The following is a 55162-nucleotide window of genomic DNA, read 5'->3' on the forward strand; positions in this document are numbered from 1 at the left end:
CCCGCGCCGGAACGCCGGCGGCCGGTCAGCTTACGCTGCGAAAAAGCGGACATTTGAACTTGGCTAAAAGCGGACATTACAACTTAGCCTCTACATTGTTGTGGGAGCTTTATAGAAATGTCGTGTTCTGGTCTCGGTATGCTGGCCGGTTCCCTCCGGGATTACGGAGCCGGCCATGCATCCAGCGACACTGGTGACATTGAACATGCGCGAGCTCGACTGGCCCGATGGTGGCATCGATGCGACCGTTCGCCAGATCGCTGAACAGCAGCTCACCACCGTCATAGTCTACGAATTCGGATCCCGCCAGATGTCACCTGAACCAGAGTTCGTTGGTACCCGCGACTGGTATAACCTGGTTCGAGCTCGCCGCGCCAGGCTATCCCGCGACGTATCACGAAGTAACAGCCCCAACGCGTCGGTTACATCCGGATGACATCCATGACCGTTTTCTTCTTATCCTTGAACTGGTAAATCGTGATGGCCGCGTCTTTCAGATCGCCATGCGGATCGAAAGCGATTCGACCAATCACGCCGTCATACTGGGTGACAGGCATCGCAGCCAGAACCTTGGCGCGCTCGGTCGAATTGGCACGCTTCATTGCCTCGTAGATCACGTAGACGGCGTCGTAGGCGAACGGGGCATAGGCATCGATCGGCACGTTGTAGCGCGCCGTGTAGCGGCGGTCGAATTCCTGACCCTTCGGCATCTTCGATAGCGCGAGTCCGGCCTCGGAACAGACCACGTTGCCGATCGCGTCACCCGCGAGGCTTACCATCTTGTCGGTGCACGCTCCATCGCCGCCGAGCACGCTCGCCGTGATGCCCAGATTCGCGGCCTGCTTCGCCAGCGGCCCCGCTGTCGCGTCCGAGCCGCCATACATGATGGCATCGGGCCGCATGCCTTTTATCCTGGTAAGAATCGCGCGGAAATCGGTAGCCTTGTCGTTGGTCGCTTCGCGCGTGATGATCGTGCCGCCGTTTGCCTTCGCGGCCTTCACGAATTCGTCGGCCAGCCCCTGTCCATAAGCCGTCGAATCGTCGATCACGGCGATACGTTTCGCGTGCAATGAGTTCAGCGCGTAACGAGCGAGCGCCGGTCCCTGCAATGCGTCCGTCGCGACCACGCGAAACGTCGTCTTGTAGCCCTGCTGCGTAAACGCGGGGTTCGTCGAGCCTTGGGAAATCTGCACGACCTGCGCTTCGCTATAGATCCGCGATGCGGGAATCGACACGCCGGAATTGATGTCGCCGACCACAGCGACAACACCATCGTCTACCAGTTTCTGCGCGACCTGCGTGCCTGTGCGCGGATCGGCCGCATCGTCCTGCGAGTCGAGCTGAAAGCGCACCGGCTTGCCGTCGATAACCGGGTGCTGACTGTTGATTTCATCGATGGCGAGGCGCACTGCGTTCTCGCTGTCCTTGCCCATGTTCGCGAGCTGGCCGGTGAGCGGCGCTGCGTGGCCGATCAGCACGACAGCGGGAGCAGCGTCGGCCGCATACACCGACGCATGAATGGCGGCCAGCACGACCACGCCGACCACGGAACGAAAAGTAGAATTCACAGGCTGCCTCACTTCGGTAATGGGTGTCTTGAATGGCGCCCTGTCGATCGGGATGCGCCTGAAAAACAGTATTCGGTCGCCGTAATTGCACGTCCAACGACAAATTCTTTTTGCCGCCGATAAACAAACCTTATGCCGCCGCAACAGGCGCGCTCACACGCAGCAATCCCTCGACGCTCCGCGCGATCGATAGAATCGATGCATCGGCGAGCGCGGGTCCGCAAATCGAAAGGCCGACGGGCAATTCGCCTTCGTTGTGGCAAGGCAGTGTAAGCGCACAGCCGTCCATGAAATTCACGACGCTCGGGTTTCGCAGCACCTTCGCGTTCACGGCTAAAAATGCCTCATCGTCATACTCGACGCCTGCAATCACCGGCGGCACGATCACAACCGTCGGCATCAGCCATGCATCGAATTTCGCAAGTCTCGTACGCGCATCGCGCACGAAGCGCTCGCGCGCGGCAAGAAGGTCGATATAGTCGGCGGCGCTACGCCCTTCCCCGACGCGCAAACGCTTGAGAACACGCGGGTCATAGCCTTCGGCATGGTGCGCGACGTGGTCGCGATGCCACGCCCACGCCTGCGCCGCCGTGATGCCCGCGAGCGGACGGCGGCCAGCAACCTCATGCAACTCCGGAAACGCAAAGCGCTCGACTGACGCACCCGCGCGCCTGAGCATGCCGATCACGCGGTTGAACGCGATGCTCACGGTCTCGTCGAGGTCGTCCGAGACATAGTCCAACGTAACCCCGAAGCGAAGCCCCGTCAGCGGGCGCGGCGTTGTATCGAGCGCCTGCCCCGAAATGACGCCATCCAGCAGCGCGCAACAGTCGACGCTTCGCGCGATCGATCCGATTGAATCGAAGGACGTGGACAGCGGCACCGCGCCGTCGAGCGGAATGCGCCTTGCTGTCGGTTTGAAACCGACGAGACCGCAAAACGCGGCAGGAATGCGGACCGATCCACCCGTATCGGTGCCGAGTGCGGCTGCGACATGTCCGAGCGCGACGGATGTCGCCGCCCCGGAGCTGGAGCCGCCCGCCAGACGGCCAGAATCGAACGGATTGAGCGGCGTGCCATAGTGAGGATTGAGTCCGAGGGCCGAGAACGCGAACTCGCTCATATTCGTGCGGCCGACGAACACCGCGCCCGCCTCGCGCAACCGCGCCACGGCGGCTGCGTCGCGCACAGCGGGCGCCGCGCCGCGCAGAATCCGCGAGCCTGCCGTCGTCACCTGGCCTTTGACGTCGAACAGGTCTTTCACTGACACGGGCACGCCTGCGAGCGCCGAAGGCACATAGCCCCGAGCGCGGAAAGCGTCACTGCCGGACGCGGCTTCGCGCGCCGCCGCCCGGTCGACATGCGTGTAGGTCGACCCGCCGCGCGCCAGCTCAGCATCGATGGCAGCAAGGCTCGCGTCGAGCAACTCGCCCGCCGATACCGCACTTGCCGCAAGCGCCCTGCCTGTTTGACGGATGGTGTGCATTCCGGTCACTCCGTGTGCGCAAGCACATCGACCGAATAGCGGTGTCGAAGGCTGCGACGGAGTATGGGGTCGTGCAGCTCCAGTTCGTAAGCGCCCGCCGGCGTCAATGGTCCGAGCGCCGGCTGCGTGCCGCAGAACAGCACGGTTTGCGGAATCATCGAGCTTGCGCCGAACGCACGCCGGATCAACGGCTCAGGATGCATCAGCTGCACGAGCGTGCCTTCCTGATAGGGGATGCGCTCGCCAGTCGAATCGATGCGCCAGCTACGCGTGATCAGCGCATCCCAATGCGCAGCCACTTCCGAATATCGCCAGAGCGTCCGGCCGAGCGGCTTCGCGCACATCTGTTTCGACACGGCGACGTCATAACCCTCGACCTTGCGGTCCGTGTGATCCGAGCCGATGCCGACAAGCAGGCCGTCCGCCTCCGTCTGGATCAGCACGACTTCGACTTCACCCGACGAATGCTCGCCGATCACTTCGATTCTCTCCGACGTCGTCAGCAGCTCGGGCGTGACTTCGTAAAAGCACGGCACGGCCGAAGGCCTGCGCACGCCGATCGCTTCCAGTTCGCGGATATGACGCTCGACCTCGGCGCTGTCCCTGCCCGCCCAGCCCGCGATCACGAGCCGGCTCACTGTCACTTCAACAGGCGTACCGCCTTCGATTTCACATGCCACTTTTTTCATTGCAACGTCCTTTCGTTTGACAGCCATTTTGCCGAGCGCAGTTGTGCGGCTTGATCGACATTCCTTGCGAAGTTTTGGCGCCTGGCGCGCCCGTGTCCAACAAATTAAAGTTGTCGTGCAGGAGAAATTTTTCTTGTCACACGGCGCGAGACGCGGCGTTACACTGGACCATTCGGGCTTGCCATGTCAGGGTTGTGAATGAATCTGCGATTTCTCGAAACTTTTGTCTGGCTGGCTCGGCTACGCAGTTTTCGTCTGACCGCTGAGCGCCTTCACGCGACCCAGGCGGCGATTTCCAGCCGCATTTCCGCGTTGGAACAGGAGCTGGGCGTGCGGCTCTTCGAGCGCGGCCCCAAGGACGCGACGCTCACGCAAGACGGTACGAAAGCGTTGCCGTTCGCCGAACAGATGCTGAAGCTGAATCAGGCGATGATCTCGAGCGTCGGCGACCGCTCGAAGGTTTCGGGGCTGCTGCGGCTAGGCGCAATCGAATCGATCGTTCACACGTGGCTGCCGGATCTGCTCAAGCGCATCCGCGACGAATATCCGAATCTTGTGATCGAACTGACCAGCGACACGTCATCCAACCTGTCGACGCAACTGCTCAATGGCCATATCGACGTTTCGTTTCAGACGACGGGTGTCACGGGCTCCGACATGACGAATGTCCCCCTGGGCAGCCTTCCGATGCGCTGGATGGCAAGTCCGGCGTTCAATCTGTCGGGGCAAGCGTTGACGGAGGCGGAGCTGGCCGCTTACCCGGTGATCAGCTTCGCGCGTCATTCGCCGCCGCACGAGTTTCTCGCCGGGTTGTTCGCTGCGAGTGGAGACGTGCAGGTGCAGATCAACTGCCTGTCGTCGGTGGCCGCCATTATCAGGCTCGTCGTCGACGGATTCGGCATTGCGGTGCTGCCGCCCGCATTCGTGATGCGTGAACTCGAAGCGGGTCAGTTGCAGTTGCTGCAAGTGACGCATCGGGTGCCCGCGTTGCCGCTCCTCGCCGCGTTTCGGCGCACGCCCGATAGCCTGCTTTCCGAGTCGATCACACGACTCGCTCTCAACGTGGTGCTCGACTTCAGCCTGAAACACGGACCCGAATTCGCGCTGTTCCCGCCCACTGACGACTCAATCGCGCGCCCGTGAACGATTCCATTACCTATGCGAGTACGCCAACATGCCGACCACCCTTGCCATTCCAGTCGAACCACTCGAGGTGCCCCGTTGCGAGCCGTATGGCTGGATGCTCGGCAAGCCCGTCAGCACCGATAGCGACACACCGTCGTTCGTCAGCTCCGCGTCGGATTTCTGGCGCGAGCATCTGTTCGACACCGGCGCGCCGGGCGAGACGGAAATCCTTTGGGTAACCTACCGGAATCGCGACGAGAAATTCTCATCGCTCGAAATGCACCGGTTGACACAGCAGGCCATCGTACCGCTGACGGCGCCAGTCGTGCATATCGTCGCGACTTCATCCGAAGACGGCGAGCCGGATCTGGATTCGCTGCGGGCATTCGCGATTCCCGTCGGAAGAGGTCTTTGCATGCGGCGGAACATCTGGCACGCGACACGTGTGACGGAGAGCGACGCCACATGCCTTATGTTGACGCGCCCGTCGACCACTTATGATCTGGTGGTCCATCTGAAAACCGGCGCGCCCGCCTGCGAGAGTGTCATCCGGAACATCGAAACTCAAGTTCTGGATTTGGGACGATAGTGACCCACGAGTGACGGTAGTTCGTTCAAAAACGCGTCTCGTGCCCGCACTCCAGCCGTGCCAGACTCCTTCTTGTCGTCCTGAATGAGGCGGGCGAACACGAGCGTATCGTCCCCCTTCGTTGCCCATCCAACGAACCAGCCGTGGGGATGGGCTTCGTCAAATGTTCCATCGGGTTCGCGCGGATAAGCCATGCCAGTTTTGCCGTGAACCGTCCAATCATCGGGGAGCGTGGTCGATTCAACGATCCGGTTCGTCATGTCGAACGCAGTCGGGGACACGGGCAATTGACGGTCAACGAACTTCTGCAAGAAGGCGATTTGCTCCAAGGGAGAAATCTTCAATGACGACGCGATCCAGGAGCGATCGAGACCATTGTGCTTGCCGGGGTCGCCTGATACGTCGGCATTCCCATAGTTAAACTTTTTCGCGTATTGCGCGAAGCGCTCCGATCCCAGAGCATGCGTCACTTGCTGAGAAAACCAGACGACCGAATATTTGAGCCACCGCGTTGGATCTGTCGGTTGCTTCCAGGCTTCGCCACCCCAATCAACATAACCTTCGCGGTACGGCAACGTCGGCGTGTGCTCGTCTTTCAGAAAACCCGAGTCATAGCCCATCAGACTGATCGCGATCTTGAACGTCGAAGCGGGGGTCACCCGTTCGGTACAGTTTCCCTGTTGCAGCAAGATTTTTCCCGTCTTCGCATCGGCGATTGCCGTACAGACAGTCCTGGCCTCAGCTGCCGAAGCTGCCAACCCTGAAAAAAACAAGCACAGTATCACGCGTCGCAAATACATCGAGTCTCCTGAGTCAACCATACGGACCATCACTTTATCGTGTCTGTTTGCGAGCGACAAAGCCGATGCCAGATTTCCCCTCGCCAAGGGGTGATTCCGGCTGTTGCGCGCCGCAGATTCGACCAGGGCGAGGCCGTGACGGACGAAATCTATCGTCTACCCACGAAAGATCATTGTTAGCTCTGGCGGAAAACTGCATTCGGAATGAGCTTCTTTATCAAGGTAATACGTTCGTCCATATTTCGTCATCGCCCGTTGCTGATCTTTCCGGACGGGCCGATATCCATCTACCTTGAGAGACATCCCATGAAACTCACTGGCAATACCATCCTTGTCACTGGCGGCGGATCCGGCATCGGCCGCGGACTCGCGGAAGCATTCCATCGACTCGGCAACCAGGTCATCATCGCAGGCCGTCGCAAGGCGAACCTCGAAGAGACGATCGCCGCTAACCCTGGCATGCAGTCAATCGAACTCGACATCGCCGATCCGCAAAGCATTGCATCGGTTGCACGCGAGCTGACGGCCACCTGGCCGGCGCTGAACGTGCTGATCAACAACGCCGGCGTGATGCAGATCGACGACCTCAGCAAGCCGGTCGACGACGCCATGCTGGTCTCGACCCTCACCACCAACCTGATGGGGCCCATCCGGTTGACGGGCGCACTGGTCGAGCACCTGAAGCAGCAGGACGACGCGACGATCATCAACGTCTCGTCGGTGCTCGGCTTCGTGCCGATGGCGATATCCGGCGTCTATTCTTCGACGAAGGCCGCGATTCACTCGTACACGCAATCGCTGCGTTACAAGCTGAAAGACACGTCAGTGCGCGTGGTGGAGATCGCGCCGCCGTGGGTACAAACCGACCTGCTCAACAGCAAGGACGAGCCGCGTGCGATGCCGCTTGCGCCATTCATCGAGCAGACCATGCATGAACTCGGCACGGATGCCGACGAAGCCCTGGTCGAGATTGCCCGCCCGATGCGCAACAACGCAGGTCCGGACGAGGCCGCATTCGTCACGCAGTTCAACGACCAGCTCGCCGGGCTGTAATTCGCGCTGGCAAGCGCTACCAGCATCAGCAACCGGCTGGCCGCAGAGCGTCGCGGCGCTCTGCGTCAACCAGTTCGAGCAGGTGACGATCGCTGAGACCGGCGAAGTACTGTCGACGTCGACCCCTGACCAGCTTGTGCTGGCCGGTCGGTTGCCCGATGGCGCGGTCGTTTCGGTGCACGTCGAGGGCGGCAAGCGCAACGGCTCGGGTGTGCAGATCGACATCACCAAGGCGTGACATAATACGACCGTCCGTATTACCAGACTGCTTTGCGACCATGCCGAAACCTTCACATAAAGACACGCTGCTCGCCGAGGGCATGCGTGTTCTCCACGAATATGGCTTCAACGGCGCGAGCGTGCGGGACATCGTCCAGGCTGCGGGTGTGCCGCATGGCTCGTTCACGAATCACTTCACGTCCAAGGAAGCGTTCGGGCTCGAAGTGATCGAGCTTTATTTTGCGGCCGCCCGTTGCGACATTCGCGACACGCTGTGCAATGACGAACTCAAGCCGCTGTTCCGGCTGGGCAAGTACATCGATGTCCACATCAAGCTCATCAGCCGGAACGATTCGCGCAACGGCTGCCTGCTAGGCAACTTTGTAGCGGATTCGAACGACAGTGAACCGATCCGCTCGCGTATCAATGCGATTTTTGCTGAAACCGAACGGTGCGTCGCCTATTGCCTCGATGCAGCGGTCGAAGCGGGCGAGTTGCGTGCCGATACGAACTGTCAGCAGCTCGCCACCTTCATCGTGTCGTCGATGCAGGGTGCGTTTCTGCTGGCCAAAGCGCAGCGCGATCCCGCACCCGTCGTCAATCTGAAGGAAGTCCTGTTTTCGACCGTGCTACAGCGGGCCAGATAGGGAGCGGATCAGCTGGGCGGCGACCGGGTTCGGGTTGCGGCTTTCATCTTCGTATGCATCGGTTCGCCTGTTGCTGCCATCCTGAAGGAACTGATCGAACAGGTAGCCGTTCGCCGCATGCAGCTCGACGCCATCGAAGCCGGCTTTCACGCCGCGCCGGGCAGCCGTGCGGAAACTCTCGACGATTGCCGCGATTTCATCCGTTTCGAGTGCACGGTTCGGCGTGTTCGGAATCCAGCCTGCCTTCGTATAAGCGACGCCGCCCGTGCAGCACTTCGGACGGCCCGACCGGCTGACGTCCATCCGGCTGCAGTTCAGCGTTCGACTGGCGTCCTGCGTGGTACAGCTGGAGGAAAATCCTGCCGCCCTTCGCGTGCACCGCATCGGTGACCTGACTCCATCCTTCGATCTGGCTGTCTTCATACAGGCCGGGCGCACCGAGATAGCCGTTGCCGTTTGCGGCGGCGATGGTCGCTTCGCCGATCAGCAACGCCCCGGCGGACGTCCGCTGCGCATAGTATTCGGCCATCAGCGGGCCGGGGCGCGCGCCCTCTTCCGCACGCATGCGCGTCAGCGGTGCGAGCACGACGCGATGAGCGAATTCATAAGGTCCAACTTTGACTGGGGTAAAAAGCCTGGTCATGGTGTTCTCCGAAAGCTAACCGGTCAATCGCTGTTGCCAGTCGCGGAATGCGTTGTCTGGCGTTGGACTCAAATCTATAGGCGCGGCCGGCGCGGAAAAACCGTCTGACGTTCCGCAGACTTCGGACAGGGCAGTCCGAAATCGGCTGGAAGTCCAGTCATTGCTGGCTTGCAAGGGGGACGAGGATTGTCAGGGCGTGACGAAAACTGTGTTTCGTCACGGCGCACGTTACTTTTCGAGCACTTCCTTGAGCGTCGCGTGGCGCGTGTTGAACGTCACGATCACCGAGGCCGCAAAGTTCGCAACGAAGCCCACGATCCCGAAACCGGGAGAACCGCCTCAGATCAACAATCGTTTCGCCGCGTCGTCCAGACTGGGCGCCGTCAGCAGGTCGGCGCGCGCAAAACGCACCAGCGAGAAAGCACGCATGCCGGCCGGACTGGCGGGAATACGGGCGACCCGGAATTCGATCTCCGCGCCGTCCTCCGACGCGGCGTCCTCGACGACCACGTTCATCCTGTTGAGGCGCAGTTTCTTCGTCGTGACATAGACGTGCGATGCGGGCTGCGCAAGGACATCGCGGATCGTCTCGAGCTGCCGGTCGAGCGCATCGGTTTGCGAGCCGAGCTCGGCGAGGTTTCGGTCGTTTTCGTCGATCTGCCCCTGCAGGTGCGCCAGCTCCGCGAAGTCGACCGTGGCCCCGCTGCCGAGCATTGCGCCCATGCCGGCCCCCTGCCGCTCCAGAAGCTGCAGACGCGCCTTGAGCAGCGCGCGTTCACGCTTGAGCAGATCGCGCCGCGATGCGTCGGCCTCGATCTTCGCGATGCCTTCAAGGGTGAGCTGATCCAGGACACGTCGCACGATCTCATGCCGGAGTTCGGCCTCCGTGGCGCCGCACACGCGCACCTGATGATCGCTGAAGCTGACGGTGGTCTGCGCGACATCGGAAAGCAGCGTGTCGCCCTTCTGAACGGTGCCGAAGACGCGGCGTTCCGTCATCGTCATGCCGAGCACCCCGAAGGCTTCCCGTGCCAGCGGGTTCTGCTCGAAATGCGCGCGCAGGCTGGCCGAGCGGCTCAGTGCGTGGGCCACATCGTCGGGCGTTGCGAAGAACGCGTGGATAGCCGGATCGGTCGACCACGCCGAGGCGCTGGCTTCGTGCGCTCCCGGCAAGGCATTCACCAGTTCGTTGACATACCCGAGCGAGATTCCGACGGCTTCCCCAAGGCGCTTCTGATACTGGGTCGCGAGCCCCAACTGCGGACTGAGCTTGACCATGCGCTCCACGATCTCGCGGGTCTCCTGTTCATCGGCGTTGACGGCCGCGGTATCCCGGCCCAGCAGCCGGCGCAAAAAGCCCATTTTCAGCGCCTCCGTCCCGCTCAGCTCTCGTCGTGCTCTGGCATGACCTGCACGACGATTGTCCGGTCTTTCCAGAACATGTCGTGGATGCGCGGCTGCAGACTCCGTAACGCGTCGCAACTCGCGTGGTTGAACGTCAGTACGACGGCGGGCCGCGTACCGGTTCCCGAATAGCGCTGAATCTCGTCAAACGGCGGAAACCCATACCTGACCAGGAATTCCCTGATTTCATCGTCGGATGTATCGTCTTCCACGTTTCCTACCCAAAGATGGGCCATGATGTCGCCCTCCAATTTCCTTGAATTCACCGCTCAGGCCATGATGTTGACGCCGCCATCGATATACAGCGTCTCGCCCGACAGGCGCCGGGCGTAGGGCGTTGCCAGAAATGCGCAGGTAAAGCCGACATCCATGATGTCGACCAGCTCACCCAGCGGCGCCCGCTGCGCGGCCTCGGTCAGCAGGAGATCGAAATCCTTCAGGCCCGAAGCGGCTCTTGTCTTGAGCGGGCCCGGTGAGATGGCGTGTACACGGATGCCCTTCGGCCCCAGTTCGTAGGCAAGATAGCGCGCGCAGGCTTCGAGTGCGGCCTTGACGGGCCCCATCACGTTGTAGTTCGGCACCACTTTGTTCGCGCCGTAATAGCTCATCGTCAGCATGGTGCCGCCGCTTTTCATCAATGGCGCGGCAAGACGCGCCATGCGCACGAACGAGTGGCAGGAAATGTCCATCGCACTCGCGAAGCCTTCGCTCGAACAGTTGAGCAGGCCGCCTTGCAGATCGTCCTTCGGCGCCCACGCGATCGAATGCACGAGAATATCGAGGCTACCCCATTCCTTGTCGATCCGCTCGAACACGGCTTCGAGCTCGCTTTGCCGGGAAGCGTCGAGCGGCATGAAGATCGGTGCGTCAAGTGCCGTTGCGAGCGGCTCGACGTAGGGTTTCGCCTTCTCGTTTGCGTAGGTAATCGCGAGCTTCGCGCCAAGCTCGTGAAACGCCTTCGCGCAACCGTATGCAATGGAATTTTCGTTGGCGATTCCTGTGACGAGCGCTTTCGCATCGTTCAGGATCGCGCGCGGCGGCTCGAGTGTCACGAAAGGACTCCTTTAAGGCAGTTTCATGTGTGCAACCGCTTCACGGCGCCGTTGCTCCGATCGCTGCGAGCGTGTGTTGCCCGATCATGAGTTCTTCGTTGGCTGGAATGACCCACACAGGCACCCTGCTCGACGCCGCGCTGATACAGGGACCGCCCGACTGGTTCGCGGCCGGATCGAGTTCGAGCCCGAGCCACGCGGCGTCGCGCACGATGCGCTCGCGGATGGCGACGGCGTTCTCGCCCACACCGGCCGTAAGAACCAGGGCGTCGATACCCTGCATGGCGGCCGCAAGGGAGCCTAGCTCGCGGGCGATCCGGTACGTGTAGATATCGATGGCGAAGCGCGCGCGTGGTTCGTCGCTTGCAAGCAGCGCACGCATATCGCTCGAAACACCCGACACCCCCAGCAGACCCGACTCGCGGTAGATCAGATCTTCGATAGCCTGTTTGTCCATCTTCAGTGCGGCCATCAGATAGAGGATCACGCCCGGGTCCAGGTTGCCGCAGCGCGTGCCCATCGGCAGGCCGTCGACCGCTGTGAAACCCATCGTGCTGGCCACGCTCCTGCCGCCCACGATCGCGCACATGCTGGCGCCGTTGCCGAGATGCGCGACGACGGTGCGCCCTGCCGCCGCGGCCGGCGCGATCTGCGGCAACACGCTCGCGATGTACTCGTACGACAGGCCGTGAAAGCCGTAACGGCGCACGCCCATCTCCGTGATGGACGGCGGGAGTGCGTAAGCCTGCGCGACTTCGGGCGTCGAGCGATGAAACGCCGTGTCGAAGCAGGCCACCTGCGGGAGCTCCGGACGGATTCGCGCGATGATGCGAATCGGACTCAGGTTGTGCGGCTGGTGCAACGGTGCGAGCGGCACCAGCTTGTCGAGTTCGTCGAGGACGGCAGGCGTCACCCGCACCGGCCCGGAATAGGTCTGCCCCCCGTGCACGATGCGGTGGCCGACGGCGATCAGACGATGTCCTTCGCCGTGACTGCGCAAAAAGGCGCCGATGTGCTCGATCGCGCCCTGGTGATCCAGTTCGAAACCGGCGCCCCAGTCTTTTGCCGTCTTTTGGCCCATGCTGTCGACGGCGGTGAAGCGCGGCGCCGTATGCAGTCCATCGACCTGTCCGCGTAGCACGAGGTCCAGCGCCGTGCCGTGTACGCCGAAGGCGCGGAACTTGATGCTGGACGACCCGGCGTTCAGTACCAGAATGATGTCCGCCATGGCGTTACCCCATCACCTTGCCGCTCTCGCGCTTGACCTGGGCCACGAGAGCGGCCACTGCGCACGAAGCGAGGCGTGTCATCACCGAATCGGCACGGCTTGTCAGAATGATCGGCACGCGCGCGCCGAGCACGACGCCCGCCGCATCCGCGCCGGCCAGAAACGACAGGCTCTTCGCCAGCATGTTGCCTGATTCGAGGTCGGGCACCATCAGCACGTTGGCACGTCCGGCCACCCGTGAATCGATCTGCTTGATGCGTGCGGCTTCGAGATTGATCGCGTTGTCCAGCGCGAGCGGGCCGTCGACCAGCGCCCCGGTCACCTGATGGCGATCGACCATCTTGCACAGCGCGGCAGCCTCGATCGTCGACGGCACCTTCGGGTTGACGGTTTCCATCGCCGACAGGATCGCCACGCGCACCTCCGCAAACTTCAGCGCGTGACCGAGATCGATGGCGTTCTGCAGGATGTCCATTTTGACTTCGAGCGACGGCGCGATATTGATGGCGGCGTCGGTGATGATCAGCGCCTGCTCATGCTGCGGCACGTCCATGACAAAGCAGTGGCTGATGCGCCGTGCGGTACGCAGCCCTGAATCGCGGCTGACGACGGCACTCATCAGTTCGTCGGTATGCAGGCTGCCTTTCATCAGCGCCTCGGTCTTCCCTTCGCGCACGAGCTGCACCGCGGCGGCCGCCGCAGCATGGCTGTAGGGAGCGTCGACGATCTGGTAGCCAGCAATCGAAACGCCAGCCTCGGCAGCTACCGACTCGATGCGCGCTCGCGGTCCGACGAGGATCGGTGTGATCAGCCCCATCTGCGCCGCCTGGATGGCGCCCTCGAGCGAACTCGTGTCGCACGGGTGCACGACTGCGGTCGGCATCGGGGGCAAGGTCTTGCAGTAGTCGATCAGCCGTTGATACTTCGCGTGTTTCGCTTCCATCGGCATTCCTTTCAGACGACGACCCCATGGGGGACGGTGGCAGCTACGGACGCACGAGCGCCGCGGCAGGCCGCTCGCGTGCGGAATTCTTCGTGAGGACCGAACGGATGCGTTCGAACATGACCCGTTGCGCCTCGGTCGGGCTGGTGCTTAGCACGCGTTCGTCGGTCAGCAGTTGGTCCAGCAGTGTGAGGAGCCGCTTGCGGTCGGTCTTGTCGGCGAGGAGCAACGGCAGCGTCGCGATGGCCTGTTCCGGCTCATAGCTCGCGATGATCTCCTGCTCGCCACGGATTCGCCGCCACTGATCGGGAGGCAGGTCCGGGAAGTAATCGGCATATACCTCTGCCAGCTCCTTGCGCGTGACGAGCCGGGACAGCGGCAACGGTTCGCCTCTGCGTGCGAGCAGCGCGGCCGCGCGAGCGAGGGCTTCGGTATAGCCGCCTTCCTGGATGGACGCGAGCGCCGCCTTGACGAACGGCAGATCGCGCGACTCTACTGCCGCCTGGGCCACGCTTTCGCGTGCCCGATGGTGGTCGGCGACATAGAGCGAGAACAGGTTGGCGTAGATCGTGAAGAAAGTCGCTTCCGTGCCGGCGTCGCGCATTGCCCGGTAGTAATCGAGCGATGCGCTGATCAGTTCCGAGCCGGCCCGCTCGATCTTGCGCCACGGATTGTCCGGCTTTGCGACCTGCCTGGTGGTCTTGACCGCGCTTGCCGCCGCCGGCAGCCACGCGAGCCATGGATTCAGGTCCGAAAACGCCCAACGCTGGAATCGCAGCGTGTGAAACTCGCGCAGCATGCGTGCTGTCATCTCGTTGGACATCGATTGCACGAACGGCTGTGCGAACAGTTCATACCCATGCTGGTTGAACTCGGAGAGTTCGACCACGGCCTCGAAGGGCTTTTCGTCGTCGCGCTTGAAGCGGTTGAAATGGGCCGCGATTTCTTCCAGCCGATGCTCGCGAAACTCGACTTCGTATTCGATCTGGCCGTCCGCGCCTTTGCGCTCGGTAATCGACATCCCATACAGACCAGGCGCAAACGCCTCGATTGCTTCGAGCACTGAAACAATCTGAGTGTGTTCTTTCTTTGCCACCTTGCCCGACACGAAAATGCCGAGATGGCCAATATCCTGATGCATCAGGCCGATGATCACCTGGCCACGCGCCTTGATTTCATCTGTGCTGCCGTACAGGTCCGCCACCCAGTTGAACGCCTGTTGCGGCGGCGTGATGTTGTCGCCCAGTGAGGCGAACAGAATGATCGGCGAGCGAATGTCGCGCAGATCGAACGCCTTGCCGGTCGTCCCTTTGACGTCGCCGGACCAGAGCCTGTTGCCGACGAACAGATTGCGCGTGATCCACTCGATTTCCTCGCGATTCATCAGGTAGTAGGCGCCCCACCAGCGTTCAAAGTCGAGAAACCGGGGTGGTTCCGTATCGATGTTGCTGAACAGGTGGTAGTACTTGTCCCAGAACGTGTTGGCCGGGTTCAGGTTCTCGAAGTTCTGCACCAGATGCGCGCCGTCGAACTTGCCGTCGCCCAGATCCGCGGTGAACGACGCCAGCCATGTGCCGCCGAGTATGCCGCCTGAATAGCGCATCGGGTTGTCGCCCTCGCCTTCGCTCCACGCCCCGCTCCAGTACGACATCGGCGCGCCGTTGATGACGACCGGACCGGTGTCGTCGGGGTCCGTGGTTGCAATCATCATGGCGGCCCAGCCGCCCTGGCAGTTGCCGATGAGGGCCGGCTTCGGGCTGTCGGGATGCAGGGCGCGAACTTTCCGGACGAACTCCTGCTCGGCGGCGCAGACATCGAGCATCGTCTGCCCTGGTTCGGGATCGGGGAAGAAAATGACGAAGTACACCTGGTGTCCCGCTCGAAGCGCGACACCCGCCTGTGAATCGTCCTTGAAGCCGCCGATGCCCGGGCCATGGCCCGCGCGGGGATCGATGATCAGATAGGGACGCTTGCGCACGTCCACCGTCACACCTTCCGGCGGCCTGATTTTCAGTAGCGCGTAGTTGACGGGCCTCGCGAACCGGCGGCCATCGAGGATGTACTCGTAGTCGAAATGCAGCACCGGCTTGGGTTCCTGCGAGGTCCGCTCGACGAATTCGGTGCCGCGCTCGCGCAACGTATCCCAGAACATCACGGAGCGTTGAGCCATGTCGATGACGTAAGACCAGGTGTCCCACGGAGTCGGCCAGACCCCGTCTGCGGCGGCCTTTGAAGCAGAGCCGCCGTTGCGCTCCAGCGCGCTGCTTGCACGTTCGCTGAAATGTCTCTGGGCGCCTTCGGTGCGCTTTGTCAATATGCGCGTGACCTTCGCGTTGATGTCCAGGCTGCGTGACAACTGTGTTACAGCGTCCATGAAGTAGACCTCGATATCGAATAATCAGACCGTGCGTTCGTGACCACGGCCCTCGTTTAGCGTTGCGAGGGCGTACACGTTCACGCGGGATCGAACACCGCATGGTCTCCCGATATCATTTTTGTACACAGTATTCGCGCGGACGGGCGAGGCTGGCATGTTGTCGTCGATGCTGGCGCCCGCCGATGCTTCAGTGTGCCGACGTCACATTACGCGGCCGTTAAATCCCTTCCTTGATACAGATCAATGATTCAGCTTAGTTCAGATTCGTCCAGACGACGAGCGAAACGCGTTCATTGCATCGCTATACGCCCCACGTCAGCCCTGCCGATCGCTCCCAGCGGACCATGACGGATTAGCAAGAAATGACGAAATATGATTTCAGGCTATCGATACAAATGCTCAATAGCAACGAGATAGACTGCCTCCATCGACGTTGCAGACACACCTCACCGGTCCCTGTCACGACGCCTTCCTGAACCGAAGTCAAAGCGTTATTGGAGTCCAGTCATGACGAACAAGCTGATTGCTGCCCTGCTGGTTGCTGCCTCTGTGTCGATCGCTGCACCCGCCTTTGCCAGCGGCTATGGCCCGGCACCGTTCTATCGCCCCAGCGTCGGCGCACCGGCATCGCAACAAGGCCAGAGCGCACAGACCGTCGCGGCCGAGCGCGCCAGTGCGACAGTCAACCAGGCTGCGGAACCCCGCGTTGCGTCACAAAACGGCGATACGCAAGCCGATGCAACCGGCTTTGGTCCGGGCGTGAGCGGTACGACGCAGGCTGGCCAGCGCGTCGAGGTGAGGGCCAGCTCGTACTCGCCGCCGGTGTACGTAATCGGTCGCTAATAGACCAGGCCGGCGACGTTTTGAGCCGGCCAATGCATTGGTAGCAACAAACCAGACGCTCGCGAGCCGAAAACGCGCGCCTGGTTTCCCCGATATGGAACTCCTCCTCCGCCAGAAGCCTGGTGGCATTGCCAGGCCTTCTGACTGGGTCTTTTCATTCTCTTCTCTCTCGTATCCCGATCCGTCGTATCGTCTCAAACACAACTGCCGCTCAGGCCCTATGTCGCGCGCGTTCCCTGCCCACTTGACCGAAGAGGTTCTCATGTCACGCACCATCAGGTTCGCAAAAGCCGGAGGACCGGAAGTCCTCGAATTCATCGAGACGCAGGTTCCGGCTCCAGGCCCGAGCGAAGTCCGCATCGAGGTCAAGGCGATCGGCATCAACCGCGCCGAGTCGATGTGGCGACTGGACGATTACGTCGAACCGGTGAAGTATCCGGCGGGCCTCGGGTATGAGGCGGCAGGCATCGTCGATGCGGTGGGTACAAACGTCACAGGCATCGCGGTGGGTGACAAGGTCGGCGTCATGCCGTCCTTTTCGATGAACCAGTACTCCACGTATGGCGAAGTCATCATCGTGCCCGACCATGCCGTCGTGAAGCATCCCGAGTCGCTGTCGTTCGAAGAGGCCGCGTCGATCTGGATGATGTTCGTGACGGCGTACGGTGCGCTCATCGAAGATGCCAGGGTGGGCAAAGGCGATTTCGTCATCGTTCCTGCGGCGTCGAGCAGCGTGGGACTGGCGGCGATCCAGCTCGCCAACTACGCCGGCGCGACACCGATTGCCCTGACGCGCACCTCCGGGAAAAGGAAGCAGCTACTCGACGCCGGCGCAGCACACGTGATTGCCACAGAAGAAGTCGACCTGCTGCAGGAAGTGATGCGTATCACCGACGGCAAGGGCGCCCGCGTTGCGTTCGATCCGGTCGGCGGCCCGAACTTCGCGAAGCTGATTTCAGCGCTGTCGTTCGGCGGCATCGCGTACATCTACGGCGCACTCAGCGCGGACGCGACTCCGCTGCCGGTGCTGGAGATGATCGCCAAAGTGATCACCGTGAAAGCGCACAACATCTGGCTGACGAGCGGCGATGAAACACGCCGGAAGGCTGCGGTGGAATTCGTCCTGAAGGGCATCGAGAGCGGCGCGCTCAAGCCTGTCATCGATCGGAAGTTCAGGTTCGATGACATGGTGGAAGTTCACCGCTATCTGGAAACCAACGCCCAGTTCGGCAAGATTGTCGTCACGGTGTGAGGGCGAAGGTGAAGCCCGCGGTTGAGAGGCACGACCGGCCACGGCATCTATGTCGAGTGATGCCTCTGAGGCATGACCACCTGCACACAAAGTCTTTTTCTTTTGCCCTCCACACCACTACATTGCGTTTCAGGGCAGTGGGGCGAACGTGACGATTCCCTCTCTGCCACGAGATTGAACCGGTTACGGACGCGCACGCCATCAGCCCAACGAAGTACAACTGCCCGACGAATCAATTCAAGGAGCGTATCCATGTCAAGCAACGTCGCCACGGGAACCCGGTCCGTCAAGGTGCCGGGTCCCGATCATCCGATTACCATCGCGCGCAATCCGTCCAGGGTGGTGGTCACGCTAGCCGGCCAGGTCATCGCCGATACACGCGATGCGTGGACGCTTCGCGAGGCCAGCTACCCAGGCGTCATCTACATTCCGAGGAAGGATGTGGACATGACCTTGCTCGAACGCACCGACCACGTCACTTATTGCCCCTACAAGGGCGACTGCGCGTACTTCTCGATTCCGGCCGGCGGCGAGCGCTCGGTGAATGCGGTCTGGACTTACGAAGATCCGTACGCGGCCGTTGCACCGATCAAGGATCATCTCGCGTTCTACCCGGACCGGGTCGACGCAATCGAAGAACTGGCCAACTGAGCGACGCCGTTCCGAGCGCAGCTTTTTATAAATTACAGCGCGAAAGGCGCGACTGGCCGATGCACTGCCCGATCAAGGAAACGCTGTGGACAACCCTCCTGTTGTACTCATCACGGGCGCGCTGACTGGCATCGGCCGCGCCGCCGCCTTCGCTTTCGCGCGCGGGAAGGCGCGCATCGTCGTGTCGGGCCGCCGGCTCGACGAGGGGCACGAACTCGCCGGGGAGCTTCGCTCGCTCGGTGCGCAAGCTGAGTTCGTCCAGGCGGACGTCCGTTTCGAAGACGACATGCGCAATCTGGTCGACGGAACGATAGAACGCTTCGGACGGCTGGATGTGGCGGTGAACGCTGCCGGCACGGAGGGAGAATCGGCCCCGGTGATGGAGCAGACGCCCGAACGCTACGCAGCCGTCTTCGACACCAACGTGCTTGGCACGCTGCTCGCCATGAAACACGAACTGCGCGCGATGGCGCCGCAAGGCAGCGGCAGTATCGTCAACATCTCTTCGACGATGGGCGCACGCGGCGCGGCCGCCGCGTCGCTCTACGTCGCAAGCAAGCACGCTGTGGAGGGGCTCACGAAGTCTGCGGCGCTCGAGGCCGCCGCGTTCGGCGTACGCGTCAATGCCGTCGCTCCCGGTCCTGTCGAGACCCCGATGCTCGACCGGTTGACGGGTACGGCGGAGCGTAAGGCGTCCTTCCTCGCGGGCGTGCCGCTCAAGCGGGCCGGAACGCCAGACGAAATCGCCGACGCGATTGTGTTCGTCGCATCGGAAAAGTCGAGCTTCATGACCGGCGAAGTTCTCAGGGTCAATGGCGGGAGGACCGCTGCGTAACGCCCGCCGAAGCGCGAAGTGATCCAGAGAAATCGCTTCGGTCATCCGAACCGCGTCAGGAAACCTGCTGATAGTAAAGATTCTGCGGATGCCGCGCCTCCGCAAAGAAGAACCAGCGCTCGGCGACAAGTCCCGCATACTGGATCGCAAAAGCCGCGCACAGAAGCCACATCGACGCCACGACCGAAGCCGCGCCGCCGCCCAGTGCGGTTAGCGCGAAGGGCACGCCAAACCCGGCGATGAGGAACGTCCATTTGATACGTCGCAATGTGCCCGCGGTCTGTCCGTGGAAGAACTCGCGCAGGTTGAACGCCCCCGCGGTAAAGCCACGCGATTTCTGCACGACGCGGGTTCCCTGAATGCCCGTTGCACTATTCACGGTCGACTTCGGTCGCAGGCGGGCATTGCGTTTGAGCGAAGCAACGCGACTTGCACAGCCCGCGAGCGTCAGCACGCAGGCACATCCGGCAAGTACCGGCACGATCGCGGGCGCAAGCCATGCTGCGCAGGCGGTGGCAAGTGTAAAGCCGGACGCGCAGCCGAGCAGCACGAAGTTGACTATCGTAAGCGGCGTCGCCCATTCCTGAAGGAAGCGCAGGCACGCATAGATCATCGCCGTGCAGACGAAAAGCGCAGCGGCCGCCAGCGCACCCAGCGCCCCGATCGTCAGCGACCAGGCCGAACCTGCTCCGTGCGCGACGCCATACGCGAAGGCAAAGGCAAGAAAGACCGGCAGGCACAGGCATTCGCGCGACAACCACGACGTGCGCCACATCGCGATCGCCCGCCAGGCGCGCTCCGGATGTCCGAGATGAAAGAACGAGGCCAGCAGGCCAAGCGCGCCGAGCAAAACCGCGAGCCCCGCGCCGACGATGAAGAACATCGGCGGCAACGCGCCCGCCGCAATCAGCCCCATCCGCGCAGCCAGTTCGACGCCGAACAATGCCATCAGCAAGCCCTGCCCGGCACCGCTCAACGTCGTCAGAAACACAACCGAAAATGCGGGTTTCATCGCCGTCCCTCCAGAGACCGCCCGCGCAACTCACCGATGAACGTCCGGACGCGCGTCGCGATTGCCGCGAGATTCAACTGGCCGTTTTGCAGTTGGGCATCGATCGAATGGGGCGTTTCGTCAAGCCGAGTTGCAGGAGAGGTTGTCTCGGGCTGAGCGTCGGGCACGCTGTCCTGCTCGCACGAACACGACTCGCTGCCACATGCGCCGGTCTTGCGGCGTGGCAGATAGTGGTTGGCGGGCCGGGTCTCCCACTCAGGCATCAACTGGTAGCCGCCACGTTCGCGGATGGCCTGGGACACGACGGAGTCCGGGTCGTGGATATCGCCGAACAGTCGCGCCGACGTCGGGCAAGCCAGCACGCAGGCCGGCTTGCGATCGCGTTCGGGCAATGCTTCGTTATGAATGCGGTCTACGCACAGCGTGCATTTGGTCATCTCCCTGCGCTCTTCGTCGATTTCGCGCGCCCCATAGGGGCACGCCCACGAGCAATACTTGCAGCCGATACAGCGGTCATAGTCGACCAGCACGAGCCCATCTTCCTTGCGTTTGTAGCTCGCGCCGGTCGGACACACCGGCACGCACGGCGGGTCTTCGCAGTGCAGGCAGGACTTCGGAAAGTGGATCGTCTCCGTCAACGGATACTCGCCGGCCTCGAAGGTCTGCACGCGGTTGAAAAACGTGCCCGACGGATCTGCGTCGTAAGGACGAAAATCCGCGAGGCTGCCGGCCTCGCCCGACGTGTTCCATTCCTTGCAACTCGTCACGCACGCGTGACATCCCACGCAGACGTTCAGATCGATCACAAGCGCCATCTGGGTCATCGCAGGCTCCTCGTCATTTGCTCTTTGCCGCGTCGCGCAGACGCGCCGCGAACTCACCACGGCCGGCGAAGTACGTCTGCCTGATGCGCTGGATCACGCCGGGCGTACCCGGCAACGACTGCATCGGCGCAAACTGGGGCAAGGTATGGTCGGCGTCCGCTTCAGCCTGATAAACGCGCACACGCACGTCGTACCAGGCGGCCTGGCCTGTGATCGGGTCAGAATTCGAGGTACGCGAGGCACGCGGCGTCGCACCGGGCAATTCGTCGGTGATCAGGTGATTCAACAGAAAGCCGTGTTGCGATTCGTTGGCGTCGGGGCCAAGATTCCACGCGCCCGCCGCCTTGCCGATCGCGTTCCAGGTCCACACCGTGCCCGGCTCCACCGCTTCGCTATAGCGCGCCATGCAGCGGACCTTGCCCCACTGCGATTCGACGTAGATCCAGGCGCCGTCTTCGATGCCCTGCCCGCGGGCCATCGACGGATTCATGAACAGATAGTTCTCGCCGTGAATCTGCCGCAGCCACGCGTTTTGCGAATCCCACGAGTGGTACATCGCCATCGGCCGCTGCGTGATGGCGGCAAGCGGGAAACGCGTGCGATCGGTGAGGTCCAGTTCGAGCGGCGCGTACCAGAACGGCAAGGGATCGAAGTAGCGCTCGACGCGTGCGCGCAAATGATCCGGTGGCTGACGCCCCTTTGTCTTGCCCTGCGCCGCAAGCCGGAATTTCTGCATCACGTCCGAGTAAAGCTGGATCACGATCGGCTCTTTGAACTTGCGGAACCCTTTCTCGACGGCCCATTGCAGATACGGCCCGTTGACGCCGCGCATGTACTGCAGAGTCTCGGGCAGCGTGTAGTGGAACACGCAGTTGTTTTTCGCGTACTGCTCCCACTGGTTTGGATTCGGTTCGCCCACCAGCGCCTTGTCGCCGTCCTTGCCGCGCCAGCCGATCAGGAAACCGACGCCTGACTCGGGCGAGGTCTGAAAGTTGACGATGAAGTCGGGATAGTCGCGAAACTTGCGCGTGCCCTGGGCGGTGGTGAACGCCGGAAACTTCAGACGACTCGCCAGTTCGATCAACACTTCCTGGAACGGCTTGCATTGACCCGTGGGCGGCACGACAGGGACCCGTACCGAATCCACCGGGCCGTCGAACTCGGAGATCGGCCGGTCAAGCATCGACATCGCGTCGTGCCGTTCGAGATACGTCGTGTCCGGGAGGATCAGGTCGGCAAAGGCAGTCATCTCCGACTGGAACGCATCGCAAACGACGAGGAACGGAATCCTGTAGTCGCCGTTGTCGTGTTTGTCGACGAGCATTTTGCGCACTTCGACCGTATTCATCGACGAGTTCCACGCCATGTTGGCCATGAAGATCAACAGCGTATCGATCGGATAGGGATCGCCTCGCCATGCATTGGTGATAACGCTGTGCATCAGCCCATGGACGGCGAGCGGATACTCCCACGAGAACGCCTTGTCGATGCGTACCGGTTCGCCCGCAGCGTCGATGAAAAGATCCTCTGGCGCCGCGGGCCAGCCGAGCGGTCCGCTCGCCAGCGGCGTGTTCGGCTGCACGGCGTTGGGGCTGTTCGGCGGTTTGGCCGATGGCGGCACCGCACGCGGATACGGCGACTTGTGCCGGAAGCCGCCCGGTGTGTCGATCGTGCCCATCAGCGACATCAGGACCGCGAGCGCCCGGATCGACTGGAAGCCGTTCGAATGCGCCGCGAGGCCGCGCATCGCGTGAAAGGCGATCGGGTTGCCGGTGACGGTGTCGTGTGTTTCGCCCCATGCGTCGGTCCAGCGGATGGGCAATGTGATCTTGTGATCGCGTGCGGTCTGGGCCATTTCGCGCGCAAGCCGCCGGATCGTTTCGGCGGGAATGCCGGTAATGCCGGCGGCCCAATCGGGCGTGCAATCGGCAACGCGCTCGCGTAACAGCGCAAACGACGGCGCCACGGGCGTGCCGTCGGAGAGCGTGTAGCGCCCGGACAGCGCTGGCACGGCGCCCGGTGTGTGGTGCAGCACCGCGCGCTGCGTGCCCAGGTCCCACCACAGGCGGTTTTGCGGAAACAGCGGATTGCCTTCGGGTGCCTCCGGGTCGCGCACGAACAGGCCAAACGTATCGGCATCCGCGTTCATGTCGAGCAGCTCAGCCGCATTCGTGTAGCGGATGACGAAGTCATGGTCGTACGCATCGGCTTCCAGCAGTTCACGAATCAGGGCCATGAACAGCGCACCATCCGTGCCGGGCCGGATCGGCACCCATTCGTCGGCGATGGCGGCATAGCCGGTGCGAACCGGATTGATCGCAATGAAGCGCCCGCCGGCGCGTTTGAACTTCGAGATGGCGATTTTCAGCGGATTCGAATGATGGTCTTCCGCCGTGCCGATCATGAAGAAGAGCTTCGCGCGGTCAAGGTCCGGGCCGCCGAACTCCCAGAAGGAACCGCCCATCGTGTAGATCATCCCGGCCGCCATGTTCGACGAGCAGAAGCCGCCGTGCGCCGCGTAGTTGGGTGTGCCGAACTGCCTCGCAAAAAGACCGGTGAGCGCCTGCATCTGGTCGCGACCGGTGAAGAGCGCGAACTTCTTCGGATCGGTGGCGCGCAGATGGCTGAGGCGCTTTTCGAGGACATCGAACGCCACCTCCCACGATACCGGCTCGAACTGCGCGCTGCCCCGCTCCGAACCGGGCTTTCGCATCAGCGGCTGGGTCAGGCGCGCAGGCGAGTACTGTTTCATGATCCCCGACGAGCCCTTCGCGCAGATCACGCCCTGATTGAGCGGGTGATCCGGGTTGCCGTCGATATAGCGGATTTCGCCGTCGCGCAGATGCACGCGGATGCCGCAGCGGCACGCGCACATGTAGCAGGTCGTTGTCTTCACTTCCAGCTCTTCGTTTTGCGTACGCGCGTGGTGTTCCATCTGACGTCCCTCCCGTTGCCCTGTTATCAGCGTAGAGGCAAGCGGAGCAAAAGAACAATCGCCATTTCGTATTGGAACCATTCCCGCCGCCGATATTCCGGTGGTGGTGAATGCTGGTTTCGATTGGCTTTCGAGGGGCTTCGAGGGGCTTCGGATGAACCGTGCAGAGCAGGTCACCTGCGAACGGGAGTGCCGCTATGGAGGAGAAATCTACGAGGCGTCGAGCATCCCGTTCAGCCGCTCGAGGGTTTCCAGCGCGCTTCCGGCTATGCCGACTCCCCGGTGCAATGCAATGCCGGGCTCCCGGGGGTTGATACGGATCACGCGCGGTCCGGCGTACTCGCTGAACTGCCGAACCGTCGGTATCGCCTTGCCCGCTCCCAGCTCTACGATCACAACGCGGTGGACCGCAGAGAGCCATGCATTGAGCCGCGTCTCCTGCTGTTCTGTGCGCAGCGCAATCCAGTCGTAGTCGCCGAACATCAGGATGTTGGGGCGCGCAAGGGCGCCGCAGTGCGGGCAGACCGGTACGTCATTGACCAGCTCGCAGGCCGCTGCGTCGACCACGGGCTGAAACGATTCCGCCGACCATATGGCGTCGGAGCAGACCTCCGAGCATTGGAGAACGTGAATGGACCCGTGGCACTCGGCGACCCGCTCATCCGCAAATCCGGCCTTCTGAAATTGACCGTCGACGTTACTGGTGAACACCGCTGCGCCATGCCGCATGCCCTCCGCCCAACGGCGAAGTATCTGAAAGCCGGCGTGCGGTCTGGTGCCGCGATAGAGCTGAAGGCGGTGCCCATAGAATCCCCAGCCCAGCCTGGGGTATCGGGTTAGCGTCCGGGGATTGGCCATATCCTGGAACGTCAACCGGTGGTTTTTCAATGCCGGATAAGCTCGCCAGAATCCCTCTGCACCGCGAAAATCCGGCAGGCCCGAATCGACGCCCATCCCCGCCCCCGCCGTCACGAGCAGACCGTCTGCCTCGCGCAGCCACGAAACGGCCCGCTCCAGTTTGTCGGTTTCTTCCATGCTGTATCGGCTCCCGCGGGATCCGCCCGTTGTCAGTATCAAGCGGCGCCGCATAGGCAAATGGTGTGCAGCGATCGCGACAATGATCGTTGGTACGCGACGGCCACGCAAGCGCAGATCGACGGCGTGTCGCTCTTCTTCTGATGAATCGGGCCGCCCGAAAGCGACAATGGCGTTATTGCCCCGGGCGCCCGGCTGATAAGCTGAGGCGGTTTCCGCAAGGTTATGCACTCACTCTTTCATCGAGATCCGGTAGGGCCTGTCAGGCGAAGCGGGTCACTTGCCGCTAACCGGATCAAGTCCGGTTTTCGCGACCTCCGGCGCTGCCTCTGGAGACGAAAGAAACTCGAGCAAGGCCTTCGCTTCCTGCGGGTGCTGCGCCCCGACCGGGATGCCAGCGGCAAAACGTGTCACCGATTGCAGGGATTCCGGAATCTTGCCAACGAACGTGACGCCCGGCACAGGCAACAGTTCGCTGACCTGCTGGAAGCCCAGTTCGTAGTCGCCAGACGCAACGACCGAGCCGACCGGAATTCTCGGAATCATGTGGGCTTTCGGCCGAAGCTCATCCTCGATGCCCATCTTTCTGAAAAGCTGCGACTGGATATATACCCCGCTCGCGCTATCCGAATAGGCCACCGATCTTGCATGCAGCAGCGTGTTTTTGAAGGCATCGACCGACGTGATATCAGGCTTCGCCGCGCCAGCACGCACCACCATGCCGATTCGCGAATCGGCCAGTTCGACCCTCGAGCCGGGGATGATCTTGCCCTGCCTGATCAGGTCGTCGAGAGCATAGCCGACCATGATCACCACGTCGGCGGGTTCGCCTCGCGCCAGCCGGTTCGGAATCGCCTCTGGGGTCTGCCCCATCGACGGACCCCACGCGGTCTCCAGGGTGTTGCCCGTTTTCGCTTCATACGTGGGCTGCAAGGCTTTGTATGCTGCCGTGAACCCGCCCGAGTTCATGACATGCAGTTCGGCGGCCTGTGCGCTTGCGACGAGCGCCGCACTCGTCAGCAATGAACAGGCAATCAGTCTGGAAAGTATCGGTTTCATGGCGGATCAGTGTATGAAGTGAGAAGAACGATACACGTCCGTATCGCGCTCAGACAGGCTTGACCGTTCCCATTCGGACGAATATTATTGAGCGATTACTCATTCATTAACCGTTGTCCGGTATGGCCCGCCCTCGAAGTGAAGACAAACGCAACGCCATTCTTGCCGCCGCCGCGCAGGTGATCGCCGAGCAAGGCATCGGCGCGCCCACTGCGAGAATCGCACGGCTTGCCGGCGTCGCGGAGGGCACGTTGTTCACGTACTTCGATACCAAGGATGAACTGCTCAACCAGCTTTATCTGGAAATCAAGGCCGAACTGCGCGAGGCCATGATGGCCACCTATCCGAAAGCCGCGAGCCTGCAAAACCGCGCGCGGCACGTCTGGGAGAAGTACGTGTATTGGGGCGTTGCCCAGCCAGCAAAGCGCCGCGCGATGGCGCAACTGGCCGTGTCCGACCGCATTTCGGAGCATGCAAGGGTAGCTGGCATGCATGCGTTCGCCAACGTCAACGCAATGATCGAAGAAAGCATCGCGAAGGGTGCGCTTCGCGATCTTCCGCCGGCCTTCGTGTCGGCGATCATGGGGTCTCTGGCCGAAACGACCATGGACTTCATCTCCCGCGACCCCGCTCAGGCAGAGCGCTATCGCAACGCAGGCTTCGAGGCGTTCTGGCACGCCATCGCCCAGGTCTGATTTTTTTAGCTTTTAAATGAGTATGTACGCACTCATCAACATGAAAGGAGTGGAAGATGTCCAAGGTATGGCTGGTAACTGGAAGCGCGCGCGGCCTCGGTCGCAAGATCGTTGAAGCTGCGCTGATCGCCGGAGAGCGCGTGATCGCCACGGCACGCGACCCGCGTCATCTCGCGGACCTGGTCGAGCGTTACGGCGAGCGCGTGCGTGCGATTGCACTCGACGTCACCGATCCCGCCGCGGCGGCTCACGCCGTGCAGGCCGCGCTCGAAGCGTTTGGCCGTCTCGACGTGGTCGTCAACAACGCGGGCTTCGGTCATCTCGCGCCGTTCGAGCAGGCGCCGGCGGACGACTTCCGCGCGCAGATAGACACCAACTTCTACGGGGTCGTGAACGTGACCCGCGCCGCACTGCCGGTTTTGCGCCAGCAGCGTTCAGGGCACATCATCCAGATTTCGTCGGTCGGAGGACGCATCGGCATGGCTGGTTTCAGCGCGTATCAAGCGGCAAAATGGGCGGTCGGCGGCTTCACTGAGGTGATCAGCCAGGAGCTTGCACCGTTTGGCGTCAAGGTGACGGCGCTCGAACCCGGCAGCATGAAAACCGACTGGAGCACCGAGGCTGGCAGCGCCCTCCCCGACCTGCTTCCGGACTATCTGCCTTCGGTAGGCAAGATTGTCGAACTGCTCGGCCAGTACGTCGGAAACGAAACCGGCGATCCCGCCAGGGTGGCGGAAGTGGTGCTTCGGCTCGCGTATCACGACAACTTGCCGGCGCATCTGCTGCTTGGCAGCGACGCGCTTCACTTTTCCGGCGAAGGCGACCGGACCCGCGCGGCGAGCGCTGCGCAATGGCATGAAGTCAGCCTCTCCACTGACTTTGCAGCACCCGGCCCCGTGCCGGCGTTTCCCAAGGTATAAGGACGCGCGATATGGCTAACTGGAGCACCGTCGATATTCCGCCCCAGGCCGGGCGCCTCGCGATCATTACTGGCGCGACCGGCGGCCTTGGACTTGAGACGGCGATGGGTCTGGCCGGTGCCGGCGCCGACGTCGTTCTGACGGGACGCAACGAAGCAAAAGGGCGTGCCGCTCTCGACCGGATCCGCGCACGTCATCCGGGCGCTTCGATCCGTTACGCGCAGCTCGACCTCGCGAGCCTCGCGTCGGTGCGCCAGTTTGCCGAAGATTTCGCGAGCGGGCACGATGCCCTCGACCTGCTGATCAACAACGCCGGCGTGATGGCACCGCCCATGCGGCAAACCACGTCCGACAACTTCGAGTTGCAGTTCGGCACGAATTATCTTGGCCACTTCGCATTGACGGCCCAACTGCTGCCCCAGCTACGCCGAGGCCGGCAAGCGCGCGTCGTCAACCTCGCGAGCATTGCGCACAGGCTGCGCGCGGCGATCCATTTCGACGACCTGCAATGGGTCCACGGCTATGAACCTTGGCCTGCCTACGCGCAATCGAAGCTGGCCATGCTGATGTTTGCCTTTGAGCTTCAGCGGCGCAGCGATGCGCACGGTTGGGGGTTGCTCTGCAACGCAGCACATCCGGGCTACGCACGCACCGACCTGATCGCCAACGGCCCGGGCGACGGCGTGCTGCAAATCATCAATCGCTGGACCCTCGAGCCGATGATGAGCCAGTCCGCTGCCGACGGCGCGCTGCCGACGCTATTTGCCGCCACCTCTCCCGACGCAAAGGCGGCCGGCTACTATGGGCCGTCGGGTCCCTTCGAGCTGAAAGGCCCCGTCGGCGAGGCCGCCATCGCGAAGCGCGCTCTGGACACCGCAGTCGCCGCGCAACTATGGCAAGTCTCGGAGAACCTCACACACGTGAAGTGGCCAGGAGGCCCGCAATGAAGATCCTGATATTCGGCGCTACCGGCATGGTAGGGCAAGGCGTGCTGCGCGAATGCCTGCGCTCGGCGGACGTCGAGCTTGTGCAGGCGGTAGGCCGCACATCGACGGGTCAACTGGACCCGCGCATGCGCGAACTCATCCACCAGGACATGTTCAGCTACGACTCGATCGAAGCGTCACTGAAAGGGTTCGATGCGTGCTTTTTCTGTCTGGGGGTGTCGTCGGCGGGAATGAGCGAGGCGGACTACAGCCGGCTGACCTTCGACCTCACGCTCGCGGCCGCACAGACGCTCGCTCGCCTCAATCCCGACATGACGTTTGTGTATGTGTCGGGAGCGGGCACCGACAGCACTGAACGGGGCCGCAGCATGTGGGCGCGCGTCAAGGGACGCACGGAAAACGCGCTGCAGCATCTGCCGTTCAAGGCGGTCTATCTCTTCCGTCCGGGCGTGATTCAGCCTCTCGACGGAATCCGCTCGAAGACGCGTTCATACCGGATCCTCTACACGATCATGAACCCGCTGCTGACGATCCTGCGCGGTCTGTTGCCCGATCACATCCTGACGACAGCGGACATCGGCCAGGCCATGCTCGCTGTTGCCAGCGGCGGCGCGGACAAAGCGGTCCTGGAAGTGGCCGACATCCGGCAGATCTGCCGCACAACTGCCCATCGCGCGACGGCGTTGCCGGTAAAGCAGCCAGAGAGCTGATCTGCGGAAACCACACCAATGAGGTAGCGCTTTTGCGCGAGAGTCCGCACTTCACTCCGTCGTTTCGGGACGCCACCAGTCATTGCTCTCGAGCGCGAACGAGCAGCAGCGGCGTTTGCGTGATGCTCGCGACGCGGCTCGCGATGCTGCCGAGCAGCCACCGGGCGATCCCGCGCCTGCCGTGGGTGCCCATCACAATGAGATCCGCGCCCCAGCGGGCCGCGTCCCGCACGATGGCGTGAGGCACGTCGTCGTTTCTGGGTTCGGTATCGAGCAGCGCGGTTTCTGTCTGGCACCTCAGGCTGGAAAAGATATGCGCGGCTCTTGTCAGCGCGAGTTCGCCGGTTGCGAGAAAGGCTTCCGCGAGCGGATCGAGGCCCGCCAGATCCGACATGCGCACGGCCCGATCGACGACATAAACCGCCCGCACCTGGGCATCTGCCGTTGCAAACTGCACGCCTGAGCGCAATGCCTGCAACGACGCGCTGCTTCCGTCGACCGCGAACAGTATCCGCTGCGGACCATGGGTAATTTTCATCGCGGGGTCGCCGGGCACAACGAGAATCGAGCAGCCAGCCAGCCGGGTGACCGGCTTCGACACGGTTCCCTCCACCCAGCGCAGCAAACCGTGATGGTGGCGGGCGCCCACGACGAGCAGATCGGCGTGCCAGATCTCCGCCGTCTCGACGAGCGCGTGCGCAACATCCCCGCCGCGCGCAGCCAGTTCCAGCAGTTGCGTTTCGACCGGGACATCGCCGCCTTCGAAAATGCGACTCGCCTCGACGAGCGCGCCGTTCGCATCGCGCAGGAATCGGTCGTTCGCCGCGCCGAAATCGAACGCAGCCAGTTGCCCCAGGGACATGAACTCACGCAGATTTTGTGCAACGCTGACGATCAGTACACGGCTCTGTGCATCCGCCACCTGCCGCGTCCAGTTCACGGCCTGCATCGAAGCCGGATTCGAGTCAACCGCTATCAGAATGCGCCGGATCGCGGGTGCCCCTTTATCGTCTGCGTCGGATTGGTTCACGGCTCTGTCCTCCCTCCGTGCATTTTATGTCGGGGCACGCTATCGCACATGTGTCAGGAGGTTTCATTCTGCGTCGCCTGTCGGGCGACGGCTCGATCGAAGCCAGGTTACGCAAGCCGGGCTTTACAGCCGGATGGTTTTGGCAATCTTCAACTCGAGCCAGAGCATGCCTTCACGCAAGCCGGAGAGCACCGCCTCGCGTTCCGTTGAAAACACCTCGCCGTGGAGAAACTGATGTTCGAAAATCTCGTCCGGCGTGCGTTGGGTGACGTGAATGGTGCAGGCGAATCCGCCTGCAACCTCGTTGGTCTCGACGGAAACGTCCCAGCCGCTTTCGCTTACTCTGGCTGAAATAGTCATGAGAAGTGTCTCCTTGACGCTTAACGATTCCTCACTGCCGCGTGTGCTGGATTGGCTTCCATCGCACTGTCCTTTCATGGCCCGGCCTTCGTCCGCGCACGGGCCTGATCATTCACGCCGGCACGCTGATCCAGCAACTGTTCCTCAGCTTACGCACGCGGTTCCCTCAACGGCATTGAAATCCCGGTTTCGATTGACGGGGATCAATTTCATCCCGACGTCACATTGAAGTGCGTCTACTCACATACTGCGCCCATCGCGAAACTGGCGTGACCTAACCACTGAAAACGTGGGCTAGCTCCTTCGCCGATTTCGCTGGATGCCCGGCGGCGCATCGCTGATGGCCGCCGTGCCTCCCCGCCCAAGCCCATGCGAAATGAAGACGAATTGCCGATCCTCGCGCAAACCGTTGGTTTCAGCGCGGCAAGCGCATATATTCATTAGGTCCGGCCCGGATCCCGACATCGATGTTCCAGCCCTCCATCCGGGAATCCCGCATTCGACGTTTCACCTGACGGAGCAATGATGAGTACGCCTACTCCCAACCCGCTGGCCCCTGCGCAGGACCCGCGCATCGACGTGCTGTTCGGTCTGGCGAACCGCTCGCTCGAAGCCTTCGCAAAGCTGACTGCCCTGAACCTTGAAGCGCTCAGGTTCGGTCTCGCCGAAAACCAGGAACTGCTCAACAAGGCACTCGCGGCAAACAACGTGCAAGAGTTGCTGGCGTTGCCGACGCTCATCGCGCCTGCCGTGGCCGGACAGATCCTCTCCTACAGCCACCAGCTTTCGGACATCGCCGCTGCCGTGCAGCAGCAGTTCCCTGCATCCGCTCAAATACAACGAGGGAAACCGCAACCCGTGACGCAGGGTCCTTCCGCAACGCCGGCGAAGCAATCGGCGATGTCGGCTGAGACAGGTAGTGCCGGGGCCGCATCGGAGACGACGTCTGGTGGCGCACCGGCTCCAGCGGGCCGCAAGAGTACAAAGCGCGCCATACCGGCTGTCACGACGGGCCAATAGCGCGTCGCCGCTCGCCGTATCCGGCATTACGCGCGGCCGCGAGACACGCCCGCCTCGCCTGTCGGGCGAACGACCTGCATCCCTGCGCGCAACGGTGGCGGCCTACATGCCGAGAAAGCCCGCCTGATTGTCATCATCGGGGCGAAGCGGTGCAGGCAGGACCGGGGAAGGCCCCCATATCTCGACCTTGAAATTCGTCACGAAGGTCCGGAGTTCCTGCTCCATTTCATGCCAGGGGCCGTCGGCGAACTTTGCCCAGTCGCTGGCGGATTGCCAGCAAGTGGTCGTGCGAATCTGCGGGGCGCCGAGCATATTGCGATTCGCGCGCAATTCAACCAGACCCGGCTGCCTGACGATCGCGGCAGCCGCCCGCTTCGCCCAGTCGCCATAAGCCTGCAGATCGACGCCGGTCTGCAGGTCGTAGGTGTTCGTCACCTCGATCATCGCTCTCTCCTTACGATAACGGCCTGAATGAGTGACTCGCGGGCGCCGCGGCTAGCTGTCGGCTTTCCACGGCCAGGACGGATAAATGCGGTCGATGTTCTCCACGCCTTCGCGACGCGCGGGCACGTCAGCTTCGCTATTGCGTTCGACATCGCCAGCATTCGACGGCTCCTGCTCTGACACCGCCTCGACGTCGCTATCCATTGTGACGGGTTCGGTCTCGTCGTCGACCGCGCCCGTTTCACCGGTCACGGCCGCTTCCGCCGACGGCACACCGTCGCCGAACCAGGCAACCTCCGCGCTCAGCATCGCGACGTACCCGCTCCAGCCCTTCGGATTATTTGCAAAAAGGGCCTGCTGCGCCGTTAGCGCCAGTTGCGTCCGGTTCAACTCCAGTTCCAGCAATTCCCGCGGCCAGGAGGCAAAGGCGCGGGTTGCACGCTGGACGAACTCGCGCGCCCGCATGCCGGGCGCGATCTGTGCAAGAAGCGTGAACCGGGCAAGGGATGCATTGCTGGAGATCAGTTCGCGCATGGTCTGATCATCGTGGCCATCATTCGCTACGCTCGCTGTCGCTTCCAGCACGTCTCCCAGATGAAGCAAAAGGGCCCGCCGCTCGTATGCGTCATTCATCTGCTCATCTCCGGCGTTTAGGCCAGCCACGTGTTTTCCTGAATCGGGACGTCAGGCTGCGCTTTTGGCGAGGCGCGCCAGTGCAAGGTCGTCGGTTGACGTGATTCAATGACACGTTGGCAGCAAGACGTACTCTTTGATTGTCGTATCCGGTTTCGATCCTGCGGTTGACCCGGGAGCACCACACGCGTAACCGGTACGCGCGAGACGACTCGCACCGACAGCGCCCTTTTACGAGGACCGCCCTTTGAAGGATAACTGGCGAGAGACGACCTGTCATGAGCATCGCCCTCGACACAGATTTGACCCGCCTCGAACAGATTGTGCCCGGCTTCGGGAATTCGTGGGCTACCCGCCTCGTGGTGGCGGCACCGCATCGCCGTCATTTCGCGGCAAGAAGGCGTGGCGACCGGGCAGCCTCAGCGGGTGAGGCGCCGCGCGCGTCTTGCCGATGAGCGTAACGAGGCATCGCGCACGTCAGGACGTGCGGTTAAGGAAAAGTCAGCTGCTTCAGCAGCGCTGAGCGGGCCCTGCTATAGGTCTGCGAGTCTTGCGCGGGCGCCAACGCGCTTCAGGCAACCGTCCGCTGCTGAAATGCAGTTCAGGACTTCTGCACGGTGCGGCGTCTACGGCACCTGGATCACCACCTTCAACGCATGCGTATCCGCCGCGCGACCGAACGTATCGTAAGCGCTCTCCATTTCTTCCAGATGAAAGCGATGAGTGATGAGCTGCGCCGGATCAAGCCGGCCGGAACGGACCGTCTTCAGCAGCATCGGCGTGCTGACCGTATCGACGAGACGCGTCGTGATCGAAACATTGCGATCCCACAGCTTTTCCAGATGCAGGTCCGCTTTCACGCCATGCACGCCGACATTCGCAATCACGCCGCCCGGGGCGACGAGCGCCTGGCATAGTTCGAAGGTTGCCGGAATACCCACCGCTTCGATCGCACAGTCGACGCCGGTCTGGTCGGTCAGCTTCATGACTTCGGTGACAGTATCGCGACTCCCGATGTCGATGCAGGCGGTCGCGCCGAAACGTTTCGCCACTTCGAGGCGGTTCGCATCGCGGTCGACCATCACGATCTGGGACGGCGAATAGAACTGCGCGGTAAGGAGCGCGGCAAGGCCGATCGGCCCCGCACCGACGATCGCCACCGTGCTGCCAGGCTGCACCTTGCCATTCAGCACACCGCATTCGAAGCCGGTTGGCAGAATATCGGACAGCATCACGAGCGCTTCCTCGTCGGCGCCTGCCGGCACGGGATACAGGCTCGTCTCGGCGTGCGGAATGCGCACGTATTCGGCCTGCGTGCCATCGATCCGGTGGCCAAGAATCCAGCCGCCCGTCGTGCAATGCGAATACATGCCGCGCCGGCAATAGTCGCACTTTCCGCATGACGAGATACACGAGATCAGCACATGATCGCCTTGTTTGAACGATGAAACCGCAGCACCTACCTGTTCGATGACGCCGACGCCTTCGTGGCCCAGAATACGGCCCGGCTCGCAGGTCGGCACGTCGCCCTTCAGAATGTGCAGATCGGTGCCGCAGATCGTCGTGCGCGTCATTTTGACGATTGCATCGCCTGGTGCGGCGAGTTCCGGCAGTGGCCGCTCATCGAGCGATTTCTTTCCCGGGCCGTGATACACGAGTGCTTTCATAGTCGCGCCTCCTGTGATGGAACGAATCCTTCTCTAACAGAGACTTTAGGGCAGTGAGCGGCGAAGCCCTTGGTGTGCGTCAATTGTGGCGCGCTGCACCACGCCCATCGACGGCTCGCGCGCCGCCTCGATGGGATCACGCTTCATTGCATATGCATGCCGCCGTTGATTGCAAGATCCGCGCCGGTGATAAATCCCGCGTCGTCGGAACAAAGAAACGCGATCAGCGCGGCGATCTCGTCGGGCTGGCCGAGCCTGCCGACCGGAATCTGCGGCAGGATTTTCTTTTCCATGACGTCTTTCGGAACCGATTCAACCATCGACGTCGCCAGATAGCCGGGCGAGACCGTATTGACGGTCACACCATATTTCGCCACCTCGAGCGCCAGCGACTTCGTCAGGCCATGGATGCCTGCCTTCGCCGCCGAATAGTTCGTCTGGCCGAACGCGCCGCGCGAACCATTCACCGACCCGATGTTGACGACCCGCCCGAAATGCCGCTCGATCATGCCGCCGATAAACGGCTTGGTCATGTTGAACAGCGCGTCCAGATCGGCGCGCAGAACCGCGTCCCAGTCGCCCTTCGTCATCTTGACGAAAGTCGAGTCGCGCGTGATGCCCGCGTTATTGATCAGCACATCGACGGCGCCGAACTCGTCCAGCACCTGCCGCGCGCCGCGCTCGCATGACTCGAAGTCCGTCACATCGATTTCGAAAGACCGGAAGTGGCGGCCGGCATCGCGTTCGTGCGTGAGCCACGTCGCCATGTGGTCGTTGCGCGGCGAATGCGACATCGCGACGGTCATGCCGGCATCGTGCAGCCGGCGGCTGATGGCGGCGCCGAGTCCGCCCATGCCGCCCGTGACAAAAGCAACGCGTCTAGCCGACATGCTGCTCCCCCTTCTTCGGACGCCCGCCCTCTGCGGCTGCCAGGGCCGGTTCGGCACCCTTGTTGCCTGCCAGCATCGCGTCCGGGATTGCGCCTGAAATCGCCTGCTCGAAACGCTCCATCCACTCCCGCATCGGTGTGCCGGCCCCACTTACGTCGGCTGCCTTCTGGCACTGCGTGGTCCAGGCCGACTGCCAGCTTTGCAGCGCCGCACGCATGTCGTCGCCGAACGCGGACTGGTTACGCACAGCGGAGCCCAGCGCCTCCTGCCAGATACTGGTGCTGGCCGTCATGTAGTCCTGCAACATCGACTGGCACGCAGCGTTGTATTCGTTCAGGTCTTTGGACCGGCTCGAGGCTTCCTGCAGTTTCCTGACCGCAGCGAGGTCACGATTGATCCGCTGCGTCTGGAACGCGCACGCATCGCGGCGGCCCTCCAGCCCGAAGGTGACCATCCGTAGCGCCAGGTCGAGATTCGCGCGAATGATATCGAATGAAGTGTTGAGTTCAGTCGCCATGATGAGCTCCTTTCAACGGCGAGAAAGTCGCGGGGTTCCCGCAACAGCAGTTCCTGGTCAGTGTAGGCCAACCTTACCTCTGATGATTGACCTGCATCAAGCAGCATTCCGCCAGCGGGCGGTTGATCTGCGTCAAACCTCGCAACTGCGGTCCTCATAGACTCCAGATGACGTCGATACCCGTCATCCTGTTCATTACCGGAGTTGCCGCAATGAGCTACAAAAGCATCGCTGTTCATCTCGACACGAGCGAACGTGCCCACCCGCGACTCGAACTCGCCCTGCAGATCGCAAAGCGCTTCGACGCGCATCTCACGGGCGTGTTTTCGGCGTTCACGCCCGATCCGCGCGCGTTCCATGTCATGGCGGGCACGGCCGCGTACTACCCCGACCACGAAGCCCAGCGGCATGAGCGGCGCGCGGCAATCGAGCGCCTGTTTCGCGCCGAAGCCACCCGCGCAAAGATCGCCGCGGACTGGATCAGCACGGACGGGTACGCGAACATCGCGGTTCCGCGCATCGCCCGCTGCACCGATCTGATCGTTGCCGGTCAGGATGATCCGAACGATCCCGAGGCTTATGTCGGCGGGCATTTCCCGGAAGACCTGGTCATGTCGGCCGGCCGTCCTGTGCTGTTCGTTCCGTATGCAGGCAGCTTTGTGTCGACGGGGGCGCGCGTGACGGTTGCCTGGGACGGCAGCCGCGAAGCCACGCGCGCGCTCCACGACGCGCTGCCCTTCATGCAGCACGCAAAACTGACGACGATCGTCACCATCAACGGGGCGAAAGACGAGCCGCCCGGCAGCCGGATGCCTGGCGCCGATATCGCGGCGGTCGTGGCGCGCCATGGAGTCAACGTCGAAGTCAGGGACATTACCGTGTCGCCGGGCGCATCGATCGGCGAGGCCCTGCTGTCGCACGCGGCCGACGACGGAAGCGACCTGCTGGTGATGGGCGCGTACGGTCACGCCCGCTGGCAGGAACTGGTGATGGGCGGCGCGACCCGCTCGGTGCTGAAGTCGATGACAGTGCCCACGCTGATGTCGCACTGACACGCGTCAGGCGAACGCGAAGGCTGCCCGTGCTGGACGCTGGTTCGTCGAACCGCTTGATCCAGATCAGCACAGGACGGCCGTTCGCCACCCATGATGGATTCACATACTGACCATCCCGGCGAGGCACACCATGTACAGGCACATTCTGGCTCCCATCGACGGCAGCGAACCATCCGCCCTGGCTTTCTCTGCTGCGCTGAAGCTGGCCCGGGAGACGGGCGCGGCGCTACAGCCGCTCTATGTCGTCGACATACCACTGATGAGCTACGACGTGCCGGGCTACGATCCGTCGTATGTGCGCGATGCTTTCATCGAAGAAGGCACACATGTGACAGCCGACGCTCTGGCGCAGATGAAGCGCGAAGGCGTGTCCGGATCGCCGCGGATCATCGAGGTCGAACCGCTCGGCGGCGACATCGCGCAGCACATCCTGCGTGCCGCCTCCGACCTGCACGCCGATCTCGTTGTGATGGGCACCCACGGGCGGCGCGGCGTTCAGCGGTTGGTGCTCGGCAGCGTCGCGGAACGCTTTTTGCGCATTGCCCACTGCCCTGTCCTTCTGGTGCCGGCGCACTGTGCGCCCACGGCCGGTGCTGACAGCGACGCGGCTCCCGTCGCGCTGAAGGAGCCGTCATGAACTACCGGACGCTCCTCGTTCATCTTGACGACAGCCGTCGAAGTCGCCACGTTGCATGCGCGTCACGCCGACCTGCTGATCGTCGGTCAGCAGGATCCGGATGATCCGGCGTCATATATCGCGCGCAATTTTCTTGCGGACCAAGGCGAGCCGGACCGTCCCCTCCCGCCCGACGGCTTACAGGCCGGGAGGAATGTACTCGGCATCCGGGTCGTGCCGCACCAGCAATACCGGCACCTCGGTCAGCCGCACCAATGATTCCGCAACACTGCCCAGCAGCATCCGGCGCCAGCCACGCCGGCCTTGCGTGCCGATCACGATCAGGTCGGCCTCGCATTCGTCGGCCGCACGGCTCAGCACGCTGGCGATGTCTTCGCCCCAGGCGTCGACCGCGCGGGCGACGCCTTTCACGCGAGCCTGCCTGAAGCGTTCTTCCGCTTGTTCGAGCGCCGCCGTGGCCGCTTCGCCCGCCGCTGTGGTGGGCGGCTCGTCGAGGAAACCGGCGCCCACGTCCACGAGTTTCGCCGCATGCTGCACGACGCAAACAGCCGTCACCGTGGCGTCCGTCACCTGCGCCAGCTTCACGGCCTCGTCGAGCGCGCGCTGCGCGGATTCACTGCCGTCGATCGCGGTGAAGATTCGTTTGTACATGACCGCCTCCTGGGCTTACGCCCGCTTTTGTTGATCGCGCGGATTCAACGCCGCATAAGGGAATTCTAGTCTGCGAGACATCGAACGCCGCAGGGTTGACGAGGATCAGGGGGCCACCAGTTCTGCACGAAGCCAGGCGAAAGGGCGACCCTCCCCCGCGCACGTTATATGCTTATACGCATTGGCAGGCCAGGCTTAACGAGGCAGAATCAGACGAAAGCAGATCCGCGCCGAACCGCGACGGCGCCCGGGTTATCCCTGCACGCAGCCATGTTGCCACGCTGCGCAATGATCTTCTTCAGGCGGAGCCGCATGGCTGTACCCCGTAAAGAGCGTAGCTCCAGCGTAAGGCCCTGGCGGCTGCGCATCGCCGCGATTGGGCAACGGCCCGCGGTGGCCGCAATCGCCGCGTTGGTGGCCGGCATGGCGGTTGCCCTCGCGGCCTGGCAGTTCGTCGGGCAGCAGGCGTCACTCGCCGAGCGTGGCCGTTTCGAGCACCGTGCGACGCGCCTCGCGCGCGACGCCCAGCGCGACCTCTCCCATTGCGCAGACCTTCTGCGGGGCGCACGCGGCTTGGTGGTTGCGTCGCCAGGGCTTACGCCGGATGCATGGCGCGAGTACGTCGACCGGCTCGATCTCGCGGGCACGATGTCGGCGGTTCGCGCACTGGCTTACGCCGACGTGAAACCGGAAGCGCTCGCATACCTTCCGGATACCGCCAACCGTAGCGCGTCATCCCCAGCGCCCGCGCCTGCCGGCAATGCGACAGCCGTTGCCCTGATCGCCCCCGCGAGCGACGACCTGCCGTCGCCCGGCGATGACCTGATGCGCGACCCATCCCGGCAGACCGCCGTGCTGCGTGCCGTCGACACCGGGGAGATGGCGCTCAACGCGCTCGCTGCGCCGCCCGGCCGACCGTCCCACGACGCCCGCACCCATATCGAACTGTACCTGCCGGTGTTCCGCACCCGCGCTACCCCGCTCACTCCGGGCAGCCGGCGCGCAAACGTGGATGGCGTGCTCGTTGCGATTCTGGATACCGAACGGCTCTTCGACCAGACCATGGCCGGGCAGAAACGGATCGACCTGCAGGTTCTCGCCGGTACGCCCGCGACCCGGATTTACAGCTCCGAACCGGCTGGCGACGATGTCGCCGACTCATCGCCGCCCGTTCGGCACATCTCGACGCTGGACTTTGGCGGCGAACCGCTCACGCTCGTCTACACGACGAGCGAACACCAGCTGCGCGCAGCCACCGGCGACGCGGATTCGATCGTGCTGCTGGTCGGGCTGGCGGCCGCCGCGCTGCTTGCTGCCTTCGCGTTTCTCATCGCCCGCGAACGTGCCGGTGCGGCTCGCGCCAACCGTGAAGAGCCGACCCGCTCGACACTCAACGAAGCGCGCATGATGGGCATCATCCGTTCGTCGATGGAAGCGATCATTACCATCGATGAAAGCCAGCGCGTCGTCATCTTCAATCCGATGGCCGAGCGGCTGTTCGGCTGCTCGGCGATGGATGCGATCGGCTCGCCGCTCTCCCGGTTCATCCCCGAGCGGTTTCGTGCCGCCCATGCGCGGCACGTCGACCAGTTCGGCGTGACCGGGGTATCGGATCGCCAGATGGGCCGGCAGCGTGTGCTGTTCGGATTGCGGGCGAACGGCGAGGAATTCCCGATCGAAGCGTCGATTTCGCAGATTCGCGACGCGACCGGCAAGCTGTACACGGTGATGCTGCGCGACGTGACGGAACGCGTCAAAGCCGACAATGCCCAGAAGCGCTCACGCGAAGAACTGCGCGAACTGTCCGCGAACCTTCAGAATGTGCGTGAAGAGGAAAAAACCCGCATCGCCCGCGAGTTGCACGATGATCTCGGCCAGCAGTTGACGGCGCTGAAAATGGATCTCTCGTCGGTCGAGATGGCGCTCACCGCTGATCCCGCCTTAAGGCCCGAAATTTTCAGGCAGTTGCACGGCATGCGCCGGCTGATCGACGCGACGGTCGCATCCGTCCGGCGGATCGCCGCCGACCTGCGGCCGGTGATGCTGGATGACCTCGGCCTGATTCCGGCAATCGAATGGCTCGCCAGCGATTTCACGAGCCGTTACGGCATCGACGTCGAACGCCGCATCGAAACCGGCGAGACCCGCTTCACGCGCGACGGCGCGACGGCGTTGTTCCGCATCGTGCAGGAAGCGCTGACCAACGTCGCGAAGCATGCCGACGCTACACTCGTCATGCTGACAATGCGCATCGAGGACGCGTCCTGTGTGCTGCGGATCGTCGACAACGGACACGGCGCGGGCGAGCGCGATACGCGGGCGGAGAAGTCCTTTGGCCTGCTGGGCATCCGCGAGCGGGTGCATATGCTGGGCGGGTCCGTCGAAATCGACACAGCGAACGGGAAAGGCTTCGCGATCACGGTCACGTTCCCGCTACAGGCGATAAAACTCGAAGAGGACCCGCCATGACGAAGGTGCTGATCGCCGACGACCACACGCTGGTGCGTGATGGCCTGCGGCATATCCTGCAGAACGCAAGCGGCTTCGAGGTGGTCGGCGAGGCAAACGACGGCGCGAGCACGATCGCGCTGATCCGCGGCACGCAAGCCCACGTGCTGGTGCTCGACCTGTCGATGCCCGGCCGCAACGGCGTCGAACTCATCAGGCAGATCAAGGACGAAAAGCCTGCCTTGCGCATCCTCGTGCTGACCATGCATGCGGAACAGCAATATGCGGTGCGTGCCTTCAAGGCTGGCGCGTCAGGCTATCTGACGAAGGAAAGCGCCAGCGCCGAACTGGTCTCGGCGGTCACGAAGGTCGCAAGCGGCGGCGTCTACGTGAGCCTTGCGATGGCGGAGCAGTTTGCGCAGAGTCTCAACGAACCGGTCGATACGCTGCCGCATCAGCGTCTGTCGGACCGGGAGTTCGATGTGTTCCGACGCATTGCGGCCGGCCAGACGATCTCCGAAATCGCCCTGGAGCTGTGTGTCAGCGCGAAGACAGTCAGCACCTACAAGACCCGCATCCTTGAAAAGATGCAGATGCCGCACGAAGCCGCGCTCGTGCGCTATGCGGTGCGCCACAAGCTTTTCGGCGAGGACGACGAGATCTGATTGCCGTGGGTACCGGCGTGGTTTGGCTGCCGCGCTGCCCGAGCAACCGGGACGCTTCCAAAGCGGCATTGATCGGTCCTCTTTTGTAGGCATTTCCCTACACACCTTCCGCGCCGCCTACGCCAACTTCATACACGGACGATTTGTTTTCGGGTCGGTGCCTCCCATACTGCAGCGCATGACCTGCGATATTCCCGATAACGCGAACGCGTCGTTTCGCACCGCCTGCATGGCCTTCGGAGCGCACGACTTCTTCGACAGATCCAGCGAGTTCGAGCTGACCCGCGACACGATCGAGCACATTGCGCGCGAGCATTTCGCTCGCACCACCCAGGAACGAGGAGCACATCATGTCTGACGTAGCCGACTACCCCGTCGCCGCGCCGGTTGCCCTGCCCGCAGCGCCGGTATCGCCCGCACCCTGGGTAGCCAGCGCCGCAAACAGCGCCCTGCGGCCGGCCGCGCGCTGCTCGACCTGCGCGATGCGCGCGGTCTGCATGCCGCAAGGCCTCTCACTGCTCGAACTGCAACGACTCGACGCGATCATCTGCTCGACGCGCATGGTCAGGCAGGCAGAGGCGCTCTATCGCGCGGGCGATGCTTTCCAGAGCATCTACGCGGTGCACGCAGGGTCGTTCAAGACCGTCGTCATGCATCGCGACGGACGCGAGCAGGTGACGGGATTTCATCTCGCGGGCGATGCGCTCGGTCTGGATGGCGTGAGCACGGGCCATCACAGCTTCGATGCGATCGCCATCGAAGACAGCAACGTCTGCATCATCCCGTTTCACCTGCTCGAATCGTTGTGCCGGGAGGTCAAGGGCATTCAGCAGCACGTGCACCGGATGATGAGCAGCGAGATCGTCCGCGAATCCGTCCTGATGATGCTGCTCGGCACGATGTCGGCCGAGCAGCGCGTCGCAGCTTTCCTGCTCAATCTGTCGGCCCGGCTCAAGGCTCGCGGCTACTCGTCGGCGGAGTTCAACCTGCGGATGACGCGCGAGGAAATCGGCAGCTATCTCGGCATGAAACTCGAAACCGTCAGCCGCATGTTCTCGAAATTCCAGCGGGAAGGACTGGTCGATGCGCGCGGCAAACAGATTCGCATCCTCGATCCGGAAGGACTCGAGCGGGTTTGAGCCTGTTTGTACGCGTCGAGTGACCTCCTGCGATACACGGCGATATCCAGCGGCACGTCGACGCGAAACCGGCAGACGCGCCATCCGGGCGGCGAAGCGTCCGTCCGCTTCTGCGTCACCTCATCGACAGGACTGCCGCGCCGGCCAGCCGTCCCTCACGCAGGTCTGAGAGTGCCCGGTTGGCGTCGCCAAGCGGATAGGGCGTTGTCGTAATGACAAGGCGCTTCTCGCCCGCCAGCTTCATGAAAGCCGCGCCGTCTTCACGCGTCAGGTTCGCCACCGACACGACGCGCCGCTCGCCCCACAAGAACGCGTATGGAAACGACGGAATGTCGCTCATGTGAATTCCGCCGCACACGACGATGCCGCCCTTCGCCACCGCCTTGAGCGCAACCGGCACCAGCGCGCCCACCGGGGCGAAGAGCAGCGCGGCGTCGAGTTCCTCCGGCGGCTCGTCGCCGCTGCTGCCGGCCCAGCTCGCCCCGAGGCTCAGCGCGAGTTGCTGCGCGGCGGTGTCTCCCGCGCGGGTGAAAGCATAGACCGTGCGCCCCTCGTGACGCGCAACCTGTGCGACGATATGCGCGGCCGCCCCAAAGCCGTAAATGCCGATGCGCCTCGCGTCACCCGCCATCTTCAAGGTCCTGTAGCCGATCAGGCCCGCGCACAGCAGCGGCGCGGCTTCCACATCGGAGTACTGAGGCGGCAGGTGAAAGCAGTAACGGCTGTCCGCCACTGTACGTTCTGCGTAGCCGCCATCGATCGTGTAGCCCGTGAAACCCGGGTCGTCGCAGAGATTTTCGTGGTGTGAATGGCAATAACGGCAGTGTCCGCAGGTGCGCCCCACCCACGGCACGCCGACACGATCGCCCACGGCGAAACCGTCGACACCCGCGCCGAGCCCGGCGACCGTGCCGACGATCTCGTGACCGGGAATCACCGGTCGCTTCGGATCGGTCAGTTCGCCGTCGACCACATGCAGATCCGTGCGGCAAATCCCGCAGGCGTGGATATCGATCAGCAGCTGCCCCGCAGACGGCATCGGGTCGGATACGTCCATCTCGCGTAGCAGCGCCGAGTTGCCGTCGAATACCATCGCCCGCATGGTTCGCCTCCTGAACGGCCTGCCTGAATGGCCTGCCTCAGCGGTTTGTCCGCACCCCAGAAAGGCGCGCTGCGCCAGCGGCCGCGGCGACCGCCCGGGGAAATTCACTGGCAGAACCTGAAAAACCCGCTATGCAGAAGCACCGGCTTGCCTTCGACTTCCTTCAACATCCGCTCAGCCGAATGTTCGATTGCGGACCGGTGTGCTTCGAACGCGCTGAGCAGATCGTCTTCGCGCAGCGACGCCGCGCCGAAATGATCTTCAAGCGCCTCTGCCGTCACGGCGCATTGAACCCGCTTGCCGTCTACCACAGCCGTAAAGGCAACCACGAGATCCCTCGCGCAATACTCTGGCATTTCCGGCGGAAAATGAATATGCATGACCCTCGCCTCGCACTATGCGTGGCCCTGTGACGCGCCAGCGGTTCGGCCCGGACACCGGCCATGCTGCATGGCGAGGCCGCCGTCGCCACGCGCGACGTGCGCCTTCATACAGCATAGCCCGCCGGTGCTGCACTGCAAGACATGGTGCCGGGGCAGGCTTGAGCCAGATCAATCGCTCCTCGGCGCCCGATGATCGTGTGCCCGTCATGGGGCGCGCGGCGGGCCAGTTTCGGCCCGCAAGCGACGCGCGCTGGTGGTTGGTGCACGCATGTCGATCGCGTTGATCACTGCATGTTCTGCCACACGACCGACGCCCCGTTCCTCGCCCCGTCGTTCCAGCAGATCGCCGAGCGTTATCGCAAGGTGCCCAATGCGCGCCTCATGCTCGAAAACAAGCTGAGGCTCGGCGGCAAGGCGCATTGGGGCGACACGGCGATGCCGCTTCCCGCCGACCGCGGCGGCCCGATTACGCCTGAAGACGCCCATACGCTGATCGTGTGGGTGCTGAGTCAGTGACATCGCGGCCGCAGCCTGCCTGCGGCCACAGAGGTGTCTGCGCGTCAATGTCAACAGGGTCCGGGGACTCAGTTTTGTCTCAAAGTGCAGGCTGCACTTCACGCACCAGCAGGACGGGGCACGTCGAGAACCTGACGAAACGCTCAGCGACGCTGCCGATCACCATGCGCCGCACGCCCCGCCGGCCATGCGTGCCAAGCACGACGAGATCGGCGCCGACACGTTGCGCCTCGCGCTGCAGGCAACTGGCGGTGTCCTCGGAAAGACCGTCGGTCTCCACAACCTGCGCCGCACCGTCAACGCCCTGCCCGTCCATCAGCTTGCGAGCCTCCTCGAGCACCCGCTCGCCGTCGATCCGCAACGCCCTCGTCAAGGCAAGCGGGTCAAACTCGCCCGCATAGGCGAACGTCGTGGAGCTGTCCACGACGTAGACCGCCGTGACCTTGCCGTGCGCGAGTAGCGCCATGCGAATGGCTTCGCCCAGGGCGCGTTTCGACGATTCGCTGCCGTCCAGTGCAACCAGGATATGTTCGTACATGTTGGTCTCCCCACGTTGGGTCAGGTTAGCCAGCCGATCCAAAGATGCGTCGCGACAAACGGGTCTGGCGGGCCTGTCCCGCCTGTCTGCCAGTCCGCCGTCCGCGGACGGCTGTTCGAGCCGTCGCACCGCTGCATCGAAGGCCGCGCGCAGCGCGATGCGCGGGTCCTCGTCTGTGTAACGCTCGACCGGAATCAGATCATTCCTGCGCGTAATCAGGTCGAGCCTTGCATCGTAAAGACGGTGTCCCGAGCGGAAGCCACATGCTTCGATCGCGAGATGACAGCCCGAGATGAACTTTCCGAAGCGCTCGAGGCGTACGAACTGCGCGCCGGCTTCGGCTTCGAGCTGGTTGGACCCGGCGAACCCGAGGTACACAATCTGCATGCCGACGCCCATCGGTCACCTCGAACAAGTGTGCTGCTGCAGATGAAGCGCCTTCCCCGAAGAAAGCTTGCCGACGCGGACGTCTCGCCAACCCGGGCCCGTAGCGTCATGATCGATGCTTTCTCGCGCAACGACTTGACCTGCATCAAAGGCGGTTCGACCTCGTGCCCACGCCGTGCGCCGGCTGTGCGCGTTTTATCCTTCCGCTCATGATCGCGCGACCTTGCCGGCTCGCGAGGATCGTGCCTGTCGCTCAGAGGCTCAGATCGGGATTGCGATGCGCCAGTTCGGTCACCCACTCGGTGAACGCGCGTACCCGCGAGCTCAGATGGCGGCGGTGCGGATAAACAATCGACAGCGGTGTGGGCGGGGCGTGATAAGTCGTCAGGATTTCCGTCAATTCGCCGCGCGCGATCAGGTCGGCCACCATGAAGCGCGACGGCTGGATGATGCCGAACCCATGCACACCCGCCGAGATATAGACCGTCCCGTCGTTCACGGCGAGCGCGCCATCCAGCGATATCCTGACGATCTCGCCATTCACGTCGAATTCGAACGGAAACGTCTTGCCTGAACGTGCGGACACGTAGTTGATCGCACGATGCTGCCTGAGGTCGTCGAGCGTAGCGGGCGTGCCGTGCTCTTCCAGGTAGGCAGGCGACGCGCAGGTGGTGATCCGCGCGCTGCCGATGCGACGCGCGACGAGGCTCGACTCTTCGAGCGCGCCCATCCGGATCACGCAGTCGACCCCATCCTGAACCAGATCGATGTTCCGGTCGGCCAGCCCCAGCCGCACGTCGATATGCGGATAGGTGCGATAGAACTCGTCCAGCGCGGGCAGCAGCAGCGTCCTCGCGAGCGTGCCCGAGGTATCGACGCGAACCGTCCCGGTCGGGTTCTGGCGCTTGTTCGACAGCGACGACTCCGCATCAGCGAGTTCCGCGAGGACGCGGATGCAGCGTTCGTAGTAAAGCGCGCCGTCTTCGGTGACGCTGACCTGCCGCGTAGTCCGGTTCAACAGGCGGACGCCCAGTTGTTGCTCGAGGCCCTGAATCAGCGTGCTCACCGATCCGCGAGGCAGGTCGAGCAGTTCGGCGGCTTTCGAAAAGCTGTTCGTCTCGACTACGCGTGTGAAAACTTCAATCGCCTGCAGGCGGTCCATACAGGTATTCTCCCCGGGTGTTCCCGTCAGTCGTGTCTGAAGCGTGCGGACGTGACGCTACAACAGGTTGTAGCGACTACGCAAATCGTTGATGACCTTCGAAGCGGCCGGCATGACGATCTCCTTGACGTTCGCACTCTTGCTGTCGCCATGCAGATAGTCGATGTCCCAGTTGCAGCCCCCCTCGTCTTCGATGTGTTCCTGGATGGCGGTGGGGCTCCAGCCGGTCGTATCCGGGTTGTCCGCGAGCGCCCGTGAAACGATCTGCATCAGCTCCTGCTCGGTTCTGAGTTCACGCGTCATGTCGACCTCCATCGCAATGTGCGCGGGACCGCCGCGGCTTCGGGCGGGGCGCCGGCCGGGCGAGCCCCTGCGGTTCCACGCGTTCACGGGCAAAGCGGCGCAGTCCCCCGTGCCCATCCCATCTTACGCCTGGTTTTTTTGCGGCCACGCCGGGGGAAGTTTCGCACGGACCCGCGCCCGGGCGGGACCGCCCTATCAAGTTCCCGTGAGAACCGCCGATATAGCACGGTGACAATAAACTCTTCCGGGAACGCACAAGGGTTGGCTGATGGGGAACTCATTGCGGTCATCCAGCAGGCCGGGCGAACTGTCCATTGACGGTTCGATCCGCGAGGCGCAGGGCGCCAGCAACGGTCGCCCATGGGCGTGGTATCGGGCCGGCGAGCAGCTCGATCTCGCCAGCACGAGCGACATGCCGCTCGACTGGCCGCACACGATCGCGGAAGACGCGCTCACTGCGATGTGCGCCGCGCGTGGCTGGTGCGCATGGCCGACCGGCCGGGGCGAAACGGTGCTCGGCTGGCTGCTCGCGCCGGCCGGATACGCCGGCGACGAAACCCTGGCGGAACTCGCCCGTGTCATCGGCGAGCGGGTCCAGGCGCACGCGCTCGCCCGCGCGCAGAACGTGCAGCGCGTGCTGTACGACATCGCCTACCTCGCCAGTTCGATCCGGGAGCGGGCGGCCTTCCTGCATGCCATTCACGAACGGCTCGCCACGCTGATCGACGCCGAAAACTTCTATCTGGCGCTTTTCGATCGCGCGAAAGGTGTCGTCACCTTCCCCTATTACGTCGACGTGATCGACACGGAAACCGTGGACACCGATCACGCCGACCTGGTCGATCCCGCCAGGTTATCGCTCACCGGTTACGTGCTGACGACCGGTCAGCCGCTCCTGATCGATGCGGCCGGCATCGCCCAAGCCGAAGCGGACGGGCTCTTTTTCTGCGTCGGCCATCGCCCCGAGTTCTGGATGGGCGCGCCGCTGAAAAACGCGTCGGACGAAGTGTTCGGCATGGTGACGATGCAGGTCTATGACGTCTCGCGCATTTACAGCGCCGAAGACCGAGCGCTCTTTCTGGTCGTGGCGCGCCACGTGGCGATGGCGCTCGACCGGATCCTGCACCGCGTCGATCTGGAAAAGCAGGTCGCGCTGCGCACGGCCGAGCTGTCGCAGCTCAACGACACCCTGCGCGAAGAGATTGCCGAGCGTAAACGCGCCGAGCATCTGCAGGCGACGCTCTTCAAGATCGCGGAACTGTCGAGCCAGCCGGTGGAGATCGGTGAATTTTTCCGCAGCCTGCACAAGATCGTTGGTGGTCTGCTGTATGCGCGCAACTTCTACGTCGCGTTCTTCGATCCGTTCACTGAAGAAGTTTCGTTTCCCTATTACATCGACGAAGCGATAAGACACGTACCGTCGGCACGGCGCGGCAAGCGGGGCCTGACCGAGTACGTGATCCGCCGGCGCGCTCCGTGCCTTTTCACGACGGACGATGCGGTCCAGCTTGTCGCCCGCGGGGAAATCGATCTGGATAGCGAGAACATCCGCATGCGTTCGTGGCTGGGCGTGCCGCTCTTCGACGCCGACGTCATACGCGGCGTGCTGGTCGTGCAAAGCTATCAGGAACACATCCGCTACGACGCGCGCGATCAGGACCTGCTGACCTTCGTCTCCCGGCATATCGACACCGCACTCGCGCGCCGCCGCGCAGCGGACGCGCAGCACGCGGCCAACCTCGATCTCGAAGCACGCGTCCAGGCGCGCACCCGCGAGCTCGACAACGCCAACGCGCGTCTTCTGCACGAGAACTTCCACGACGCGCTGACGGGGCTGCCGAACCGGGCGCACCTGCGTCAGCGGCTCGAAGCCGCGTGGGACGACCATTGCAGCCACGGCAAGAGCCTGTCCGTCCTCTTCATCGATCTCGACCGCTTCAAGGTGGTGAACGACAGTCTCGGCCACCATCTCGGCGACGTGCTGCTCGTGCAGGTCGCCGAACGGCTTCGCAGCTGCGTGCGCCACGACGACCTGCTCGCCCGGCTCGGCGGCGACGAATTCGCGGTGATGGTGCCCGGCGCGCCGCTCTCGACCGTGCTTGCGATCGCCGAACGGATCCTCGCGGCATTCGACCAGCCGTTCAACATCGGCGAGCATGTGGTGTTCTCGTCGTGCAGCGTGGGAATTGTGGGCGCCGACAACAACTTCCATTCGAACCCGACCGATCTGCTGCGCGACGCCGACACGGCCATGTACCGGGTCAAGGGCCGCGGCCGCGACAGCTTCGCCGTGTTCAACCAGGAACTGCGCCGCGAACTGTCCGATCAGGTCGAAACGGAAGGTGCGCTGCGTCGCGCACTGAAACGCGACGATGAACTGGTGCCGTACTTTCAGCCGATCGTCGACGTAGGGAGCGGCGAACTCGTCGCGCTCGAAGCGCTGATTCGCTGGCGACAGCCCAATGGCGACATCTGGGCTCCGGGGCGGTTTCTGCCGGCGGTCGAGGGCCTCAAGCTGATCGGGCGTCTGGACATGCACATGCTGAAGCTCGTGGCGGAGACGCTTGCACGGCCGGAGCATGCGAACTGGCCACCCGTGCACGTGAACCTGTCGAGCTACAGCATCACGCGCCCCGACTTCGCCACCGAACTGCTCGTGCTGCTGAGCCAGTATCAGGTGCAACCGTCGCGCATCTCGCTGGAACTGACCGAAGGCGCGCTGGTGGCCGAGCCGGATCTCGCCCGCAAGACGATGCAGAACCTGGCGAACAACGGCATGTCGGTGATGCTCGACGACTTCGGCACGGGCTTCTCGTCGCTGAGCTACGTACACCAGTTCCATTTCAGCGGGCTGAAGATCGACAAGTCGTTCGTCCTCGAATTGACGACGAGTTCGCGCAGCCGTGCAATCGTCCGTGCGATCGTGCGGATGGCGGAGTCGCTGGGGCTGACCGTCGTCGCCGAAGGCGTCGAGGACGAGGCAACGCTCGCCGTGCTGCGCGACATCGGTGCCGCGCAGGTGCAGGGCTACCATCTGGCGCGGCCGATGTCGCTGGAGAACCTGGTGCATTCGAAGCTTGCGCCTCGCGGATACGGGAGCGAACGCAAACTCACGCGCATGCTCGCGCAGTGATAGCCGGCCAGGCACTCGATCAGCGCACCGGAGCGCAGGTCGTCTTCGATACTATCCGTTCGGGAGACTGTTCACCAGCCGCCTGTCACGCAACAATGCTTCATCCCATCCAGCGAGACCATCATGAAAGCCTTGCGATTCGAGCAACACGGCGGCCCGGACGTCCTCTCGCTGCAGGATGTCCCGACACCAGCGGCCAGTCCGGACGAAGCCGTCGTCAAGATCATGGCGGCGTCGATCAATCCGAGCGACGTAAAGAACGTCGCCGGCCGGATGAGCCAGACGACGCTGCCGCGTACGCCCGGGCGGGACTATTCCGGGGTGGTGGTCGAGGGGCCGCCGGCATGGGCCGGCGCGGAGGTGTGGGGCTCGGGCGGCGACGTCGGCTTCACCCGCGACGGCACGCACGCGGAGTATGTTGTCGTGCCGGTGGCGGCGTTGCGGCGCAAGCCGGTCACGCTTTCGCATGAAGAAGCGGCCTCGATCGGCGTGAACTTCATCGCGGCCTGGTGCAGCGTGGTCGAAGCTGCGCAGGTGCAGGCAGACGAAACAATCGTCATCATCGGCCTCGGAGGCGTGGGTGGCGCCGCCGCCCAGATCGCAAAACGCATCGGCGCGCGCGTAATCGGCGTGGGTCGGGGTGGCGCAGCCCACCCGTCCGTGGACGAGTGGGTCAATTCCTCCGCCGAAGATGCCATCGCGCGCGTGCGCGAAGTCACGAACGGTGGCGCGGCAGTGGTGTTCGATACGGTCGGAGGATCGATGTTTGAGACCGCGCTGCCTATGCTTGCGGTGCGCGGCCGACTGGTCGAAATCTCGGCGACGGACCGGCGTCAGGTGACCTTCGATCTGGCCGACTTCTACCACAACGAAAGCCGTCTGCTCGGCGTGGATACGCTCAAGCGCGATCTCGTTGCTTCGGCGGATCTGATGGAAGCGTTGCGGCCCGGTTTCGAAGACCGCAGCTACGTTCCGCCAAAGATCGCCGGGCGCTTTTCGCTCCACGACGCGCAGGCCGCCTATCGTGCCGTCGCAGGAGGCACGAGCGGCCGCGTGGTGTTGATCCCATAAAAGCGCCCCGCCTCAAACCGGAATCCATCCTGTTCGCGGTCTTCCTCGGTGCGCTTGCCGCGTTTCCACCGATCTCGATCGACCCTTCGCGATCCGCGTCACGGCGGCGTTTTCATTTAACTGTGATTTTGTTTTCTGACCAATCAGATAAATAGACAAAAAAATTTGCCGCTCAGTCGCCAAGGAACTTGGTCAGCAGGCGTTGCAGTTCCTTGAATTCCGCCCTGGAGAAATCCTTCAGGCGGTTGTTCAGCACGCCAGGAGCGACCTCGGGGAGCTGGCTCGCGACTTCCTCGCCCTTCTCCGTCAGCTTCAGATTGACGACCCGGCGGTCTTCGAGGCTGCGCGAACGTTCGAGCAAGCCCTTCGTTTCGAGCTTGTCCAGCATGCGGGTCATGAGTCCCGTGTCGATACCGAGCAGCTTTGACAGCTCGAACGGCGTGGTGGCGATGCCGCTCGTCAACGACAGCAGGATGCCCATCTGCTGGCTGGTGATGTCCAGATCCTTCAGGGCCGCGTCCATCTCGGTCACGAGAACATTGCGTGCCTTGTTGATCGCGAAGCCTACGCTTTGCGTCAACGAAAAGCTGTTTTTTGTGTAGTGCTCCATCGTCGGCTCCTGTTTGTTAGAAACAACAATATCTGATAAATCAGATATTGTCAATAATAGTTTGTAACAGCAGCGTCGGGAAGAACGCCCCACCACCGCGATCCCGTTCCGGTGACGGCAAGGGCTGCTGCCAGGATGTGATGACCTGTCTGCTCGAGGATCGCGGCGTGCAGGAACTGCTCAAACGCCATGACATCGACGCACCGCGGATTATCCAGTGCCTTGCGAGGCAAGACCGGAAAGGCTGACGCGCTCGCGGCGAGGGGCAGCCGCCGTTCGAGGTATGCATTGCACGCGGTCCGCACGGATCGCGGCCCGCGTGGCTTGTACAACGCGCTGCACCTCTGCGCTAATGAGCCGTCGCGGCGACGCGTTCCGCCAGCTTGGTGTCGTAACTCGAATGCACGTGAACGCGTTTTTTGTCCGGGTACGCGTAGCTGAACGCCTTGCGCAGCGCGAGCGACGCCTCGTGAAATCCCGACAGGATCAGTTTCTGCTTGTTCGGATAGTTCGCGATGTCGCCGACCGCAAAAATGCCCGGACGCGAGGTCTCATAGTTCGATGTGTCGACGTTGAGCCGGCCAGCGACGCTTTCGATGCCCCACGTGGCAATCGGCCCGAGATCCGCGACGAGACCGTAGAGCACGACCAGATGCCCGGCGTCGATCCGTGTGGTCACGCCTCCCGCCTGTTTGACGTCGATCGATTCGAGCGTGCCGCCGGGCGCATTCAGCGCGCCGATTGCACCGACGATGAAGTCCATCTCGCCGGCATCAACTGCCCTCTTCATCTGGTCGACACTTGACGCCGTCGCGCTGAAGCCGTTGCGCCGGTGAACCAGCGTGACGCGCTGCGCGACCGCACGCAATGCGAGCGCCCAGTCGAGGGCAGAATCGCCGCCGCCCGCCACCACGACCTTGCGATCAGCGAAATCCGCCAGGTTGGCGATGCTGTAATGAACATGGCGGGTCTCCAGCGGCGCCGCTTCGTCGAGCATCAGCCGCTGCGGCACAAATGCGCCGTTGCCGGCGGCCAGCATGATCGCGGCTGTGTCGAACACGAGACCACGATCGGTAGTGACGCTCCAGCGTCCGTCGTCACGCCGCTCGACGGTTTCTACCCGTTGTTCGAGATGAACTGGAACGTCGAACGGCCGGCATTGCTCCATCAAGCGGTCGACCAGTTCGCGCGCCGTGCACGAGGAAATGGCGGGAATATCGTAGATCGGCTTGTCGGGATAAAGCTCAACGCACTGGCCGCCTACCCGCCCGAGCGCATCGACGATCTGGCAAGACAGGCCGATCACGCCCGCCTCGAATGCCGCAAACAAGCCGACCGGGCCAGCACCGACGATCAATACATCGGTGCGCAGCGGCGCTGTCGCCGATCCGTGTGCGTCTAAAGTCATTCTGCACTCCTGTTGCCTGACCGACGCGCAGATCGCGTGTCGATGACCCAACATACAGAAGCAACCGCGCACCGGCAACGAAGACACCACAGCAGGTATGGACGTCGGCGCTTTCGATACGCCGCCGCGTACGCGTTGGCGCTGCTTCGCCCGCGCGCTGATGGCAAGCCGGGCTGAACGGTCCGACGCAGGCTGCGACGCCGTCTGACTACCCTCAGGAATTGCTGCATCTACAACCAGTAGTCAATCAAAGGCGCGCAAGCGTCGATAATTGCGGCTTCGGCATCGACTTCATCTTGCCCCGCGCGCCGTGCCGCGCCCATATTGACGGACCACCCCAACTTGGGGTAGAAGGCTAGCGGCCCGACAGGGCGCGCCCTGTACAATCCATCCCGAACCGAAACAGAAACCTCACGTGACTTCATCCCGCTCCACCGCCTCGAATCATCCTGCCACCTCGCGCAAATCCCTCACCCTGATGCAGATCCTCGGAATCGTCGGAGCCTTCGGACTGATCGGCTCCCTGCTGCTGAATCTGCTCGTCTAACCGGGCGGCCAGTGCCCGCTTCACTCCTGCGCACAACGGCCGGCGCCGACCGCCGGCCGCATCACCGGTCGATTTACCATGTACAAGAAGGGCGTAGCCGTAGAAATCCAGTTCTCTCCCGAGCGGCTCAACGACGGCGCAGGCGATCCGTACTGGATCGATCTGACGATGGACGAAGCACAACGCCTGCTCCAGTCGTTGCAGACCCGGCTTGCCGCAAGCGGCACGGGCACCGACGCACCGCTCGTCGTGAGCCTCGATGACACCCAGCCGGCAGATGCAGCCATCGACGCTCCCGCCACCGGCACGGCCGCCTCTCCAGCCAGCGACGATTTCAGGCTATGGGTCTGTGTGATCTGCGGCTGGATCTACGACGAGGGCGCCGGTCTGCCCGAAGATGGCATCGCGCCCGGCACGCGCTGGGCGGATGTTCCGGCTGACTGGCGCTGCCCGCTGTGCGACGTCGGCAAGGAAGACTTCGCGCTGGTCGAGTTCTGACACAGCGCGGGCGCAGTGCGAATGGCCCCGCGTAGACAATCAGGTTCTGCAAGCCGAAGTTCGCAAGCAGAAAGCCGATGTCTGCGACAAGGTATCCGAAGTAAATCGGATGGTGCATGAAACGATAGGCACCGCGCGACACGATGCCCCGGTTGGCCGGCAGAGTGAGCGAAGCAGTCGCAACGGATTTATCAGTCCACGCGCCCAGCAGGCACCCACCCATTTGCCGCACCCAACGCAGCCACCTGCTTTGCGATCGAGTCGGCGAGGCGTTTCGCGTCTGCCGGAATGCTGTCATGCCTCGTCTCGGTCGCGGCATGCAAGCCTGCGCCCGTCGCCGCGGCTGTCGCGACGTGGCCGGCCGCCGCACCCACTCCAGCGGTTTCGACGACGCCGGGCGCCTTGCCACTGTCCGCGGTTGCCGCGAAGCTTTGCAGGGGCACCGGCGAACCACCCGCCGGCTTGTACAGAAGCTGAACCGACGCGCCGACCTCGCTCTTGCCGGCCCCAAGGCCGATCAACACTCGGCGTCTGCGGTTGCCCGCGTCGATCGTCTGAAAGCTGCCCTCGACGAGCAGCGCATTCTGGTTTGCAGGCGCCGGCACATCCGAACGTTCGGCATGCAGCCCCATCGATTGCAACTTGCGCACGATTTCATTGGCCACCTGCTCACGCGCTTCGACCGCATCCTTGTCCTGCTCGTCGGCCTCCGACGCACCGGAGAAGCGGGCCTTCAGTTTCTGCGCCATTCCGCTGTCGAGCTTCACCTGATCGGGCGTGCTGTCGAATGAATACACGTAGATGGTG

General features: G+C 63.0%; 59 protein-coding genes and 1 pseudogene (1 of these 60 cut by a window edge). 26 read left to right on the forward strand and 34 right to left on the reverse strand.

Going from position 1 to position 55162, the window contains the following annotated elements; translation table 11 throughout:
• Positions 1–175 precede the first annotated feature (175 nt).
• Entirely contained in the window at positions 176–436 is a 261-nt protein-coding gene (locus P3T23_RS16610; RefSeq protein ID WP_429317250.1) for a hypothetical protein, read from the forward strand.
• Here the strand turns inward: P3T23_RS16610 and P3T23_RS16615 are convergent.
• From P3T23_RS16615 to P3T23_RS16625, 3 genes are all read right to left on the reverse strand, one after another.
• Positions 423–1568 (reverse strand): branched-chain amino acid ABC transporter substrate-binding protein, encoded by a 1146-nt coding sequence (locus tag P3T23_RS16615; protein ID WP_429317251.1) that lies wholly within the window; start codon positions 1566–1568, stop codon positions 423–425. The two genes, P3T23_RS16610 and P3T23_RS16615, sit on opposite strands and share 14 nt — an antisense overlap.
• Positions 1569–1698: 130 nt before the next feature.
• Positions 1699–3054, reverse strand: a complete 1356-nt coding sequence (locus P3T23_RS16620) for an amidase (RefSeq protein ID WP_429317252.1) — start codon at positions 3052–3054, stop codon at positions 1699–1701.
• 5 nt (positions 3055–3059) lie between these two features.
• A complete protein-coding gene (locus P3T23_RS16625; RefSeq protein ID WP_429317253.1) occupies positions 3060–3743 on the reverse strand; it encodes a DUF2848 domain-containing protein in 684 nt (227 codons plus the stop codon).
• Between the two features lie 198 nt (positions 3744–3941).
• Between P3T23_RS16625 and P3T23_RS16630 the strand changes: the two genes are divergently transcribed.
• Positions 3942–4886 carry a LysR family transcriptional regulator gene (locus tag P3T23_RS16630; RefSeq protein WP_429317254.1) on the forward strand — a complete coding sequence of 315 codons (945 nt, stop codon included), beginning with the start codon at positions 3942–3944 and terminating at the stop codon, positions 4884–4886.
• Between the two features lie 31 nt (positions 4887–4917).
• On the forward strand, positions 4918–5457 hold the full coding sequence (locus P3T23_RS16635) for an ureidoglycolate lyase (protein WP_429317255.1): 540 nt from the start codon (positions 4918–4920) through the stop codon (positions 5455–5457).
• Here P3T23_RS16635 and blaOXA read toward each other — a convergent pair.
• The gene (blaOXA, locus tag P3T23_RS16640; RefSeq protein WP_429317256.1) at positions 5433–6257 is read right to left on the reverse strand and encodes a class D beta-lactamase; all 825 of its coding nucleotides are present in this window, start codon (positions 6255–6257) and stop codon (positions 5433–5435) included. The two genes, P3T23_RS16635 and blaOXA, sit on opposite strands and share 25 nt — an antisense overlap.
• A gap of 306 nt (positions 6258–6563) precedes the next feature.
• Between blaOXA and P3T23_RS16645 the strand changes: the two genes are divergently transcribed.
• From P3T23_RS16645 to P3T23_RS16655, 3 genes are all read left to right on the forward strand, one after another.
• Positions 6564–7310 carry an SDR family oxidoreductase gene (locus tag P3T23_RS16645; protein WP_429317257.1) on the forward strand — a complete coding sequence of 249 codons (747 nt, stop codon included), beginning with the start codon at positions 6564–6566 and terminating at the stop codon, positions 7308–7310.
• Positions 7311–7392: 82 nt separating this feature from the next.
• Entirely contained in the window at positions 7393–7548 is a 156-nt protein-coding gene (locus P3T23_RS16650) for a hypothetical protein (RefSeq protein ID WP_429317258.1), read from the forward strand.
• Positions 7549–7588: 40 nt separating this feature from the next.
• Positions 7589–8176 carry a TetR family transcriptional regulator C-terminal domain-containing protein gene (locus tag P3T23_RS16655; protein WP_429317259.1) on the forward strand — a complete coding sequence of 196 codons (588 nt, stop codon included), beginning with the start codon at positions 7589–7591 and terminating at the stop codon, positions 8174–8176.
• On the opposite strand, the gene P3T23_RS16660 is transcribed toward P3T23_RS16655, so the two are convergent.
• The 8 genes from P3T23_RS16660 to P3T23_RS16695 all read right to left on the reverse strand — a co-directional run bounded on the left by P3T23_RS16660 (position 8159) and on the right by P3T23_RS16695 (position 15820).
• Complete coding sequence (locus tag P3T23_RS16660) at positions 8159–8479, reverse strand: hypothetical protein (protein WP_429317260.1); 321 nt, start codon at positions 8477–8479, stop codon at positions 8159–8161. The two genes, P3T23_RS16655 and P3T23_RS16660, sit on opposite strands and share 18 nt — an antisense overlap.
• Positions 8373–8819 (reverse strand): hypothetical protein, encoded by a 447-nt coding sequence (locus P3T23_RS16665; RefSeq protein ID WP_429317261.1) that lies wholly within the window; start codon positions 8817–8819, stop codon positions 8373–8375. Before P3T23_RS16665 ends, P3T23_RS16660 begins: the two co-directional genes overlap by 107 nt.
• Before the next feature lie 339 nt (positions 8820–9158).
• The gene (locus P3T23_RS16670; RefSeq protein ID WP_429317262.1) at positions 9159–10181 is read right to left on the reverse strand and encodes a hypothetical protein; all 1023 of its coding nucleotides are present in this window, start codon (positions 10179–10181) and stop codon (positions 9159–9161) included.
• Between the two features lie 20 nt (positions 10182–10201).
• Positions 10202–10459: an RNA recognition motif domain-containing protein gene (locus P3T23_RS16675; protein ID WP_429317263.1), complete on the reverse strand. Its 258-nt coding sequence runs from the start codon at positions 10457–10459 to the stop codon at positions 10202–10204.
• Between the two features lie 33 nt (positions 10460–10492).
• On the reverse strand, positions 10493–11275 hold the full coding sequence (gene fabI / locus P3T23_RS16680) for an enoyl-ACP reductase FabI (RefSeq protein WP_429317264.1): 783 nt from the start codon (positions 11273–11275) through the stop codon (positions 10493–10495).
• A 40-nt stretch (positions 11276–11315) separates the two neighbouring features.
• A complete protein-coding gene (locus P3T23_RS16685; RefSeq protein ID WP_429317265.1) occupies positions 11316–12503 on the reverse strand; it encodes an acetate/propionate family kinase in 1188 nt (395 codons plus the stop codon).
• A 4-nt stretch (positions 12504–12507) separates the two neighbouring features.
• Positions 12508–13446, reverse strand: coding sequence for a phosphate acetyltransferase (locus P3T23_RS16690; RefSeq protein WP_429317266.1), 939 nt, complete (start codon positions 13444–13446; stop codon positions 12508–12510).
• Positions 13447–13489: 43 nt separating this feature from the next.
• Positions 13490–15820, reverse strand: coding sequence for a DUF3141 domain-containing protein (locus P3T23_RS16695; protein ID WP_429317267.1), 2331 nt, complete (start codon positions 15818–15820; stop codon positions 13490–13492).
• A gap of 510 nt (positions 15821–16330) precedes the next feature.
• On the opposite strand from P3T23_RS16695, the gene P3T23_RS16700 reads away from it, so the two are divergent.
• The 4 genes from P3T23_RS16700 (at position 16331) to P3T23_RS16715 (ending at position 19404) form a co-directional block, all read left to right on the forward strand.
• Positions 16331–16666 carry a hypothetical protein gene (locus tag P3T23_RS16700; protein WP_429317268.1) on the forward strand — a complete coding sequence of 112 codons (336 nt, stop codon included), beginning with the start codon at positions 16331–16333 and terminating at the stop codon, positions 16664–16666.
• A gap of 262 nt (positions 16667–16928) precedes the next feature.
• A complete protein-coding gene (locus tag P3T23_RS16705; protein WP_429317269.1) occupies positions 16929–17918 on the forward strand; it encodes a zinc-dependent alcohol dehydrogenase family protein in 990 nt (329 codons plus the stop codon).
• Between the two features lie 252 nt (positions 17919–18170).
• On the forward strand, positions 18171–18569 hold the full coding sequence (locus P3T23_RS16710; protein ID WP_429317270.1) for a DUF427 domain-containing protein: 399 nt from the start codon (positions 18171–18173) through the stop codon (positions 18567–18569).
• 85 nt (positions 18570–18654) lie between these two features.
• On the forward strand, positions 18655–19404 hold the full coding sequence (locus tag P3T23_RS16715; protein ID WP_429317271.1) for an SDR family NAD(P)-dependent oxidoreductase: 750 nt from the start codon (positions 18655–18657) through the stop codon (positions 19402–19404).
• 55 nt (positions 19405–19459) lie between these two features.
• Here the strand turns inward: P3T23_RS16715 and P3T23_RS16720 are convergent, their stop codons facing one another.
• The 5 genes from P3T23_RS16720 to P3T23_RS16740 form a co-directional block, all read right to left on the reverse strand.
• Positions 19460–20416 (reverse strand): dimethyl sulfoxide reductase anchor subunit family protein, encoded by a 957-nt coding sequence (locus P3T23_RS16720; RefSeq protein ID WP_429317272.1) that lies wholly within the window; start codon positions 20414–20416, stop codon positions 19460–19462.
• Positions 20413–21240: a 4Fe-4S dicluster domain-containing protein gene (locus tag P3T23_RS16725; protein ID WP_429317273.1), complete on the reverse strand. Its 828-nt coding sequence runs from the start codon at positions 21238–21240 to the stop codon at positions 20413–20415. The genes P3T23_RS16720 and P3T23_RS16725 overlap by 4 nt, the downstream gene beginning before the upstream one ends.
• Before the next feature lie 13 nt (positions 21241–21253).
• Entirely contained in the window at positions 21254–24175 is a 2922-nt protein-coding gene (locus P3T23_RS16730; RefSeq protein WP_429317274.1) for a molybdopterin oxidoreductase family protein, read from the reverse strand.
• A gap of 210 nt (positions 24176–24385) precedes the next feature.
• On the reverse strand, positions 24386–25210 hold the full coding sequence (locus tag P3T23_RS16735; RefSeq protein WP_429317275.1) for an SIR2 family NAD-dependent protein deacylase: 825 nt from the start codon (positions 25208–25210) through the stop codon (positions 24386–24388).
• A 276-nt stretch (positions 25211–25486) separates the two neighbouring features.
• Positions 25487–26269, reverse strand: coding sequence for a substrate-binding domain-containing protein (locus P3T23_RS16740; protein ID WP_429317276.1), 783 nt, complete (start codon positions 26267–26269; stop codon positions 25487–25489).
• A 122-nt stretch (positions 26270–26391) separates the two neighbouring features.
• On the opposite strand from P3T23_RS16740, the gene P3T23_RS16745 reads away from it, so the two are divergent.
• From P3T23_RS16745 to P3T23_RS16760, 4 genes are read left to right on the forward strand one after another with little or no spacing between them, the layout of a single operon-like run.
• Positions 26392–26964: a TetR/AcrR family transcriptional regulator gene (locus P3T23_RS16745; protein ID WP_429317277.1), complete on the forward strand. Its 573-nt coding sequence runs from the start codon at positions 26392–26394 to the stop codon at positions 26962–26964.
• Between the two features lie 56 nt (positions 26965–27020).
• Complete coding sequence (locus P3T23_RS16750) at positions 27021–27884, forward strand: SDR family NAD(P)-dependent oxidoreductase (RefSeq protein ID WP_429317278.1); 864 nt, start codon at positions 27021–27023, stop codon at positions 27882–27884.
• A gap of 11 nt (positions 27885–27895) precedes the next feature.
• Positions 27896–28831, forward strand: coding sequence for an SDR family oxidoreductase (locus tag P3T23_RS16755; protein ID WP_429317279.1), 936 nt, complete (start codon positions 27896–27898; stop codon positions 28829–28831).
• Positions 28828–29541 (forward strand): NAD-dependent epimerase/dehydratase family protein, encoded by a 714-nt coding sequence (locus P3T23_RS16760; protein WP_429317280.1) that lies wholly within the window; start codon positions 28828–28830, stop codon positions 29539–29541. The genes P3T23_RS16755 and P3T23_RS16760 overlap by 4 nt, the downstream gene beginning before the upstream one ends.
• 79 nt (positions 29542–29620) lie before the next feature.
• Here P3T23_RS16760 and P3T23_RS16765 read toward each other — a convergent pair whose 3' ends face one another.
• Both P3T23_RS16765 and P3T23_RS16770 read right to left on the reverse strand, forming a co-directional pair.
• Positions 29621–30571, reverse strand: coding sequence for a universal stress protein (locus P3T23_RS16765; RefSeq protein WP_429317281.1), 951 nt, complete (start codon positions 30569–30571; stop codon positions 29621–29623).
• Positions 30572–30694: 123 nt separating this feature from the next.
• Positions 30695–30931, reverse strand: coding sequence for a UDP-glucose 4-epimerase (locus P3T23_RS16770; RefSeq protein WP_429317282.1), 237 nt, complete (start codon positions 30929–30931; stop codon positions 30695–30697).
• A 525-nt stretch (positions 30932–31456) separates the two neighbouring features.
• On the opposite strand from P3T23_RS16770, the gene phaP reads away from it, so the two are divergent.
• Positions 31457–31951 (forward strand): TIGR01841 family phasin, encoded by a 495-nt coding sequence (gene phaP, locus P3T23_RS16775; RefSeq protein ID WP_429317283.1) that lies wholly within the window; start codon positions 31457–31459, stop codon positions 31949–31951.
• A 102-nt stretch (positions 31952–32053) separates the two neighbouring features.
• Here phaP and P3T23_RS16780 read toward each other — a convergent pair whose 3' ends face one another.
• The 5 genes from P3T23_RS16780 to P3T23_RS16800 form a co-directional block, all read right to left on the reverse strand.
• Positions 32054–32395 (reverse strand): hypothetical protein, encoded by a 342-nt coding sequence (locus P3T23_RS16780; protein ID WP_429317284.1) that lies wholly within the window; start codon positions 32393–32395, stop codon positions 32054–32056.
• Positions 32396–32446: 51 nt separating this feature from the next.
• Positions 32447–33028, reverse strand: coding sequence for a hypothetical protein (locus P3T23_RS16785; protein WP_429317285.1), 582 nt, complete (start codon positions 33026–33028; stop codon positions 32447–32449).
• Positions 33029–33654: 626 nt separating this feature from the next.
• Positions 33655–34695 carry a zinc-dependent alcohol dehydrogenase family protein gene (locus P3T23_RS16790; protein ID WP_429317286.1) on the reverse strand — a complete coding sequence of 347 codons (1041 nt, stop codon included), beginning with the start codon at positions 34693–34695 and terminating at the stop codon, positions 33655–33657.
• Positions 34696–34838: 143 nt separating this feature from the next.
• Positions 34839–35585, reverse strand: coding sequence for a beta-ketoacyl-ACP reductase (locus tag P3T23_RS16795; protein ID WP_429317287.1), 747 nt, complete (start codon positions 35583–35585; stop codon positions 34839–34841).
• A complete protein-coding gene (locus tag P3T23_RS16800) occupies positions 35575–36102 on the reverse strand; it encodes a hypothetical protein (RefSeq protein WP_429317288.1) in 528 nt (175 codons plus the stop codon). Before P3T23_RS16800 ends, P3T23_RS16795 begins: the two co-directional genes overlap by 11 nt.
• A gap of 212 nt (positions 36103–36314) precedes the next feature.
• Between P3T23_RS16800 and P3T23_RS16805 the strand changes: the two genes are divergently transcribed.
• Entirely contained in the window at positions 36315–37154 is an 840-nt protein-coding gene (locus tag P3T23_RS16805; RefSeq protein ID WP_429317289.1) for a universal stress protein, read from the forward strand.
• A 133-nt stretch (positions 37155–37287) separates the two neighbouring features.
• Complete coding sequence (locus P3T23_RS16810) at positions 37288–37794, forward strand: universal stress protein (protein ID WP_429317290.1); 507 nt, start codon at positions 37288–37290, stop codon at positions 37792–37794.
• 177 nt (positions 37795–37971) lie between these two features.
• Here P3T23_RS16810 and P3T23_RS16815 read toward each other — a convergent pair whose 3' ends face one another.
• On the reverse strand, positions 37972–38445 hold the full coding sequence (locus P3T23_RS16815; protein WP_429317291.1) for a universal stress protein: 474 nt from the start codon (positions 38443–38445) through the stop codon (positions 37972–37974).
• Between the two features lie 312 nt (positions 38446–38757).
• Between P3T23_RS16815 and P3T23_RS16820 the strand changes: the two genes are divergently transcribed.
• The 4 genes from P3T23_RS16820 to fnr are packed head-to-tail and all read left to right on the forward strand — an operon-like array spanning position 38758 to position 42697.
• The gene (locus tag P3T23_RS16820; protein WP_429317292.1) at positions 38758–40914 is read left to right on the forward strand and encodes a PAS domain S-box protein; all 2157 of its coding nucleotides are present in this window, start codon (positions 38758–38760) and stop codon (positions 40912–40914) included.
• Positions 40911–41558 (forward strand): response regulator, encoded by a 648-nt coding sequence (locus P3T23_RS16825; RefSeq protein ID WP_429317293.1) that lies wholly within the window; start codon positions 40911–40913, stop codon positions 41556–41558. The genes P3T23_RS16820 and P3T23_RS16825 overlap by 4 nt, the downstream gene beginning before the upstream one ends.
• Before the next feature lie 22 nt (positions 41559–41580).
• Entirely contained in the window at positions 41581–41916 is a 336-nt protein-coding gene (locus P3T23_RS16830; RefSeq protein ID WP_429317294.1) for a hypothetical protein, read from the forward strand.
• Positions 41909–42697: a fumarate/nitrate reduction transcriptional regulator Fnr gene (gene fnr, locus P3T23_RS16835; RefSeq protein ID WP_429317295.1), complete on the forward strand. Its 789-nt coding sequence runs from the start codon at positions 41909–41911 to the stop codon at positions 42695–42697. The genes P3T23_RS16830 and fnr overlap by 8 nt, the downstream gene beginning before the upstream one ends.
• Positions 42698–42812: 115 nt before the next feature.
• On the opposite strand, the gene P3T23_RS16840 is transcribed toward fnr, so the two are convergent.
• On the reverse strand, positions 42813–43799 hold the full coding sequence (locus P3T23_RS16840) for a zinc-dependent alcohol dehydrogenase family protein (protein ID WP_429317296.1): 987 nt from the start codon (positions 43797–43799) through the stop codon (positions 42813–42815).
• 104 nt (positions 43800–43903) lie between these two features.
• Positions 43904–44179 (reverse strand): DUF1488 domain-containing protein, encoded by a 276-nt coding sequence (locus P3T23_RS16845; RefSeq protein ID WP_133664309.1) that lies wholly within the window; start codon positions 44177–44179, stop codon positions 43904–43906.
• A 192-nt stretch (positions 44180–44371) separates the two neighbouring features.
• On the opposite strand from P3T23_RS16845, the gene P3T23_RS16850 reads away from it, so the two are divergent.
• The gene (locus tag P3T23_RS16850) at positions 44372–44698 is read left to right on the forward strand and encodes a c-type cytochrome (RefSeq protein ID WP_429317297.1); all 327 of its coding nucleotides are present in this window, start codon (positions 44372–44374) and stop codon (positions 44696–44698) included.
• A 79-nt stretch (positions 44699–44777) separates the two neighbouring features.
• Here P3T23_RS16850 and P3T23_RS16855 read toward each other — a convergent pair whose 3' ends face one another.
• The 3 genes from P3T23_RS16855 to P3T23_RS16865 form a co-directional block, all read right to left on the reverse strand.
• Positions 44778–45236 carry a universal stress protein gene (locus tag P3T23_RS16855; RefSeq protein WP_429317500.1) on the reverse strand — a complete coding sequence of 153 codons (459 nt, stop codon included), beginning with the start codon at positions 45234–45236 and terminating at the stop codon, positions 44778–44780.
• A 640-nt stretch (positions 45237–45876) separates the two neighbouring features.
• The gene (locus P3T23_RS16860) at positions 45877–46785 is read right to left on the reverse strand and encodes a LysR substrate-binding domain-containing protein (protein ID WP_429317298.1); all 909 of its coding nucleotides are present in this window, start codon (positions 46783–46785) and stop codon (positions 45877–45879) included.
• Between the two features lie 57 nt (positions 46786–46842).
• Positions 46843–47088 carry a hypothetical protein gene (locus P3T23_RS16865; RefSeq protein ID WP_429317299.1) on the reverse strand — a complete coding sequence of 82 codons (246 nt, stop codon included), beginning with the start codon at positions 47086–47088 and terminating at the stop codon, positions 46843–46845.
• Between the two features lie 268 nt (positions 47089–47356).
• On the opposite strand from P3T23_RS16865, the gene P3T23_RS16870 reads away from it, so the two are divergent.
• Together P3T23_RS16870 and P3T23_RS16875 are read left to right on the forward strand one after the other, a co-directional pair.
• Positions 47357–50221 carry a bifunctional diguanylate cyclase/phosphodiesterase gene (locus P3T23_RS16870; protein ID WP_429317300.1) on the forward strand — a complete coding sequence of 955 codons (2865 nt, stop codon included), beginning with the start codon at positions 47357–47359 and terminating at the stop codon, positions 50219–50221.
• 123 nt (positions 50222–50344) lie between these two features.
• The gene (locus tag P3T23_RS16875; RefSeq protein WP_429317301.1) at positions 50345–51292 is read left to right on the forward strand and encodes a quinone oxidoreductase family protein; all 948 of its coding nucleotides are present in this window, start codon (positions 50345–50347) and stop codon (positions 51290–51292) included.
• Between the two features lie 172 nt (positions 51293–51464).
• Here the strand turns inward: P3T23_RS16875 and P3T23_RS16880 are convergent, their stop codons facing one another.
• Positions 51465–51902, reverse strand: a complete 438-nt coding sequence (locus P3T23_RS16880) for a MarR family winged helix-turn-helix transcriptional regulator (RefSeq protein WP_429317302.1) — start codon at positions 51900–51902, stop codon at positions 51465–51467.
• 349 nt (positions 51903–52251) lie between these two features.
• Positions 52252–53310, reverse strand: a complete 1059-nt coding sequence (locus P3T23_RS16885; protein ID WP_429317303.1) for an NAD(P)/FAD-dependent oxidoreductase — start codon at positions 53308–53310, stop codon at positions 52252–52254.
• 415 nt (positions 53311–53725) lie between these two features.
• Here P3T23_RS16885 and P3T23_RS16890 point away from each other — a divergent pair, with 415 nt between their 5' ends.
• Both P3T23_RS16890 and P3T23_RS16895 read left to right on the forward strand, forming a co-directional pair.
• The gene (locus P3T23_RS16890) at positions 53726–53857 is read left to right on the forward strand and encodes a hypothetical protein (protein WP_429317304.1); all 132 of its coding nucleotides are present in this window, start codon (positions 53726–53728) and stop codon (positions 53855–53857) included.
• A 78-nt stretch (positions 53858–53935) separates the two neighbouring features.
• Positions 53936–54355: a rubredoxin gene (locus tag P3T23_RS16895; protein ID WP_429317305.1), complete on the forward strand. Its 420-nt coding sequence runs from the start codon at positions 53936–53938 to the stop codon at positions 54353–54355.
• A 28-nt stretch (positions 54356–54383) separates the two neighbouring features.
• On the opposite strand, the pseudogene P3T23_RS16900 reads toward P3T23_RS16895, so the two are convergent.
• Both P3T23_RS16900 and P3T23_RS16905 read right to left on the reverse strand, forming a co-directional pair.
• Positions 54384–54518: pseudogene (locus P3T23_RS16900) on the reverse strand (isoprenylcysteine carboxyl methyltransferase); the annotation flags it as partial.
• A 28-nt stretch (positions 54519–54546) separates the two neighbouring features.
• On the reverse strand, positions 54547–55162 hold the 3' portion of the coding sequence (locus P3T23_RS16905; RefSeq protein ID WP_429317306.1) for a DUF4410 domain-containing protein. It continues 146 nt past the right edge of the window; only the last 616 of its 762 coding nucleotides appear in the window; its start codon lies beyond the right edge, outside the window; its stop codon occupies positions 54547–54549.

Origin of the sequence: Paraburkholderia sp. GAS448, from assembly GCF_050435685.1 — a bacterium.
Classification (GTDB): Bacteria; Pseudomonadota; Gammaproteobacteria; order Burkholderiales; family Burkholderiaceae; genus Paraburkholderia.

Bases quoted from the DNA above. Each gene is read 5' to 3' on its own strand.
- P3T23_RS16610 (WP_429317250.1), top strand. From the start codon at position 176: ATGCATCCAGCGACACTGGTGACATTGAACATGCGCGAGCTCGACTGG.
- P3T23_RS16620 (WP_429317252.1), bottom strand. From the start codon at position 3,054: ATGCACACCATCCGTCAAACAGGCAGGGCGCTTGCGGCAAGTGCGGTA.
- P3T23_RS16625 (WP_429317253.1), bottom strand. From the start codon at position 3,743: ATGAAAAAAGTGGCATGTGAAATCGAAGGCGGTACGCCTGTTGAAGTG.
- P3T23_RS16630 (WP_429317254.1), top strand. From the start codon at position 3,942: ATGAATCTGCGATTTCTCGAAACTTTTGTCTGGCTGGCTCGGCTACGC.
- P3T23_RS16635 (WP_429317255.1), top strand. From the start codon at position 4,918: ATGCCGACCACCCTTGCCATTCCAGTCGAACCACTCGAGGTGCCCCGT.
- blaOXA (WP_429317256.1), bottom strand. From the start codon at position 6,257: ATGTATTTGCGACGCGTGATACTGTGCTTGTTTTTTTCAGGGTTGGCA.
- P3T23_RS16645 (WP_429317257.1), top strand. From the start codon at position 6,564: ATGAAACTCACTGGCAATACCATCCTTGTCACTGGCGGCGGATCCGGC.
- P3T23_RS16655 (WP_429317259.1), top strand. From the start codon at position 7,589: ATGCCGAAACCTTCACATAAAGACACGCTGCTCGCCGAGGGCATGCGT.
- P3T23_RS16660 (WP_429317260.1), bottom strand. From the start codon at position 8,479: ATGGACGTCAGCCGGTCGGGCCGTCCGAAGTGCTGCACGGGCGGCGTC.
- P3T23_RS16665 (WP_429317261.1), bottom strand. From the start codon at position 8,819: ATGACCAGGCTTTTTACCCCAGTCAAAGTTGGACCTTATGAATTCGCT.
- P3T23_RS16670 (WP_429317262.1), bottom strand. From the start codon at position 10,181: ATGGGCTTTTTGCGCCGGCTGCTGGGCCGGGATACCGCGGCCGTCAAC.
- P3T23_RS16675 (WP_429317263.1), bottom strand. From the start codon at position 10,459: ATGGCCCATCTTTGGGTAGGAAACGTGGAAGACGATACATCCGACGAT.
- P3T23_RS16685 (WP_429317265.1), bottom strand. From the start codon at position 12,503: ATGGCGGACATCATTCTGGTACTGAACGCCGGGTCGTCCAGCATCAAG.
- P3T23_RS16690 (WP_429317266.1), bottom strand. From the start codon at position 13,446: ATGGAAGCGAAACACGCGAAGTATCAACGGCTGATCGACTACTGCAAG.
- P3T23_RS16695 (WP_429317267.1), bottom strand. From the start codon at position 15,820: ATGGACGCTGTAACACAGTTGTCACGCAGCCTGGACATCAACGCGAAG.
- P3T23_RS16700 (WP_429317268.1), top strand. From the start codon at position 16,331: ATGACGAACAAGCTGATTGCTGCCCTGCTGGTTGCTGCCTCTGTGTCG.
- P3T23_RS16705 (WP_429317269.1), top strand. From the start codon at position 16,929: ATGTCACGCACCATCAGGTTCGCAAAAGCCGGAGGACCGGAAGTCCTC.
- P3T23_RS16710 (WP_429317270.1), top strand. From the start codon at position 18,171: ATGTCAAGCAACGTCGCCACGGGAACCCGGTCCGTCAAGGTGCCGGGT.
- P3T23_RS16720 (WP_429317272.1), bottom strand. From the start codon at position 20,416: ATGAAACCCGCATTTTCGGTTGTGTTTCTGACGACGTTGAGCGGTGCC.
- P3T23_RS16725 (WP_429317273.1), bottom strand. From the start codon at position 21,240: ATGACCCAGATGGCGCTTGTGATCGATCTGAACGTCTGCGTGGGATGT.
- P3T23_RS16730 (WP_429317274.1), bottom strand. From the start codon at position 24,175: ATGGAACACCACGCGCGTACGCAAAACGAAGAGCTGGAAGTGAAGACA.
- P3T23_RS16735 (WP_429317275.1), bottom strand. From the start codon at position 25,210: ATGGAAGAAACCGACAAACTGGAGCGGGCCGTTTCGTGGCTGCGCGAG.
- P3T23_RS16740 (WP_429317276.1), bottom strand. From the start codon at position 26,269: ATGAAACCGATACTTTCCAGACTGATTGCCTGTTCATTGCTGACGAGT.
- P3T23_RS16745 (WP_429317277.1), top strand. From the start codon at position 26,392: ATGGCCCGCCCTCGAAGTGAAGACAAACGCAACGCCATTCTTGCCGCC.
- P3T23_RS16750 (WP_429317278.1), top strand. From the start codon at position 27,021: ATGTCCAAGGTATGGCTGGTAACTGGAAGCGCGCGCGGCCTCGGTCGC.
- P3T23_RS16755 (WP_429317279.1), top strand. From the start codon at position 27,896: ATGGCTAACTGGAGCACCGTCGATATTCCGCCCCAGGCCGGGCGCCTC.
- P3T23_RS16760 (WP_429317280.1), top strand. From the start codon at position 28,828: ATGAAGATCCTGATATTCGGCGCTACCGGCATGGTAGGGCAAGGCGTG.
- P3T23_RS16770 (WP_429317282.1), bottom strand. From the start codon at position 30,931: ATGACTATTTCAGCCAGAGTAAGCGAAAGCGGCTGGGACGTTTCCGTC.
- phaP (WP_429317283.1), top strand. From the start codon at position 31,457: ATGAGTACGCCTACTCCCAACCCGCTGGCCCCTGCGCAGGACCCGCGC.
- P3T23_RS16780 (WP_429317284.1), bottom strand. From the start codon at position 32,395: ATGATCGAGGTGACGAACACCTACGACCTGCAGACCGGCGTCGATCTG.
- P3T23_RS16785 (WP_429317285.1), bottom strand. From the start codon at position 33,028: ATGAATGACGCATACGAGCGGCGGGCCCTTTTGCTTCATCTGGGAGAC.
- P3T23_RS16790 (WP_429317286.1), bottom strand. From the start codon at position 34,695: ATGAAAGCACTCGTGTATCACGGCCCGGGAAAGAAATCGCTCGATGAG.
- P3T23_RS16795 (WP_429317287.1), bottom strand. From the start codon at position 35,585: ATGTCGGCTAGACGCGTTGCTTTTGTCACGGGCGGCATGGGCGGACTC.
- P3T23_RS16800 (WP_429317288.1), bottom strand. From the start codon at position 36,102: ATGGCGACTGAACTCAACACTTCATTCGATATCATTCGCGCGAATCTC.
- P3T23_RS16805 (WP_429317289.1), top strand. From the start codon at position 36,315: ATGAGCTACAAAAGCATCGCTGTTCATCTCGACACGAGCGAACGTGCC.
- P3T23_RS16810 (WP_429317290.1), top strand. From the start codon at position 37,288: ATGTACAGGCACATTCTGGCTCCCATCGACGGCAGCGAACCATCCGCC.
- P3T23_RS16815 (WP_429317291.1), bottom strand. From the start codon at position 38,445: ATGTACAAACGAATCTTCACCGCGATCGACGGCAGTGAATCCGCGCAG.
- P3T23_RS16820 (WP_429317292.1), top strand. From the start codon at position 38,758: ATGGCTGTACCCCGTAAAGAGCGTAGCTCCAGCGTAAGGCCCTGGCGG.
- P3T23_RS16825 (WP_429317293.1), top strand. From the start codon at position 40,911: ATGACGAAGGTGCTGATCGCCGACGACCACACGCTGGTGCGTGATGGC.
- fnr (WP_429317295.1), top strand. From the start codon at position 41,909: ATGTCTGACGTAGCCGACTACCCCGTCGCCGCGCCGGTTGCCCTGCCC.
- P3T23_RS16840 (WP_429317296.1), bottom strand. From the start codon at position 43,799: ATGCGGGCGATGGTATTCGACGGCAACTCGGCGCTGCTACGCGAGATG.
- P3T23_RS16845 (WP_133664309.1), bottom strand. From the start codon at position 44,179: ATGCATATTCATTTTCCGCCGGAAATGCCAGAGTATTGCGCGAGGGAT.
- P3T23_RS16850 (WP_429317297.1), top strand. From the start codon at position 44,372: ATGATCGTGTGCCCGTCATGGGGCGCGCGGCGGGCCAGTTTCGGCCCG.
- P3T23_RS16855 (WP_429317500.1), bottom strand. From the start codon at position 45,236: ATGTACGAACATATCCTGGTTGCACTGGACGGCAGCGAATCGTCGAAA.
- P3T23_RS16860 (WP_429317298.1), bottom strand. From the start codon at position 46,785: ATGGACCGCCTGCAGGCGATTGAAGTTTTCACACGCGTAGTCGAGACG.
- P3T23_RS16865 (WP_429317299.1), bottom strand. From the start codon at position 47,088: ATGACGCGTGAACTCAGAACCGAGCAGGAGCTGATGCAGATCGTTTCA.
- P3T23_RS16870 (WP_429317300.1), top strand. From the start codon at position 47,357: ATGGGGAACTCATTGCGGTCATCCAGCAGGCCGGGCGAACTGTCCATT.
- P3T23_RS16875 (WP_429317301.1), top strand. From the start codon at position 50,345: ATGAAAGCCTTGCGATTCGAGCAACACGGCGGCCCGGACGTCCTCTCG.
- P3T23_RS16880 (WP_429317302.1), bottom strand. From the start codon at position 51,902: ATGGAGCACTACACAAAAAACAGCTTTTCGTTGACGCAAAGCGTAGGC.
- P3T23_RS16885 (WP_429317303.1), bottom strand. From the start codon at position 53,310: ATGACTTTAGACGCACACGGATCGGCGACAGCGCCGCTGCGCACCGAT.
- P3T23_RS16895 (WP_429317305.1), top strand. From the start codon at position 53,936: ATGTACAAGAAGGGCGTAGCCGTAGAAATCCAGTTCTCTCCCGAGCGG.